Annotated in this window: 36 protein-coding genes and 7 pseudogenes; 27 read left to right on the forward strand and 16 right to left on the reverse strand. The window is 64.1% G+C overall.

Going from position 1 to position 53,548, the window contains the following annotated elements:
• From Q8814_RS03805 to Q8814_RS03815, 3 genes and pseudogenes are all read left to right on the forward strand, one after another.
• Positions 1-128, forward strand: a pseudogene (locus Q8814_RS03805) (phosphotransferase family protein); the annotation flags it as partial.
• Between the two features lie 50 nt (positions 129-178).
• Positions 179-1,162: an NADPH:quinone oxidoreductase family protein gene (locus Q8814_RS03810; protein ID WP_330150681.1), complete on the forward strand. Its 984-nt coding sequence runs from the start codon at positions 179-181 to the stop codon at positions 1,160-1,162.
• Positions 1,163-1,221: 59 nt separating this feature from the next.
• Positions 1,222-2,193, forward strand: a complete 972-nt coding sequence (locus Q8814_RS03815; RefSeq protein ID WP_330150682.1) for a phosphotriesterase family protein — start codon at positions 1,222-1,224, stop codon at positions 2,191-2,193.
• Positions 2,194-2,956: 763 nt separating this feature from the next.
• Here Q8814_RS03815 and Q8814_RS03820 read toward each other — a convergent pair.
• From Q8814_RS03820 to Q8814_RS03845, 6 genes are all read right to left on the reverse strand, one after another.
• Positions 2,957-3,721 carry an SDR family oxidoreductase gene (locus Q8814_RS03820; protein WP_330150683.1) on the reverse strand — a complete coding sequence of 255 codons (765 nt, stop codon included), beginning with the start codon at positions 3,719-3,721 and terminating at the stop codon, positions 2,957-2,959.
• The gene (locus tag Q8814_RS03825) at positions 3,718-4,977 is read right to left on the reverse strand and encodes an acyl-CoA dehydrogenase family protein (RefSeq protein ID WP_330150684.1); all 1,260 of its coding nucleotides are present in this window, start codon (positions 4,975-4,977) and stop codon (positions 3,718-3,720) included. Before Q8814_RS03825 ends, Q8814_RS03820 begins: the two co-directional genes overlap by 4 nt.
• A 109-nt stretch (positions 4,978-5,086) precedes the next feature.
• Complete coding sequence (locus tag Q8814_RS03830) at positions 5,087-5,998, reverse strand: alpha/beta hydrolase (RefSeq protein WP_330150685.1); 912 nt, start codon at positions 5,996-5,998, stop codon at positions 5,087-5,089.
• Positions 5,999-6,039: 41 nt separating this feature from the next.
• On the reverse strand, positions 6,040-7,698 hold the full coding sequence (locus Q8814_RS03835; RefSeq protein WP_330150686.1) for a flavin-containing monooxygenase: 1,659 nt from the start codon (positions 7,696-7,698) through the stop codon (positions 6,040-6,042).
• A gap of 311 nt (positions 7,699-8,009) precedes the next feature.
• Positions 8,010-9,227, reverse strand: coding sequence for an acetyl-CoA C-acetyltransferase (locus tag Q8814_RS03840; RefSeq protein ID WP_330150688.1), 1,218 nt, complete (start codon positions 9,225-9,227; stop codon positions 8,010-8,012).
• A gap of 103 nt (positions 9,228-9,330) precedes the next feature.
• Positions 9,331-10,362, reverse strand: coding sequence for a phosphotransferase family protein (locus tag Q8814_RS03845; RefSeq protein WP_330150690.1), 1,032 nt, complete (start codon positions 10,360-10,362; stop codon positions 9,331-9,333).
• A gap of 522 nt (positions 10,363-10,884) precedes the next feature.
• On the opposite strand from Q8814_RS03845, the gene Q8814_RS03850 reads away from it, so the two are divergent.
• The 12 genes from Q8814_RS03850 to Q8814_RS03905 all read left to right on the forward strand — a co-directional run bounded on the left by Q8814_RS03850 (position 10,885) and on the right by Q8814_RS03905 (position 25,744).
• Positions 10,885-12,483 (forward strand): acyl-CoA carboxylase subunit beta, encoded by a 1,599-nt coding sequence (locus Q8814_RS03850; protein WP_330150691.1) that lies wholly within the window; start codon positions 10,885-10,887, stop codon positions 12,481-12,483.
• A gap of 10 nt (positions 12,484-12,493) precedes the next feature.
• A complete protein-coding gene (locus Q8814_RS03855) occupies positions 12,494-14,503 on the forward strand; it encodes an ATP-binding protein (protein WP_330150692.1) in 2,010 nt (669 codons plus the stop codon).
• Positions 14,500-16,272, forward strand: a complete 1,773-nt coding sequence (locus Q8814_RS03860) for an acyclic terpene utilization AtuA family protein (protein WP_330150693.1) — start codon at positions 14,500-14,502, stop codon at positions 16,270-16,272. The genes Q8814_RS03855 and Q8814_RS03860 overlap by 4 nt, the downstream gene beginning before the upstream one ends.
• Complete coding sequence (locus Q8814_RS03865) at positions 16,269-17,435, forward strand: acyl-CoA dehydrogenase family protein (protein ID WP_330150694.1); 1,167 nt, start codon at positions 16,269-16,271, stop codon at positions 17,433-17,435. The genes Q8814_RS03860 and Q8814_RS03865 overlap by 4 nt, the downstream gene beginning before the upstream one ends.
• Entirely contained in the window at positions 17,432-18,217 is a 786-nt protein-coding gene (locus Q8814_RS03870; protein WP_330150695.1) for an enoyl-CoA hydratase-related protein, read from the forward strand. The genes Q8814_RS03865 and Q8814_RS03870 overlap by 4 nt, the downstream gene beginning before the upstream one ends.
• 51 nt (positions 18,218-18,268) lie before the next feature.
• Positions 18,269-19,834, forward strand: coding sequence for an acyl-CoA synthetase (locus tag Q8814_RS03875; RefSeq protein ID WP_330150696.1), 1,566 nt, complete (start codon positions 18,269-18,271; stop codon positions 19,832-19,834).
• 164 nt (positions 19,835-19,998) lie between these two features.
• Entirely contained in the window at positions 19,999-20,694 is a 696-nt protein-coding gene (locus tag Q8814_RS03880) for a TetR/AcrR family transcriptional regulator (RefSeq protein WP_330150697.1), read from the forward strand.
• A gap of 70 nt (positions 20,695-20,764) precedes the next feature.
• Positions 20,765-21,688 carry a LysR family transcriptional regulator gene (locus Q8814_RS03885; protein WP_330150698.1) on the forward strand — a complete coding sequence of 308 codons (924 nt, stop codon included), beginning with the start codon at positions 20,765-20,767 and terminating at the stop codon, positions 21,686-21,688.
• 151 nt (positions 21,689-21,839) lie between these two features.
• Complete coding sequence (locus tag Q8814_RS03890; RefSeq protein WP_330150699.1) at positions 21,840-22,685, forward strand: SDR family oxidoreductase; 846 nt, start codon at positions 21,840-21,842, stop codon at positions 22,683-22,685.
• Positions 22,682-23,503 (forward strand): TIGR03084 family metal-binding protein, encoded by an 822-nt coding sequence (locus Q8814_RS03895; protein ID WP_330150701.1) that lies wholly within the window; start codon positions 22,682-22,684, stop codon positions 23,501-23,503. The genes Q8814_RS03890 and Q8814_RS03895 overlap by 4 nt, the downstream gene beginning before the upstream one ends.
• Before the next feature lie 360 nt (positions 23,504-23,863).
• Positions 23,864-24,655, forward strand: a complete 792-nt coding sequence (locus Q8814_RS03900) for an SDR family NAD(P)-dependent oxidoreductase (protein ID WP_330150702.1) — start codon at positions 23,864-23,866, stop codon at positions 24,653-24,655.
• Positions 24,656-24,775: 120 nt separating this feature from the next.
• The gene (locus tag Q8814_RS03905) at positions 24,776-25,744 is read left to right on the forward strand and encodes a zinc-binding dehydrogenase (RefSeq protein ID WP_330150703.1); all 969 of its coding nucleotides are present in this window, start codon (positions 24,776-24,778) and stop codon (positions 25,742-25,744) included.
• A gap of 346 nt (positions 25,745-26,090) precedes the next feature.
• On the opposite strand, the gene Q8814_RS03910 is transcribed toward Q8814_RS03905, so the two are convergent.
• The gene (locus tag Q8814_RS03910) at positions 26,091-26,414 is read right to left on the reverse strand and encodes a hypothetical protein (RefSeq protein WP_330150704.1); all 324 of its coding nucleotides are present in this window, start codon (positions 26,412-26,414) and stop codon (positions 26,091-26,093) included.
• A gap of 628 nt (positions 26,415-27,042) precedes the next feature.
• Between Q8814_RS03910 and Q8814_RS03915 the strand changes: the two genes are divergently transcribed.
• Positions 27,043-28,437 carry an IS1380 family transposase gene (locus tag Q8814_RS03915; protein ID WP_330150705.1) on the forward strand — a complete coding sequence of 465 codons (1,395 nt, stop codon included), beginning with the start codon at positions 27,043-27,045 and terminating at the stop codon, positions 28,435-28,437.
• A gap of 239 nt (positions 28,438-28,676) precedes the next feature.
• Here the strand turns inward: Q8814_RS03915 and Q8814_RS03920 are convergent, their stop codons facing one another.
• Both Q8814_RS03920 and Q8814_RS03925 read right to left on the reverse strand, forming a co-directional pair.
• Complete coding sequence (locus Q8814_RS03920; protein WP_330150707.1) at positions 28,677-29,924, reverse strand: IS256 family transposase; 1,248 nt, start codon at positions 29,922-29,924, stop codon at positions 28,677-28,679.
• Positions 29,925-30,118: 194 nt separating this feature from the next.
• Positions 30,119-32,077 (reverse strand): NAD(P)-binding domain-containing protein, encoded by a 1,959-nt coding sequence (locus Q8814_RS03925; protein ID WP_330150708.1) that lies wholly within the window; start codon positions 32,075-32,077, stop codon positions 30,119-30,121.
• Positions 32,078-32,683: 606 nt separating this feature from the next.
• On the opposite strand from Q8814_RS03925, the gene Q8814_RS03930 reads away from it, so the two are divergent.
• Entirely contained in the window at positions 32,684-33,619 is a 936-nt protein-coding gene (locus Q8814_RS03930; protein ID WP_330150709.1) for a LysR family transcriptional regulator, read from the forward strand.
• Positions 33,620-34,001: 382 nt separating this feature from the next.
• Here the strand turns inward: Q8814_RS03930 and Q8814_RS03935 are convergent, their stop codons facing one another.
• From Q8814_RS03935 to Q8814_RS03945, 3 genes are all read right to left on the reverse strand, one after another.
• Complete coding sequence (locus tag Q8814_RS03935) at positions 34,002-35,570, reverse strand: IS1634 family transposase (protein ID WP_330150710.1); 1,569 nt, start codon at positions 35,568-35,570, stop codon at positions 34,002-34,004.
• A 209-nt stretch (positions 35,571-35,779) separates the two neighbouring features.
• Complete coding sequence (locus tag Q8814_RS03940) at positions 35,780-36,025, reverse strand: hypothetical protein (protein ID WP_330150711.1); 246 nt, start codon at positions 36,023-36,025, stop codon at positions 35,780-35,782.
• A 426-nt stretch (positions 36,026-36,451) separates the two neighbouring features.
• Entirely contained in the window at positions 36,452-37,327 is an 876-nt protein-coding gene (locus Q8814_RS03945) for a mycofactocin-coupled SDR family oxidoreductase (protein ID WP_330150712.1), read from the reverse strand.
• A 735-nt stretch (positions 37,328-38,062) separates the two neighbouring features.
• Here Q8814_RS03945 and Q8814_RS03950 point away from each other — a divergent pair.
• Positions 38,063-38,194 (forward strand): annotated as a pseudogene (locus tag Q8814_RS03950) (ATP-binding protein); the annotation flags it as partial.
• A 93-nt stretch (positions 38,195-38,287) separates the two neighbouring features.
• On the opposite strand, the pseudogene Q8814_RS03955 reads toward Q8814_RS03950, so the two are convergent.
• Both Q8814_RS03955 and Q8814_RS03960 read right to left on the reverse strand, forming a co-directional pair.
• Positions 38,288-39,348: pseudogene (locus tag Q8814_RS03955) on the reverse strand (IS110 family RNA-guided transposase).
• An 815-nt stretch (positions 39,349-40,163) separates the two neighbouring features.
• The gene (locus Q8814_RS03960) at positions 40,164-41,753 is read right to left on the reverse strand and encodes a class I adenylate-forming enzyme family protein (protein ID WP_330150714.1); all 1,590 of its coding nucleotides are present in this window, start codon (positions 41,751-41,753) and stop codon (positions 40,164-40,166) included.
• Between the two features lie 326 nt (positions 41,754-42,079).
• On the opposite strand from Q8814_RS03960, the gene Q8814_RS03965 reads away from it, so the two are divergent.
• The 5 genes and pseudogenes from Q8814_RS03965 (at position 42,080) to Q8814_RS03985 (ending at position 47,985) form a co-directional block, all read left to right on the forward strand.
• Positions 42,080-43,723 carry a flavin-containing monooxygenase gene (locus tag Q8814_RS03965; protein ID WP_330150715.1) on the forward strand — a complete coding sequence of 548 codons (1,644 nt, stop codon included), beginning with the start codon at positions 42,080-42,082 and terminating at the stop codon, positions 43,721-43,723.
• Complete coding sequence (locus Q8814_RS03970) at positions 43,720-44,655, forward strand: alpha/beta hydrolase (RefSeq protein ID WP_330150716.1); 936 nt, start codon at positions 43,720-43,722, stop codon at positions 44,653-44,655. Before Q8814_RS03965 ends, Q8814_RS03970 begins: the two co-directional genes overlap by 4 nt.
• A gap of 144 nt (positions 44,656-44,799) precedes the next feature.
• Positions 44,800-45,945 (forward strand): acyl-CoA dehydrogenase family protein, encoded by a 1,146-nt coding sequence (locus tag Q8814_RS03975; protein ID WP_330150721.1) that lies wholly within the window; start codon positions 44,800-44,802, stop codon positions 45,943-45,945.
• A gap of 278 nt (positions 45,946-46,223) precedes the next feature.
• Positions 46,224-46,673: pseudogene (locus Q8814_RS03980) on the forward strand (protein kinase domain-containing protein); the annotation flags it as partial.
• Positions 46,674-46,923: 250 nt separating this feature from the next.
• Positions 46,924-47,985, forward strand: a complete 1,062-nt coding sequence (locus tag Q8814_RS03985) for an IS110 family RNA-guided transposase (RefSeq protein WP_330150718.1) — start codon at positions 46,924-46,926, stop codon at positions 47,983-47,985.
• 38 nt (positions 47,986-48,023) lie between these two features.
• Here the strand turns inward: Q8814_RS03985 and Q8814_RS03990 are convergent.
• Positions 48,024-48,920: pseudogene (locus Q8814_RS03990) on the reverse strand (IS3 family transposase); the annotation flags it as partial.
• 62 nt (positions 48,921-48,982) lie between these two features.
• Here Q8814_RS03990 and Q8814_RS03995 point away from each other — a divergent pair.
• A complete protein-coding gene (locus Q8814_RS03995) occupies positions 48,983-50,674 on the forward strand; it encodes an ISAzo13 family transposase (RefSeq protein WP_408015826.1) in 1,692 nt (563 codons plus the stop codon).
• Positions 50,675-50,706: 32 nt separating this feature from the next.
• On the opposite strand, the pseudogene Q8814_RS04000 reads toward Q8814_RS03995, so the two are convergent.
• Positions 50,707-51,012 (reverse strand): annotated as a pseudogene (locus Q8814_RS04000) (transposase); the annotation flags it as partial.
• 149 nt (positions 51,013-51,161) lie between these two features.
• Between Q8814_RS04000 and Q8814_RS04005 the strand changes: the two are divergent.
• The 3 genes and pseudogenes from Q8814_RS04005 to Q8814_RS04015 all read left to right on the forward strand — a co-directional run.
• Positions 51,162-51,785 (forward strand): annotated as a pseudogene (locus Q8814_RS04005) (transposase); the annotation flags it as partial.
• Positions 51,786-52,031: 246 nt separating this feature from the next.
• Entirely contained in the window at positions 52,032-52,397 is a 366-nt protein-coding gene (locus tag Q8814_RS04010) for an ArsR/SmtB family transcription factor (RefSeq protein WP_330150719.1), read from the forward strand.
• 352 nt (positions 52,398-52,749) lie between these two features.
• The coding region (locus Q8814_RS04015) for a SulP family inorganic anion transporter (protein WP_330150720.1) at positions 52,750-53,548 on the forward strand (799 nt) is incomplete at its 3' end.

Genomic DNA, 53,548 nt, shown 5'->3' on the forward strand with positions numbered 1-53,548 from the left:
CATCGGGCGTGATGCGGCGAGCGCAGGACGACCCCCGCAACAGGGCTGCAGCGGGCACGCCCACCATCGAACGTATCGACGCTCTCGTCTCGGCCGCACGAGCCGTCGCGGACAGCGCCGGAATCTGAACGGCGGCACCGGTATCGCGGCGCTGCCTACACAAACATAGGAGGGCACTGTGAAGGCTTGGCGTGTAGTGGAACTCGGGGAACCGCGCGAGGCGCTGCGATTCGAGGAGATCGACGATCCCGTCGCGGAAGCGGGCCAACTGCTGGTGCGCGTACTGGCCGCACCGGCGAACTTTCCCGACGTGCTGCTGTGCCGCGGCGAGTACCAGATCAAGCCGCCGCTGCCGTTCACTCCGGGTGTCGAGCTGTGCGGTGAAGTGGTCGCGATCGGTGACGGCGTGACCCGCTTTGCCGTCGGCGACCGTGTCGTCGGCAATCCGAACCTGCCGCTCGGCGCGTTCGCCGAATACACGGTCATGGATGAGGCCAATGCGTTCCCGGCGCCCGTGTCGCTGGACGATGCAGCAGCATCGGCACTGGTCATCGGTTACCAGACGGCATGGTTCGCCCTGCACCGCCGGACCCGGCTGCTGGAGGGCGAGACGCTCCTCGTGCATGCGGCCGCAGGCGGTGTGGGCAGTGCGGCGGTGCAACTCGGCAAAGCAGCCGGCGCCCGCGTGATCGGTGTGGTCGGCGGCCCCGAGAAGGCCGAATACTGCCGCCGTCTCGGCGCGGATCTCGTCATCGACCGGCGTACGGACGACTTCGTGCCGTTGGTCAAGGACTTCACCGAGGGGCGCGGCGCCGATGTCGTCTTCGACCCGGTCGGAGGAGACGCCTACACGCGGTCGACCAAGTGCATCGCCTTCGAAGGCCGCATCGTGATCGTCGGTTTCGCCGGTGGCACCATCCCCACACCCGGTCTCAATCACGCGCTCGTCAAGAACTATTCGATCATCGGCTTGCACTGGGGTCTGTACAAGCAGTACAACCGGCAGCTGATCGACGAATGCCACACCGCGATCACTGCCCTCGCCGATTCGGGTGCGATCGCCCCTCTCGTCAGTGAGCAGTTGCCGCTGTCCGAGGTGGCGGACGGGCTCGCCAGACTCGGTGAAGGCAAGACGGTGGGGCGGATAGTCTTCCGGCCCTGAGTCGCTGCTGTTCGCCGAACCGTGTCCATCCGCATCGGCGGTGACATACCCTCTCGGCCATGGCTTCCGTCGACTCTGCCCGCGGCCCACTCGACACCGGTGATCTGGGCCGTGTCCTCATGCACGAGCATGTCTTCGTGCTCGGTGAGGAACTGCGCGAGAACTACCCGGGATTCCCGAGCGAGTGGGACGAGGAACTGCGGGTCGACGACGCGGTTGCGAAACTCCACGCGCTGTCCGAGCGTGGGATCGACACGATCGTCGATCCCACCGTCATCGGTCTCGGCCGGTACATCCCCCGAATCCAGCGCATCGCCGATCGCACCGACATCAACATCCTGGTCGCGACCGGCCTGTACACCTACAACGAGTTGCCGTTCCAGTTCCACTATGTCGGTCCGGGATTGCTGTTCGACGCTCCCGAACCGCTCACCGAACTGTTCGTGCGGGACATCCGCGAGGGCATCGCCGATTCGGGCGTGAAAGCGGCGATGCTCAAGTGCGCGATCGAGGCGCAAGGCCTCACGCCCGGGGTCGAGCGGGTGATGCGTGCGGTCGGCCAAGCGCACGTCGAGACCGGAGTCCCGATCACGGTGCACACCAATCCGCACACCGAATCCGGTCTCGTGGCGCAGCGCGTTCTCTCGGAAGAGGGTGTCGACCTCACCAAGGTCGTGATCGGGCACTGCGGAGACACCACCGACCTCGACTACCTGTGCAAGATTGCCGACGCCGGGTCGCTACTCGGCATGGACCGCTTCGGACTCGACCTGCTGCTGCCGTTCGAGCAACGTGTCGACACCGTTGCCGCCCTGGCGCAGCAGGGATACGCGGAGAGCATGGTGCTGGCCCACGACGCCTCGTGCTTCATCGACTGGTTTCCGCACGACGTCAAGGAAGCCGCGGTACCGAACTGGAACTACAACCACATCAGCGACGACGTGCTGCCCGCACTCCGCGAACGTGGTGTCACCGACGAGCAGATCACCACGATGCTCGCCGACAATCCGAGGCGGTTCTTCGAGCGTTGATGGTGGGGGCCGGTTCGGCGACATCTCGCTATTTCCTGCTACCGATGTGCTCAGGTGGGGGAATCGGCTCGGCCGAGGGATGCGGGGTCGTGGAAGGCCTGACGTCGTGCGCCGCGAAGACATCGTGATCGAGTGGGACGGGGGCCGCGCCACCGCAGCGGCCGGACAGTGCGTGGCCTGATTCCCATCCCGGGACGGCCGGTTCTCGAACAACTCTCCTGGCTGCGCCCGTGCGCTGGGGCTATGCGGCGGTGGCTTCCACAGCCGACCTGCGGGCGACGGACCCACGGCGGAAGCCGATCCGCTGTGGCAGCACACCGAGACATGTGGTTGCTCGACATCGCGATGCGCGTGGCGCTCGGAGTCGCGCTCGCCGCCTTCACGCTCACCCGCGTGCGGGTGCGAGTGACTGGATCCCACTGAGCAGGTCCAGTGGTTGTGCGATAGTTGGCGAGCGGCGCCGTCTTTGCTGCCTGTGACCCGTTTCCGGAGAGTACGACGATGCAATCCGGCTCGGCAACTGAGATAGTTCGGCGCGTCATCGCGTCGACTCACACCTGCACATCCGCCGCAGCGAGAACGCGATGCAGATCCGACCGGCTGATGTTCAAATACCTCGCGCTCCGCTTCTGTCTGCGCGAGCAGATCTTCTTGCATCTCAGAGGGGGCGGCACTGCTGTCTCCTTGCGATCGTTGGCGATTTTCCTGTTGGAGTCGTTCATGGTCGATGCTCGTCAGCGGGCTACCGCGGGCACTGCGCGGATCACCGGACAAATGCCCGCACGTCGCCGAGCAGTTGACCCCCGTCGACGACCAACGTCTCGCCGGTGATCCAGCGCGCACCGTCGGAGGCGAGGAACAGGATTGCCGACGCGACGTCGTCCGGTTCACCGATCCGTCCGAGCGGGGTCGCCGCGGCCACCGACTGCTCTTGCTCGGCCCAGAGCGCTTCGGCAAGTTTGGTGCGCACCACCCCTGGTGCCACGGCGTTGACTCGGATCGTCGGCGCGAGCTCCATCGCGAGTTGCTTGGTGAGGTGAATCAGTGCCGCCTTCGAGGCGTTGTACACGCCGATCCCGTTCTCGGCGACCATGCCTCCGATCGAGGCGGTGTTCACGATCGCGCCACCGTGCTCTGCCATCCACGCTTTCGCGGCGAGCCCGCTCCACAACAGCGGCGCCCAGAGGTTGACATCGAACGTCTTCGCAAATCGGCTGTGATCCTGGTCTGCCATCCTGCCGTAGGCGGGGTTGGTGCCGGCGTTGTTCACCAGGATGTCGAGGCCACCGAACCGTTCGAGGACGTCGTCGATGCACCGCCGAGCGCCGTCTTCGTCGACGGCATGGACGCCTACTCCGACCGCAGTTCCCCCGATTTCGGCGGCGGCCGCATCAGCGGACTCCTGGGAGCGTGAGGTCAGCACGACGTCGGCGCCCACGGCCGCGAACGCCTGGGCTGTGGCCAAGCCGATGCCGCGGGAGGCGCCGACCACGAGCGCGGTACGTCCCTTCAGATCGGTGGAGATCATCGGGCCACCGCGGCCTTCGGCGTTGCCGAGCCTTGCGGTTGCCGGATCTGGACCTTGTGTTTTTTCAGTTCGCCCTTTGCGATGGCCCGCAGGTGGACCTCGTCGGGCCCATCGGCGATTCGGAGGGTGCGCAGGTGGGCGTATGCCATGGCGAGCGGAAAGTCGTCGGTGACGCCGGCGCCGCCGTGCACCTGGATTGCGCGGTCGACAATTTTCAGGGCGATCCGGGGGGCTGCCACTTTGATCGCGGCGATCTCGGTTCGGGCTTGCTTGTTGCCGACGGTGTCCATCAGGTGGGCAGCCTTCAAGGTCAGTAGGCGCACCATTTCGATGTCGATGCGGGCCTCTGCGATCCAGTCCTGGATGTTGCTGCGTTCGCTGAGTGGTTCGCCGAAGGTGGTGCGGGTGAGCGCGCGGGTGCACATCAGCTCGAGTGCTCGTTCGGCCATGCCGATCGTACGCATGCAGTGGTGGATACGTCCGGGACCGAGTCGTGCTTGGCTTATTGCAAAGCCTTCTCCTTCTCCGGAAAGGACGTCTTCCTTCGGGACGCGCACGTTGTCGAACAGCACTTCGGCGTGACCTTCGCGGTCGATATAGCCGAAGATCGGTAGGTTGCGCACCACCGTGAGACCCTCGGCGTCGATCGGTACCACCATCATCGACTGTTGCCGATGTGCAGGCGCTGACGTATCGGTCTTCCCCATTACGATGAGCACGCGGCAGTGTTTGTGCATTGCGTTGGAGGCGAACCACTTACGTCCGTTCAATACGTACGTGTCGCCGTCCCGATCCATCCGGAGTTCGACGTTGGTCGCGTCCGAACTGGCTACGGCCGGTTCGGTCATGGCGAAGGTGGAGCGGATTTCGCCGGCCAGCAACGGTTCGAGGTACTTGCGCTTGTGCTCGTCGGTGCCGAAGAGCGTGAGCACCTCCATGTTGCCCGTGTCGGGTGCGCTGCAGTTGCAGGCCTCGGACGCGAGGTGGCTGCGGCCCATGATCTCCGCGAGGTGGGCGTACTCGAGGTTGGTCAATCCCGGTCCCCATTCCGGATGTGGATGGAACAGATTCCACAGTCCGCGCCGCCGCGCTTCGGTCTTGAGATCCTCCAGAATCGGCGGCTGGAAATGAGGATCTCCGGATTCGCGCATCTGCCGGTCGTAGACGGACTCGGCAGGATATACGTGCACCTCCATGAACTCGAGGAGTTCGGATCGGTACTTCTGGACGCGTTCGGAGAGTTCGAAGACGCTCATGGGGCTCCTGTCTGGGTGCGGTAGCGATGAGGTGGGACCTACGAACGAGGGCCCGGGTGTCCGGGCCCTCGTTAGCGCTGCCGAGATCTTTATGTGGGAAGTGCTGCGGTCACAGACCGAGGTGTCGGCGCAGGAAGTTGCCGGCGGCGGTGATTGCCGCGTCGGCTTCGGGCGAGTGCCCAGCCATGAACGGAAACACGTGCTGCATTCCCGGCGTGATTTCCAGAGTCACGTCGACGCCTGCGTTACGTGCCAGGTCGGCGAAACGTTCGGCGTTGTCTTGGAGAGTCTCGTAGCCACCTGCCGTGAGGTACATAGGCGGCAGGCCGGTGGGGTCGGCGTAGAGCGGGTTGGTCAACGGATCGGTGGGGGATCCGTTCTCGCCGAGGAACATCTGAGCCATCATCTCGACGACCGGTCGTTGGACGAGGGCGTCGGTGGCGGCGTTGGACTCGAGGGTCCGGCCCTTGTGCTCCATGTCGTACCAGGGCGAGAAGCCGACGATCGCCGCAGGAGTTTGTTCACCGGCGTCGCGCAGTGCGAGGACGAGGGTGGTGGCGAGATTGCCGCCTGCGGAGTCTCCTGCGGTGGCGATGCGTTGGGGGTCGATGCCCTGTTCGAGTAGCCACCGGTAGGCGGCCTGTGCATCATCGAGCTGCGCGGGGTAGGGATGCTCGGGGGCAAGACGGTAGTCGAGATTCAATACCTTGACGCCGGCGGCTTTGGCCAGGTGACCGGCCAGCTTGCGGTGGCTGTGCATCGACATGATGGAGCACCCGCCGCCGTGCGTGTAGATAATGGCGGCATCGTCGGGTGCACCCTCGGGGATGACCCACATGGCGCTGACGCCGTTGGCGTCGACGTTGCGATACGTGATGCCTTCGGGTTCGGTTGCCAGAAGGTGCGATTCCTCGTACATATCTCGCATGGTGGCCAGGTCCATGGTGGGATTGGCGGCGGCCCGCTTGGCCCAGCTCTCGTAGAGATCACGCAGTGTGTCGGTGCGCGCGTCGTTGGTCATCGTAGGTTCTCCTGAGCGCTCTAGGGGTGGCGTGGTGGGGATCAGTTGGCGTAGGCGGGTTCGGTGGTGGTGATTTCGAATCCGGAGTAGTTGTCTGCGGCGACCTGTTCGCAGATGTCCATGTATTTGTCGGCGCCGCCGAAGAAGACGTTGATGACGGCGGCCTTGCCTTCGACGTTGGTACCGGTGAACCAGGAATGTACGTCCTTGCCGGCGGTGAGCAGGGTTTGCTCGGCGATGGCGGTGATCTGTTCGGTCCAGGCCTGTTCGGCTGCCTCGGTGGCTTCCATCCGGCTCGCGCCTTCGCGGCGGAGATGTGTGATGGCCTCGGCGATCCAGTCGGCGGTGTTCTGCGCGCACGGCGGGATGTTGGTGAACGGACTCTGCGGACCGGTGATCATGAACATGTTCGGGAAACCGTGGGTGCTGATGCCCAGATGGGTGTTCGGTCCCTCGGCCCACTTGTCGGCAAGGACCACCCCGTCACGACCGACGATGTTCATCCGGGTCATCGCTCCGGTGGAGGCGTCGAAGCCGGTGGCGAAGACGAGCACGTCCACCTCGTGCTCGGTGCCATCGGTCAACCGGACCCCTCGGGGGGTGATCTCGGTGATCGCGTTGGCCGCCACATCGAGGAGCGAGACGTTGTCGCGGTTGAACGCCTCGTAGTAGCCCGTGCCCGACGGCGGACGCTTGGCGCCGAACGGGTAGCGCGGGCTCAGCAAGTCGGCCACGGCCGGGTCTTCGACCGTTTCGCGGATCTTGCCGCGCACGAATTCGGCTGCGGATTCGTTTGCAACGGGATCGAACAGCAGATCGTCGAAGGAGAACAGGAACGGGAATCCGCCGTTGGCCCAGGCCTTCTCGTAGATTCGGGTGCGCTCGTTCTCCTCCATCGAGCCGGCGAGCATGTTGGCCATGTCGAACGGGAACGAAAACCAGTGTCGGCGCACCTTGGCCCATACCTCGTCGTAGCGCGTCTTGATCTCGTCCATCTCCTCTTGGGAGACAGGCCGATTGCGCGCGGGAATCACGTAATTGGGGGTCCGCTGGAACACGGTCAGGTGCTCGGCCTGCTCGGCGATCATCGGGATGGCCTGCACTCCGGTCGAGCCGGTGCCGATGATCCCGACACGTTTGCCGGCCAGCTCAACACCCTCCTCGGGCCAGTACGCGGTGTGGTACGCCGGTCCGGTGAAGGATTCGATGCCGGGAAAGTTCGGCAGGTTCGGTGCCGAGAGGATTCCGACGGCGGTGATCAGATAGATCGCCGAGGTCTGCTCGCCGGTCTCGGTGCGGACCTGCCAGCGGTCGGTGTTCTCGTCGAACACCGCGGACTCGACTCGAGTCCCGAATCGGTAGCTGCGCCGCAGGTCGAACTTGTCGGCCACGTACCCGAAGTAGGATTGCATCTCCGGTTGCGTGGGGTAGCGCTCCGTCCAGTTCCACTGCTGCAACATCTCGGGATCGAACGAGTAGCAGTAGTAGTACCCTTCGCAGTCGGTCCGCGCCCCGGGGTATCGATTCCAGTACCAGGTTCCACCCACGTCGGGGGCCGACTCGTACCCCTGCACCGTCAATCCCATCTCTCGCAGCTGGTGCGCCATGTACAACCCGCCGAATCCGGCTCCGATCACCACCGCATCGACTTCGCGGTTCTGCGGCTGGGCGGTGGTCAGGCCAACGGCTGATGTGGACATTGTTCCTCCAGGAAAACGTAAGGATGTGATGGACATCACCGTCCCAGCTTTATGACATACATGTCAACAAATGAGCCCGCCTCCCGCGAGACTTATTTGATATCGCCGCAGAAGAGAGACGTGAAACCAAACATGACACGTCAGGCCGGTCCCGTTGTGCATGTACATGTGCATGTCCTCACGGGGGTGTGTCTCGCTCGGGCCGTAACGGGCGTAGACGAGCTGCGGGGGAGGTAGAGCTGTTTCTCCCGTGGCGATATCGGCCGGTGCCGGGCCGTGTGGTGGAGCAGTGAGCGCTGGAGACGGCCCTGTCAGCTCAGCCGCTCGAGCACCATCGCCATGCCCTGCCCACCACCGACGCACATCGTCTCCACACCGAACTGCTTGTCGTGCGCACGCAGGTTGTTGAGCAGCGTGGTCGTGATCCGCGCACCCGTCATGCCGAAGGGATGACCCAACGCGATCGCCCCACCGGAAATGTTGAGCCTGTCCTCGTCGATCCTGAGCTCGCGGGCCGAACCGAGCACCTGCACCGCGAACGCCTCATTGATCTCGAACAGGTCGATATCGGAGATCCCCATGTTCGCGTTCGCCAGTGCCTTGCGGGTGGCCTCGATCGGGCCCAGACCCATGATCTCCGGCGAGAGTCCCGACACCCCGGTCGAGACGACCCGCGCGAGCGGGGTCAGGCCCAGGGCCTCGGCCTTGGTGTCGGACATCATCACCAGTGCCGCCGCGCCGTCGTTGAGGGGGCAGGCGTTACCTGCGGTGACCGTCCCGCCGGGCCGGAACACCGGCTTTAGTTGACTGATCGCTTCGTAGGTGGTGCCGGCCCGTGGGCCGTCGTCGGTGGAGACGACGGTGCCGTCGGGCAGCGTGAGCGGGGTGATCTCCTTCTCGAAGAAGCCGGACTTGATGGCGTCCTCGGCCCGGTTCTGCGACCGCACGGCCCACCGATCCTGATCCTCCCGGGAGATGCCAGTGAAGGAGGCGACGTTCTCGGCGGTCTGGCCCATTGCGATGTAGATGTCGGGCAACGACCCCTCCGACCGCGGGTCGGTCCAGGCGATGCCACTTTCGGCGAGCTTCTCGGTCCGCGCCTGGGCGTCGTCGAACAGCGGGTTCTTGGTGTCGGGCAATCCGTCGGCGTTGCCGGTGACATAGCTCGACACCGATTCGACCCCGGCGGAGATGAAGACGTCGCCTTCGCCGGCGCGGATGGCGTGCAGGGCCATGCGGGTGGTCTGCAGCGACGACGAGCAGTACCGGTTGACGGTCACGCCCGGCAGGGAGTCGTAGCCGAGCTGGACCGCGACCACTCGGGCGATGTTGAATCCAGCCTGGCCTGCGGGTTGGCCGCAGCCAAGAACCAGGTCGTCGATGTCGGTGGGGTCGAGTTCGGGAATCTTGGCAAGTGCGGCCGCGACCATCTGCGCGGTCATGTCGTCGGGTCGGAGGGTCTTGAGCGAGCCCTTCATTGCCCGACCGATCGGGGAACGAACAGCGGACACGATCACAGCTTCGGGCATTGCCTGCTCCTTGGGGGAAGGACAGGTCTTCGCAGACCTGGTCCGTTGGGGGCCGCACCGTGGACCCAGTGGTGAAATTGTCGGTGGCGGGCCGGTGAGTTGGTTACGACCTGGGGTTGGTCAGAGAGTGGAGACCGGCGGCGAGGAATTCTGGTACCGAGTCACCGGCGCGGTCGAATCCGGCTCCGACGGTCGCGCCCAATCGGTAGCGGTGATTGATGCCTTCGGCGATGACGGCGACCTTGAAGTAGGCCAGGGCCATGTAGAAGCTCCAGTTGCCGAGGTCTCGACCTGACGCCGAGGCGTACCGCTCGGCCAGATCATCGACCGACGGAAGTCGGGGGCTGGTCCATGCGCCGGGTTCCCCAAGGACAAGATCGAAGGCGGGGTGGCGGTATACGCACATCAAGGCGACATCTGTGAGCGGATCTCCGAGTGTGGACAGTTCCCAGTCGACTACGGCGGCCACCGTGCCGACGTCCTCGGATGCCACGATGGTGTTGTCGACGCGGTAGTCGCCGTGGACGATGGAGGCATCCGTGTGCGCCGGTACGAGTTCGAGCAGTGCGTCATACAGCTTGGTGACATCGGCCGAGTCTCGCGTCTTGACCCGGTCCCACTGTTTTGCCCACAGGTCGATCTGCCGTGCGACATACCCTTCCGGACGTCCGAGCGAGCCCAGTCCCACCGCCTGGTATTCGACGTTGTGGAGTGCACCGATCACGCGGATCAGTTCGGTCATGCAGGCATCGATTTGGGTGTCGGACAATGCTTCGATGTCCGGCCCGGTTCGTAGCACCCGGCCTGAAACATGTTCGACGACAGTGAAGGGAGCACCGAGTACCGTCTCGTCCTCGCATAGGAGGACGGGTGTGGCCACCGGGACGTCCGTGTTCTGTAAGGCAGAGGTGATACGGAATTCGCGTGCCACATCATGAGCAGACGGTGTGCGTCCCGTGGTCGGCGGCCTCCGCAGGATCCATCGCGAGGAATCGTCGAAGATGCTGTAGGTCAGGTTGGATTTGCCTCCCGAGATCAGCTCCGCCTGCAGGTCCCCTTGTAGGGGGATACCCGCGTGGAGCAGAAATCGTTGTAGCGCCGGGAGTTCGAGCCCTCGATGCTGGTGGGTCCTCAAGATTTCTCCTTGTGTCCTGCTTTGTGGAGCACTGGTTGCGGCGCCGGTAGCGATGCGCCGATGCCCAGGTAGTCCCGGGGGTGGGTGCGCGTTCATCCGGTACCGGCACGTTTCCTGCCGCTGGCGTGTCTTCTGGGTGCGAGAGGCGGTGAAGTGTGGATGCCTCGCGCCTGCGAACGCGCGTGGACTTTCGACCCGGCCGTGCTTGGGGTGGTAGTGGGGAGCGTTGGCATCGCGGGGTCGACGAAGTGCTTCCCGTGCAGAGGCCGATGCCTATCTTCAGGCTCTGGGCGCGACAGTAGATATGAGTAGATCGGTGTGTCAACTGTAGGTAGTAGGAATTGGCTGTTCGTTCTTGCGTGTGTGCCTCAGCTGTAGAAAGGTCATTCCCAATACTTGACAGATATGTCAATATACGGCTGTAATTGAAGAGCCCGCACTCAGTCGGATGTACCGACGGACTCTTCGCGAAACCAGCGGTGCGGGCCGCTGCCGAACTCTCGAGCGCAATGAGGTGTGTTGATGACCGTGATCGAATCGAAGCTCGATCCGAAGTCCGAGGTTTTCGAGTGCGACCGGCAGGCGATGAGCACTGTGTTGCAACCGCTCGAGGAGCTGGCGCAGAAGGTGCTCGCGGCGGGAGGCGCGAAAGCGGTCGACCGCCACCGTTCCCGGGGAAAACTCTTGGCACGTGAACGTGTCGATCTGCTCTTGGACGAGGACGCTCCCTTTCTGGAACTGTCGTGTTACGCGGGGGCCCACGATCCCGAGTCCCAGCCGGGTGCTCGACTGATCACTGGCATCGGCACAGTCAACGGCGTCGAATGCATGATTCTTGCCAACCAGTCGACGGTGAAGGGAGGATCGCTCAATCCTGACGCGGTGGCCAAGCAGTTGCGCGCCCTCGAGATCGCCGAACGCAACAGGTTGCCACTGATCGCGTTGGTCGAGTCAGGCGGTGCCGACTTGCCTACCCAGGCAGATATTTTCGTACCCGGCGGCCGGACGTTCCGAGAACTGACCCGGCTCACCGCGGCGGGCATTCCTACCATTTCGTTGGTGTTCGGCAGCTCGACCGCCGGCGGCGCGTACATGCCCGGCATGAGCGAATACACGGTGCTGGTGAAGCAAGCGGCGTCGGTCTATCTCGGCGGGCCGCCGCTGGTGAAGATGGCGATCAACGAAGACATCGACGACGAGTCCCTCGGCGGCGCCGAGATGCACGCCCGGGTCTCCGGGCTGGCGGACTATCTGGCCGAGGATGAGCACGATGCCATCCGCATCGGACGCCGGATCGTGGCCAATCTGCATTGGCAAAAGGCCGGACCCGGGCCGTCGCTCCCCGCCGATCCGCCGCTCTACGATGAGGCGGAGCTGCTCGCATGCGCCCCGGCCGACCCGCGCCGTGCGGTGGAGGTGCGTGAGATTCTGGCGCGAATACTCGACGGTTCGCGGTTCGACGAGTTCAAGCCGCTCTACGGCACCCAACTGGTGACCGGCTGGGGCTCGATCGCCGGCTACCCGGTGGGCATCCTGGCCAACAACGGCATTCTCTTCTCCGAAGAGGCCAACAAAGGCGCCCACTTCATCCAGCTCGCCAACGCTCACGACATCCCGCTGTTGTTCGTGCAGAACATCACCGGCTTCATGGTCGGCTCCGCGGCCGAACGCGGAGGAATCATCAAGGACGGGGCGAAGCTGATCAATGCCGTGTCCAACTCGACCGTTCCCCACCTCACCCTCATGGTCGGTGCCTCGTACGGTGCCGGAAACTACGCCATGTCCGGACGTGCCTACGACCCGCGGTTCGTGTTCACCTGGCCCAATCACCGCATTGCCGTCATGGGTGGCCCCCAGCTCGGTGGAGTGATGTCGATCATCCGCCGCACCGCCGCAGCGCGGTCGGGCGCCGACTACGACGATGCAGAGGACGCACGGGTGCGCCGTGAGATCGAAGAGATGATCGAGACCCAGTCGAGCGCGGTGTACGCCACCGGGCGCCTGTGGGACGACGGGATCATCGACCCGCGGCACACCCGCACCGTGCTGGGGTTGGCCCTGTCGGCCACCCATTCGGCCCCCGTCGTCGGCGCGACCCGATTCGCTCCCTTCCGGATGTGAGGAAACAACCGTGAGCAGTACCCGAATCACCACCCTTCTCGTCGCCAACCGCGGGGAGATCGCACGACGGATCATCCGCAGCGCCCGCGCCTTGGGTATCCGCACCGTCGCGGTCTACTCGGATCCGGACGCTCGATCCCCGCACGTTCTCGATGCCGACCTCGCCGTCGCCCTCGGCGGAACCACGAGCACGGATTCCTATCTGCGCGCGGACAAGATCATCGACGCTGCCCGCCGGGCGGGTGCCGACGCGATCCACCCGGGATACGGATTCCTCTCCGAAAACGCGGAATTCGCCGAGTCCTGCCGGCAGTCCGACATCCTGTTCGTCGGGCCCTCACCGGAGTCGATGCGCAGCATGGGGCTCAAGGACCAGGCGAAGGCGATCGCCCGTCGTGCCGGAGTTCCGGTCCTGCCGGACGCCGAAATCACCGGTGACGATCCCACCGCGTGGGCTGCTGCTGCCCGCGACGTCGGATTCCCCCTGTTGGTGAAGGCCACCGCCGGCGGTGGCGGCAAGGGAATGCGGCGGGTCGACGATCTCGACGCACTCGTCGACGCGGTCGCCGGCGCCCGCCGGGAAGCGGCCAGCTCGTTCGGCAACGCGACGGTATTCCTCGAGCGGTACCTGGACAAGGCCCGGCACATCGAGATCCAGGTGTTCGGCGATGTGCACGGTTCGGCGGTGCATCTCGGTGAACGCGAATGCTCCGTGCAGCGCCGGCACCAAAAGGTGCTCGAAGAGGCACCCTCGCCGGTGGTCGGGCCCGAACTGCGAGACAAAATGGGTGCGACCGCGGTCTCTCTGGTCCGCGAACTGGGCTACCTCGGTGCCGGCACGGTCGAGTACCTGCTCGACGATCGCACAGGTGAGTTCTTCTTCCTCGAGATGAACACCCGTCTGCAGGTCGAACATCCGGTGACCGAGGAAGTCACGGGCCTGGATCTGGTGGCGCTGCAGCTGCGGGTCGCGCAGGGCCAAGCGTTGGGTATCGAGCAGGCAGATGTCATGCGGCGCGGCCACGCGATCGAGGTCCGGCTCTACGCCGAAGATCCCGCCCGCGACTTCCTACCCACCCCGGGGCCTCTGCATCTGTGGGAGTACCCGGAGCGTCCGGGCTTGCGCTACGAAGTCGGTGTGGCTGCGCCCGGTGAGGTATCGGCGTACTACGACCCGATGATGGCGAAGATCATCGCCCATGCCGAGAGCCGCGAGGAGGCCGCCGCCGCGCTTGCCTCGGCGCTCGATGCCACGCGGATTCACGGTCTGGTGACCAACCGGGCTTTTCTCGCTGCCTTGCTTCGCGACCCCGACTTCCTTTCCGGCGCAACGTGTACGGACTTTCTCGATCACCATCCAGAGCTCATGGATCCGGCTCCGGCCACCCCGGCGGTGGTGCACCTGGCGGCCGGGTTGGCGGCGGCGGTTGCGCGGCGCCGCTCCGCAGTCCCGGCGACCGGGTTCGCCGCTCCCGGGTTCCGGACCCTTGCCACGGAAATGTTGACCTCGGCGGTGTGGCAGCCTGTCGGGCAGGATCCCGTCCCGGTCGCGTATCGCGTGGCCGCACCGTCCGGGGACACCGAACTCGTTCTCGAGGTGGATGGCACACGCCGCCGCTTCGACCTGATCGATCTTGACGTCGACGGTGTCCGGGTGCGATACGACGGCGTCGACTATCCGTGTGCCGTTGCCACCCATCGGGACGGCTCGGTGTGGATCAACGATGCGACCAGCCAGTCCGGCTGGATACCGGAACCACGCCTGCCCGACCGCACCGCGCTGGCCATATCCGCCGCGGGCCCAGTCAGTGAAATGCCCGGCACCGTCGTCGACATCCTCGTCAGCGAGGGCGAGACCGTGGCAGCCGGCCAGAAACTGGTCGTCCTCGAAGCGATGAAGATGGAGCACCCCGCCCTGGCCGGCGCCGACGGAGTGGTTCAGAAGATCAACGTGTCGGTGGGTCAGTACGTCGACGCGCAGACCGAACTGGTGACGATCGGCGCCGAGGGGGAATCATGAGTGAGACAACACCGTTGCGCATCGCCAACTGCTCCGGCTTCTTCGGCGACCGCGTGTCCGCAGCCCGCGAGATGATCGACGGCGGCCCGATCGACGTGCTCACCGGCGACTGGCTCGCCGAACTGACCATGGGGCTGCTGGCCAAGCAACAACTGCGCAAACCCGGTTCCGGCTTCGCGCGCACCTTCGTCACCCAACTCGACGACGTGCTCGGCGATTGCCTCGACCGCGGCATCAAGATCGTGTCCAACGCCGGCGGGCTCGATCCGCACGGTTGCGCCGCCCAGGTCGCCGCAATCGCCGAGCGACTCGGCCGCACCGTGCGAGTCGCCGTCGTCGACGGTGACGACGCCACCGAAGTGTTCGCTCGTGAACGTGCCGGCGGCTGGGACGCTCCACACCTGGATTCCGGCCAGGCGCTGGCCGCCGACGTCGACCCGATCGTCGTCAACGCCTACCTCGGGGCCTGGGGAATCGTCGAAGCCTTGCGGGCAGGGGCCGACGTGGTGATCACCGGCCGCGTCACGGACGCCGCCGTCATCGTCGGCCCGGCAGCCTGGCGTTTCGGCTGGGACCGAACGGAGTGGGATGCGCTGGCCGGGGCGGTCGCCGCGGGCCACGTCATCGAGTGCGGCGCACAGGCCTGCGGAGGCAACTACTCGTTCTTCACCGAAATTTCGGACATGAGCGAGGTGGGATTCCCGATCGCCGAGATCTACCCGGACGGCTCTTCCGTCATCACCAAACACCCCGGCACCGGTGGTGCCGTCACCACCGAGACGGTCACGGCGCAGCTGCTGTACGAGATCGACGGTCCCCGCTACGCGAACCCCGACGTGATCACCCGACTCGATACCGTGCACCTCGAAGCGGTCGGTGTCGACCGCGTACGCCTGTCCGGTGTCCGCGGGGAGCCGGCCCCGGCGACCGTCAAGGTCGGCGCGGTGTTGTCCGGCGGATGGCGCAACGAGACCACCTTCGTTCTCACCGGAACCGAAATCGAGAAGAAGGCCCGCGTCGTCCAGGATGCGCTGTGGCGGCGTATTCCGGACGGAGAGAAGGCCTTCGACAGTGTCACTGTGCGTCTGCTGCGCGCCGATCGGTCCGATCCCGCCACGATGGAACAGGCCGTCGCACTGCTGACGATCACCGTCACGGGTGCGGACCGTCAGCGGGTGAGCCGGTTCTCCCGCGCGGCGGTGGAGATCGGACTGGCGACCTATCCGGGCGCGTACTTCACCGCCCCACCGGGAAACGGCACCGAATTCACCGTATTCTGGCCTACCCTCATGCGGTCCGACTTCTTCGACCAGCGCGTCACCCTCGGCGAGAACACCTGGACCGTGCCCGCCGCCCCGTCGTCGGCGGAACTGCCCGCCATCGACCGGCCGATCCCGCCGACCGCGAAGACATTCGACGGACCGACGCAACGGCTGCCGCTCGGCACGCTCCTGGGGGCACGCTCGGGCGATAAGGCCGGCAACGCCACCCTCGGCGTGTGGGCCCGCAACGACGAAGACCACACATGGCTGCGTTCGTGGTGGAGCGAGGACACCGTGCGGGAGCTGGTACCCGAAGCGGCGGGCTGCGAGCTGCGACTGTGGGAGCTCCCGCTCCTGCGCGCCTGCGGTGTGACCCTCGTCGGGTTGCTCGGTCGCGGCGTGGCAGCCAATCCGCAGCTCGATTCCCAGGCCAAGGGCCTGGGCGAATATCTGCGCGCCAAGCACCTCGACATCCCGACTGCCCTACTGCCCTTGGAGACCCGATGACCTCCGCGAACGATCTTTGGAACACCGACGAGCGTCGCGCTCTGCGTGAGGCGGTGCGGGGCTTCACCCGTCGCGAAATCGTGCCGAATCTCCCGGCATGGGAGGACGCCGGTGAATTACCCCGGTCCCTGCACGAGAAGGCCGCCGAACTCGGGCTGCTGGGTTTCGATTTCCCCGAGAAGGCCGGCGGGGAGGGGGACTTCATCGACCTGATGATCGCCAACGAGGAAATCATCCTTGCCGGCGGAAGCACGGGGGTCACCTCGGCGTTGTTCTCCCACACCATCGGCGCGTCCCATATCGCAGCCGCCGGGGATCCGTGGCAGCTCGACGAGTTCGTCCGTCCCGTCGTGGCCGGCACCAAGATCGCCTCTCTGGGCATCACCGAGCCCGGCACCGGCTCGGACGTCGGCTCCATCACCACCCGTGCGGTGCGGGAGGGTGACGAGTACGTGCTCACGGGCGGAAAAACGTTCATCACCTCGGGGACCCGCGCCGACTTCGTCACGGTCGCCGCCCGTACCGGCGGTCCGGGCCATCGCGGAGTCTCGTTGCTGATCGTCGAATCCGATCGGCCGGGCTTTACCGTCGCGTCCAAGCTGAAGAAGATGGGCTGGCTGTGCTCGGACACCGCGGAGCTCGTTTTCGACCAGGTGCGGGTGCCTGTCCGCAATCTCGTCGGGCAGGAGAACACCGGTTTCCTGCAGATCATGCAGCGCTTCGAATCCGAGCGGCTCACCCTGGCGGTGCAGGCGGTGGCGACCGCGGAACGCTGCGTCGGTTTGGCCAAGGAGTACGCGACGGTCCGCACGACGTTCGGTGTACCGATCGCCGACCGGCAGGTTATCCGTCACAAGCTTGCAGAGATGCAGCGGCGGACGATGGTGGCACGCACCTATGTGCGGGATGTGACCGCCCGGTGGGCGGCCGGTGAGGATGTCGGCGCGGAGGTGGCGATGGCGAAGAACACTGCCGTCGAGGCGTGCGACTTCGTGGTCGACGAGGCGGTGCAGATCCATGGCGGCATGGGATACATGCGTGAGACCGAAGTCGAGCGGCATTATCGCGATTCGCGCATCCTGGGGATCGGTGGCGGAACGAACGAGATCATGAACGAGATCATTGCCAAGCGGCTGCTGGGCGCACCCAAGACAAGCCGGTGACCGCGGCGGATACGGTCGGCCGGCGGTCGCTGGTGCGCAGCACGGTCACCGAGGGCGTGGCCACCGTGACTCTCGATTCTCCCGGCAACCGCAACGCGCTGTCCGCGGGTCTGTGTGCCCAGCTTCTTGCTGCGCTGACCACGGTGGTACAAGACGACGAGGTCCGGGTCGTGGTGTTGACCCACACCGGTCCGGTGTTCTGTGCCGGTGCGGATCTGAAGGAGGACCCGGAACGCAAGGCCGCCGCTGCGCGGGATTTCTCCGCCGTTCTCGAGTTGCTGTGGACCTGCCCGAAACCGGTGGTCGCTCGCCTCGCCGGTCCGGTGCGCGCCGGTGGCACCGGACTGGTCGCGGCCTGTGATTTCGCCGTCGCGGTGGACACCGTCAGTTTTGCCTTCACCGAGGTACGGATCGGGGTCGTCCCCGCGGTCATCTCGGTCCCGCTGCGGCATCGAGTCGTGCCCCATGCGCTGTACCGGCTGTTCCTGACCGGTGAGACATTCGATGCCCCTCACGCGGCGAGCATCGGTTTGCTCAGCGCGGTGGCCCCGGTCGACGGCCTCGATGCCGAAATCGATCGTCTTGTCGAGATGCTGCTGTTGAGCGGACCGCAGGCGTGGACCGGAACCAAACAACTTCTGCGGTCCGGTTCCGAGTCGATTACAGCGGAACTGTCTACTATGCAAGAACTTTCGGCGCAATACTTCCGTTCCGACGAGGCCCGAGAAGGCATTCGATCATTCGCCGAACGGCGCCGTCCGGCTTGGGCGCTACGCAGCTGAGTTGTCACCTCGACGCGGTGGGTCCGTGAAACCAAGACTCTAGGAGAAGACATGCAAGGCGGAATCGGGGACTGGATCACACGGCGCGCCCATCGCCGACCCCACGCACCGGCACTGATCGACGGCGACAGTGGCCGCACGGTGTCGTATGTGGACCTCGAGCGTGACGTGGCCGCCATGGCGGCTTCCCTCCACGAACTCGGAGTGCGCCGCGGGGACCGTATTGCGATCTTGATGGAGAATTCCATCGACTTCGTTTACGTCCTGTTCGGCGCGGCGAACCTCGGTGCCATCGTCGTCCCGATCAACTTCCGGCTCAGTGGGCGGGAGGTCCGGCACATTCTTGCTGATTCCGGCGCCCTCGTGCTCGCGGTGTCCGACAGATTCCGTGACCTGGCAACGGACGCGCTGGCCCAGGGTGAACACGGCGTGCGACGGATCCTCGTCGAAACCGACGGCGCCGCGATCGGTGACCATCCCGTCTCCACGCTCGGCGAACTGCTCACGGCGGAGGCGCGGCGCGGCCCCGATCCGCTCATTCGTGCCGAGGACACGTGCGTGATCATGTACACCTCCGGCACGACCGGCACGCCCAAGGGCGCCATGCTCACGCACGGGAACATGCAGTGGAATGCGTTCAACATGGCCACGGTGGGCAGCGGGCTGTCGAGTTCTACCGCGACCATCGCGGTGGCGCCGATGTTTCACATCGGTGCGCTCGGGTTGTCGGTGCTGCCCATCCTCTACGCCGGGGGCACCGTGATCACGGTGCGCGCGTTCGATCCACATCGGACCCTGGAGTTGATGCAGCGGTACCGCACCACGACTCAGTTCATGGTGCCGGCGATGTGGGCGGCGCTGTCGAAGGTGCCGGATTTCGACTCCTACGACGTCTCGACGATGCAGTACGTGCTGTGCGGCGGCGCTCCCTGTCCGCTTCCGGTGATCGAGTTCTACCAGCAACGCGGCTGGATGTTCCTGGAAGGGTTCGGGATGACCGAGGCTTCGCCGAACACGCTGTTACTCGATGAGGAGTCGGTGGTCTCGCACGCCGGTTCGGTCGGTCGGCCGTTCATGCACGTCGACGTGCGGATCGTCGACAACGAGGATCACGACGTTGCGGTCGGTGAGGTCGGCGAACTGGTGCTGCGCGGCCCGAACATTTTCGCGGGGTATTGGGGCCGGCCGGTGGAGACGGCCGAAGCCACCCGTGGGGGCTGGTTCCACACCGGCGATCTCGGACGTGCCGATGCCGAAGGCTTCATCACCTTGGTGGACCGGAAGAAAGACATGATCATCTCCGGGGGAGAGAACGTCTACCCGATCGAGGTGGAGCAGGTCCTCTACCGTCACCCCGCAGTCTCGGAGGTCGCCGTCATCGGCGTCCCGGACGAGAAGTGGGGGGAGACGGTCGTCGCGGTGGTGGTGCTCGGGGACGGCAACAACGACATCGACGAAGCGGGCCTGATCGACTACACACGCAGCCGTATCGCCCACTTCAAATGCCCGCGTCGCGTGGTGTTCGTCGACGAACTGCCTTACACGGCAACGGGAAAGCTCCTCAAACGTACTCTGAGGGAACGCTTCACCGGTGTGGGGGCAACCGTGCACCGCTGAGTGGCGCGCGATATCCGCCCCTTGCGTCGGAGTCGACGTGCCGCGTGAGGGCGTTCCCGTCCTGCATCCGCAGCGTCGTCGATGAGCTGACTTGTATGTCATATCATCGACAAACGGGTGGGCCGCAGCGAGCGGCGGAGCGATCCCCGGAAAGGAGACAAGCAATGGCACAGCCCGTACGAGCGACACCGTCGAGCACCGGGGTTGCGGCCGCATCCGGCAGCAAGGGCAACGGTGACGGTACTACGCCGGTACCCGTCCAGTCGCTCTCTGCTCGCGGCAAGAGAACCCGAGCCGCGCTCATTCAAGCGGCCCGGGACGCCTTCGAAGAGGTCGGCCTGAATGAGGCCCGGGTCGCCGACATCACACGGCGCGCGGAAGTTTCCTACGGCAGCTTCTACACCTACTTCGAGTCCAAGGAAGAGATCTTCCGGGAAGTGGTCAAACAGGTCACGGGGGAGATGTTCGAAGCCTCCGCGGTCGGTGACGCTGCCGGCTCCAGCCCTCGGGACCGCTTGGCGGCGGCCAATCGGCGTTATCTGCAGGCGTACGAGCGCAATGCGCGGATCATGGGTTTGATCGAGGAGGTGGCTCCGTACGACTCCTACTCCCAGGAGTTGCTCAAGGGCATTCGCGGTTTGTTCCTCGGGCGGATCGAAAATGGCGTCCGCCACCAACAGAAGGACGGTCGCCTCGATCCGGATCTCGATCCTCGGGTCGTCGCCCGAATTCTCGGTGGGATGATCGAGCAGGTGGCACGGTTGTCGTTCATCCAGGGCGAGCCCTACGACGAGGACGTCGTCGTCCACACCCTGACCACCTTGTGGTCGAACGCGGTGGGGTCCGTGCCCGACGAGTGAGCGTGGTTCGCGAGCGGAACCTCCCGGGTCGTGATCGATACCATGTAAGCCACTGGTGGACGGAGGTGCAATGGACCTGCGACAACTGCAGTACCTCGTTGCCGTCGCCGAGGAAGGTAGCGTGCGCCGGGCAGCCCGGCGTCTTTACATGGCGCAGCCACCTCTGTCGCAAGCGTTGCTGCGGCTCGAACGCGACTTGGGTGTCGAACTCTTTACCCGGACCAGCAAGGGCGTGATTCTCACCGATGCCGGCCGAGAACTGGTCGGCCGGGCCCGTGAGATCCTGCACCAGGTCGAGGACGCCAGATTCGCGGTGCAGTCGACGGCTTCGGATGAGAGCACAACCTTGCGAATCGGGGCGGTGGCCGGGCCGCTGTCCGCAGGTGAGCTCACCAGGCCCATCCTCGATGCGTTCCGTGCTCTCCATCCTGAGGTCACCGTCAAACTGCGGGACACCAGTTTCGCCGATCAGGTCGACCTGATTGCCAGCGGAGTTATCGATGTGGCGCTCGTGCGGTGCCCCATCGTGCACGATGAAGTCGAGGTTATCCCGATCGCGGCGGAGCCACGAGCACTCTTCGTGCGCAGTACACACGAATTGGCTTCCGAGAAAGTACTTTCCGTCGACGACGTGACCGGCTATCCGATGCTCGCCCTCGATGCGCCGGAGTGGTTTTCGGGCTTCTGGCAGCTGGATCCCGAACGTGGACACTCGCTGGTCGACGCGCGACTCGCGCCGGTATCGACCGTGCAGGGCATCCAACTGGCGTTGGCGGCCTCGCAGACCGTCGTGACCGGTTGTGCCACGATGGCGCGTTTCGCTCCCTCCCCGTTGATTCGTGCCATCGAGTTGCCTGATGCGAGTCCGTCGGTGATCGGGGTCGCGTACCGGCGTGGCGAGACCAGGTCGATCGTTCGATCGTTCCTCGACGCGGCAGCGATGGCGGCCGCCGAGAACATCGCTGTACTTCCGAACGCCACGAGCAGCGTCTGATCCTGCCCGCCCGGTTCGGCAAGATTGTCCTTGCCCGACTTCTGCGGGCGCGACCCCTTGACCATTTACTTGACATACGTGTCAAATAGATAGGTAGACGCTTGCCCGTCACATTCTTTTGCGCTTCTTCGTCAACCGAGAGGTCACACAAATGCACCCCAACAGCGACCCGGCCTGGCTTCAGGGATCGGGAGTCGTCGTCACCGGCGCAGGCAACGGCATCGGCCGAGNACTCGCACAACGACTGGCCCGCGCCGGAGCGCGGGTGGTCGTCAACGACCTCGACGCCCAGGCATGCATCGCCGTCGCCGACGAAATCGGCGGATACGCCGTACCCGGCGACGCGGCGACCGAAGGTGGCGTACACGAGCTGCTCGTGCAGGCACGACAGGCGATCGGTTCGATCGATGTCTTTTTCGCCAATGCGGGCATCGAGACCGGCACGAACGACACAGAAGCCGCCTGGGAACGATCGTGGGACGTCAATGTCATGGCCCATGTGCGTGCCGTGCGAGAGCTCTTGCCCCAGTGGTTGGAGCAGGGCAGGGGCCGACTCGTGGTCACCGCTTCGGCCGCGGGCCTGCTCACTATGCTCGGGTCCGGGCCATACTCGGTTACCAAACATGCGGCGGTTGCACACGCGGAATGGGTCTCCGCTACCTACGGGGACCGTGGCATCACAGTTCAGTGCCTGTGCCCGCAGGGTGTCCGAACCCAGATGCTGCCCACCGACGAGGTCGGCGACGTGGTGGTCGGTAAGGGGGTCCTCGAAGCCGAACAGGTCGCCGACGATGTGATCAGCGCTCTCGGTGACGACCGGTTCTACATTCTCCCGCACCCGGAAGTGGCGCAGTACTACGCCACACGAGCCACCGAACCGGACCGATGGCTCCAGGGAATGCGACGCTTGCAACGGAAAGTCGATGACGCCATCTTCGTTCGCGCTGCACAACCCGACGTGTCGCTGATCGAAGAAACGACAGGAACAGAACTGTGAACCAGCTTGCGCACCTCATCGACGACCTCGAAGCCGAGCAGATGGCTCTCGACGAAATCGTGGCAACCTTCGGTAACGATGAATGGAACCGACTCACCCCCGCGGAAGGGTGGACGAGCCGGCACCAGATTGCTCACCTCGCCTTCTTCGACACGGCCGCGGAGATGTCGCTCACCGATCCCGACGCGTTCGCCGAGCAGCGACGTCGAGCAGATCAGGATCCGGATGCATACAGCGTCGCGGTGCTCGAACCTCTGCTCGAACTGTCCTCCGAGCAGCTCCTCGACACGTGGCGGCAGGGTCGCCGATCACTCCTGCACGCGTTTCGGTCGGCCCCGACCGGTACGCGCCACCCGTGGTACGGGCCTTCGATGAGTCTGGCATCGATGGTCACCGCCCGACTGATGGAGACGTGGGCGCACGGGCAGGACGTAGCCGACACTGCCGGCACTGCGCGTGCGGTGACGTCGCGGTTGGGGCACATTGCCCGGATTGCTTGCCTTGCATTCCCCTTCAGCTTCACCAACCGCGGAATGTCGGTGCCGGATACCGGCGTGCGCGTGTGTCTGTCGGTTCCCTCGGGTGGGGCATGGGAGTTCGGTGAGGAGGGCCTCGAGGATTCGGTCAGTGGGCCGATCGAGGACTTCTGCCTGGTGTTGACCCGTCGGCGCCACGTGGCTGATACCGATCTGATCGTCACCGGACCGATTGCCAGGGAATGGATGACGCTCGGTCAGGCCTATGCGGGACCTCCCGGGCATGGGCGGACCCCTGGTCAATTTGCGCAGTCGAAGTCTTTGCGCAGTCGAAGTCGCTGAGTGGTGGCGGGAGGCACAAGAACGCATAGGCGTGACGGAACGCATAGGCGTGAGGTCGTCCCCTGGATGGGAGCACACCCACCGCGACAAGGCGGGTGCTGGACGTCAGGCTCAGGTCCTGGCTCGATAGTTGATGTGCTTGTCATTCCCTGATCTGCCATCTTCCTGGAGTGATACCGAATCAGTCTCGCTCAATTCGGGCCAGCTACTGACATCTTGGTCACATATGGGGGATGGTAATGACGTGGACGTGAAGTTCTGTGGTAGAGGGCGCTGAGTCCGGCGAGTTTCGGGCATCCCCTTCCGGCACGTCGGCAGCAAGAGACCTCGATCGGCTGCAAGCAAACATCAGGAGTAGGCATGCCATCATTTGGAGTTCAGACACCCGAGTTTCCCTCGACAGGATGCGCGCTGGTATTCGGCGCCACCGGCGGAATCGGCGCCGCCACAGCAGGATTGCTGGCCGAACGCGGTTGTGACGTGGTGATGACCTACCGATCCCGAGAAGCGGACGCGGAGAAACTCGCCGGCTCGATCCGGGAGCTGGGACGCACGGCGACAGCTTTGTCCTGCGACGTGACCGACCGCGAGTCCGTGGCCGCCGTCGTAGACGCCGCGGTAGCCGAGCATGGGCGGATCCACACCGTGGTTTCAGCTGCCGGCCTGGTTTTTCGCACCCGGCCGCTGATCGAGTTCACCGACGACGAATTCGCGGGCGTAATCCAAACCGATGTGATCGGCTTCTTCAATATCGCCAAGGCGGCTGTACCGGTGCTGCGAGCCGGGGGCGGTGGCTCGATCACTGCGCTGATCACCACGGCAGTGGACCGCACGGTTCCCACCGACGCATTGTCCGCCACGCCTAAGGCTGCGGTGGCCATGATGATGCGGATGCTGGCCACAGAGGAGGCCGCCAACGGCATTCGGGCCAACGCGGTCGGGCCCGGCGTGGTCGAGGGTGGAATGGTCCCCCCGATGCGTGACGCCGACAATGCCACACGCGATCTGCTGGAACTCGCGGTGGGACAAACGCCCTTGGCGCGCCTCGCGCTCCCGGAAGAAGTCGCAGAGGCGATCGCCTTCCTGGCCTCGAGCAAGGCCTCCTACATCACCGGACAGCGCCTGATGGTCGACGGCGGACTCGCCACCTGAGCAAGTCGCCGTCACCTCGCTGTAGGTGTTCGTGTTGCCCCGAGCTCTCGACGGCCGAGCAACTCGGGTGCCTCTCGGTCACGTCGTTCACCGATTGCCAAGTACGAAAGAAGGACTGTCATGAAAGCATGGATGTTCAACGGTTTGGGCAACACCCTCGAACTCGTCGAGCAGCCGGACCCGATCCCGGGTCCGGGTGAGGTCGTCGTCGATCTCAAGGCCGCCGGCCTGTGTCACAGCGATGTCGGCATCACCGACGGCACGCTGACAGAAGTCCTGGGCTTTACACCCATCATCCTGGGACACGAGGCTGCCGGCATCGTCTCCGCCGTCGGAGAAGGGGTGACCGATGCTGCGGTCGGCGACCGTGTCGCGATCAGTGCGATGGGAGACGGAAAGAGCGGTGTCATCGGCCAGAAGACGATCGGCATCGGCCGCCATGGCGCGTACGCCGAAAAGACGCTCACTCCGGCCAGCGAACTCATTCCCATTCCCGATCAGGTTCCGTTCGTCCAGGCTGCCGCAGCAACCGATGCCGGAATGACTTCTTACCATGCAGTTTTCGCCCGCGGCGGATTGCGCCCGGGCATGAAGGTCGGCATCATCGGCCTCGGCGGACTAGGTATGACGGGCGCCCGCATGGCAGTTCTCGGCGGCGCCGAAGTTTACGCTGCCGAGATCAACCCCGAGGTGCACGCCGCAGGCATCGAGCGGGGCGTCAAGAAGGTCGTCAACGACGTCACCGAACTCGCGCCCTTCGAGCTCGACCTGATCGTGGACTTTGCAGGATTCGGAACCACTACGGCCGGCGCGATCACGGCAATCCGGCACGGGGGCCGGATAGTCCAGGTCGGTGTAGGACAGCAGGAAGCAACGATCAACACATATATGTTGGCGATGAAGGACCTGGACCTGGTCGGATCTGTGGGCGGTACCCCAGAAGATACCGTCGAGGTCATCAAATTCATCGCTTCCGGGGGCCTGACGATCGCCACCAGAACAATTGGATTCGACGCTATTCCGGCCGGCTTGGAAGAACTGGCCCGGGGTGTGAAAGGCCAACGGCTGGTAGCCACCATCAACGAGTGACCCTGTAGATCGAGAGTTCCCTGATCTGGAATGGGCCCGGAAGCTGCGAGTGCTTCTCGGATCGAGGACCACCCGGCAAGAAAGAAATCTCGCGGACAACGAACTGCTCGCGATTGCGCAATTCGGCACCGGTCGGCGTGCGCTTCCGACCCGGAGAGTTGCTGCACCGATCGACGCCTGGATCCGCATGCGCTGTGTGGGCACCTGACCGTAGCCGCCGTGGACGACCGGCATAGGGCCCGCACCGCTCTCGGGAGCGTCACTGTCCTGTACCCGGAAAAGCCATGACATGCGGGCCGCAAGAAATGCCCGAGTGGCCGACTTGGGCATCTCCATGCATCGTTACTCACGCGCCCGCCCGGCTCCGGGATCCATGTGCGGGATCCATCAAACATGCTTGCGGTAGCCGATACTCGCTAACTCCATGACAGATGCTATGGGCCTCCGATGTTCTCCCATCGATAGCGGGGATGCGCACCCGCAGCTGGAGGGGATGGCCTGCCACCGGCAGATCGGTCACCGACCGCACGATGGTGTCCCGGTACCGGCCGAGGTTTCCGCACCGTGGGCACCGGTCGGGTCCGTCGACGAGCAGATCGTGGAATACGACGGTGATCTCGTTGTCGAGGGCAACATCGGTGATGGTCACGCCGAGTTCGATGGTGCGCATGATCGAACTCGGCGACGATCGTGGCGGGCAGGCAAGTAGGCTCGGACACTGGGCTCCCCGTGTGGTCGCGATGTGTGGCGGAGGAACCTTCATCTTCGACTGCCCGGGGGCCCGTCTTACGGCAACGGGCACCAGCCTCAACCTCGGATCTTCACGCCTCCTGCTGCACTCCATTTCCGGAAGAGCCGGTTTTGAGGAACCGCAGGAACTCCTGGTGCCGACGCTGGTGCTGGCCGATGACCTTGACCGGTGGCAAGGTCCGGTGTTGCAAACAGAGCGAGGAACTTATGTTGTGGCGTGGGCCCCACGCCCGTGGTCATCTTCCGCGAAGTCTCGCAGTTCTTCTTGGAGCATCGGCGAGGAAGAACCGACTGACAGGGGTCCGGGACTGTGCGAACTCATTCGTCCGCAGTGCACTCGGCGGAATCATCGAACTCTTGACTACAGCCAGTGCGCTGGGATGTCACGGGCTCCGCCCGGCGACGGTCAGGAATTGCTCGTTCTAGCCTCGGGCTTTCGCGGAGATAGCGAACCGACCGAGTGTCGCATGCAAAGAATGGTGCTCTGAACTGCGAAGATGTGACTTGTCTAGGGTCATATCCGCCGCAGTTCGAGGAGCACCATTCCGGTGAGCAAGTCTACGTGCCCCTACCCACGCGTGTCCGCATCGGCCACCGGAACCGGCGTCGTGTCCCATGCCGGCGCGGCTCTGCTGCTGCGCACCGCGGAGAAGACCGGCCTCGCTGGGGCGTTGACGACCGAGCTCGCACCGTATCGAAAACCGCTGGCCCGACACGATCCCGGCAAGATCGTGCTCGATCTCGCGACGGCATTGGCGATCGGCGGGGACTGCCTCGCCGACATCGCACAACTGCGGGCGCACCCGGAGATCTTCGGTGCGGTGGCCTCGGATCCCACCGTCTCCCGCCTGATCAGCGTGTTGGCCGCTGACGCCGACACCGCGCTCGCCGCGATCGGCCGGGCCCGCGCCACCGCCCGAGCCCACGCCTGGGCCGCTGCCGGCACATCGGCTCCCGACCACGCCATCGACGAAGCCCATCCGCTGGTCCTCGACATCGATGCCACCCTGGTCACCGCGCATTCCGAGAAGGAACAGGCCGCTCCGACGTTCAAGCGTGGCTTCGGTTTCCATCCGTTGTGCGCGTTCGTCGACCACGGCACCGGCGGTACCGGTGAACCCGTCGCGATGCTGCTGCGGCCGGGCAACTCCGGGTCGAATACTGCCGCCGATCACATCACCGTGGTGCAGGACGCACTCGCGCAGTTGCCGTTCGACCCGACATATCGGGCCGGGAAGAAGGTGCTGGTGCGCGTCGACGGCGCCGGCGGCACCCACGGATTGATCGAGTATCTGACCAAGCGCAGGCTCTCGTACTCGGTCGGATTCGGGTTGACCGACGCCCACGCCGAAGCGATCGACCTGGTTCCTGACCAGGCGTGGACCCCGGCCTACGATTCCGACGGCCAGGTCCGCGACGGGGCCTGGGTCGCCGAGATCACCGACCTGCTCGATCTGTCGACGTGGCCGGAAGGCATGCGGGTGATCGTCCGGAAGGAGAGGCCGCATCCGGGTGCACAGTTGCGGTTCACCGACCGCGACGGGCTACGCCTGACCGCGTTCGTCACCAACACCCGCCGAGGCCAACTGCCCGATCTGGAGCTGCGGCACCGGCGTAGGGCTCGGTGCGAGGACCGGATCCGAGCAGCGAAAGTCACCGGGTTGCAGAATCTTCCGTTGCACGGTTTCGATCAGAACCGGATCTGGTTGGCGCTCGTGCAACTCGCATGCGAGCTGCTCGCGTGGATGCAGATGCTCGCGTTGACCGAGGTTCCGGCACGGCGGTGGGAACCGAAACGGCTGCGGCTGCGGTTGCTGTCGATCGCCGGCCGGGTCGCCCGGCATGCCCGCCGTGTTCGTCTGCGACTGGCTGCGACAGCGCCGAGTGTCGATCTTCTCGTGGCCGGCCTGAACAGACTTGCAGCGCTACCTGCGCCCACGTGACCTGCACGTACCTGCTTCATCGAGACGAAAGGAAACGACTTCCGGGGCCGTGGACCTCGGCGTCACCCGACCGTGTCGGGCACTCGACCGTGGACACCCACCGGATCCGCGGTTTCCACACCCAGTCCGAAACTGTTCAGGCCGGCACGCCGGACTCAAGAAAGGATAGTGCCCCGTGGAGTGGTGGACTTCGGATCGGCTCTGCAGTACACGTAGCGATCAACGAGTCATGCTGAATACTATGCTGTTTCGCTCGAGCCGGTCAACGACAACGCCGGTTCGGTAGCGTGTTCCTTCGCGGCGATCACCGCACGGAACTCGTCCATGCTCACATCCGAAACATACCGGCGGGTGACCTGCCACTCGTCGTGCTGCTCGATCACCACCGCGGTCGCCAACCGCAGGAACGCCGCCGGGTTCGGAAAAATCTCCACGACATCGGCTCGACGCTTGATTTCCTTATTCAACCGCTCAATTGGATTGTTGGACCAGATTTTTTGCCAATACGCCTTCGGAAACGCGGTGAACGCCAGCACATCGTGTTTGGCCGCTTCCATCAACGCCGCCACCTTCGGAAACGACCCGGAGAAGGTATCGGTGACCTGATCCCACTGCGCGGCCACCTCGACCGGGTCGGTGTGCGCGAAAATCGTCTTGACCGCCGCCATCACCGGTGGCACGTGCTTCGCCGCCACCGCAGCTCGGATATTCCGCATGAAATGCACCCGACACCGCTGCCACGATGAACCCGCGAACTGCTGCATCACAGCAGCTTTGAGCCCACTGTGCGCATCAGAGATCACCAGATGCACCCCCGACAGACCACGGGCCTTGAGGCTGGTGAGGAACTCGCGCCAGAACTCGTAGGATTCACTGTCCCCGACCGCGGTGCCCAACACCTCGCGGGTGCCGGCGATCGACACCCCGGTCGCGACCACCAACGCCTGCGACACCACGTGCGCACCCACCCGAACCTTGCAGAACGTAGCGTCGAGAAACACGTACGGAAAGCTCGTGTGCGTCAGCGTGCGCTCCCGGAACCGGGCGATCTCGGTATCGAGGCCGGCGCAGATCCGCGACACCTCCGACTTCGAAATCCCGGATTCGACCCCGAGAGCACCGACCAGGTCGTCGACGCTGCGGGTCGATACGCCGTGCACATACTCTTCCATCACCACCGCGTACAGCGCCTTGTCGATGCGACGGCGCCGCTCCAGCAAGGATGGGAAGAACGACCCGGACCGCAGCTTGGGAATCTTGACGTCCACATCACCGCTGGTGGTCGACACCGTCTTCGTGCGATACCCGTTGCGGTGCGTGGTGCGGGTGGCGGTGCGCTCATACCGGCCGGCACCGAGTTTGTCGGTGGCCTCGGCTTCGATCAGCGCCTGCAGGCCGGTGCGGATCAGTTCGGCGAACACGCTGGCGCTGTCGGCGCCCTTGAGTGCGTCGAGCTGAGCGAGCAGTGCAGAATGATCGTGGGTCATCGCGTAGCTGCTTTCTGTGAGTCACTTTGGTCGGTAACTCGTTGATCACTACGCGATGGCCCACCCGCAGAGCGGGAACGACACGCCGCGGACCTGGCCGGATGCCCTCAGCCGATTCCCACCACTCCCCGGGACTTACCCCAAGAAAGATCGAGGCTAGTGTATTAATCCCGACCGACTCGCCAGTTTGGGGTTCAATCTACGACGAATCCGTCGTAGTTGTTCTCGGCGGATGCCAGACACTCCTTTCTGTATTCGCCCGCGCCACCGAAGTAGAAGAGGGATGCATGTGCCTTGCCTGGCACGTTGTCGCCGAAGAACCACGAACGCTTGCCCTTGGACAGCACTGTCGCATTGACGATCTGCGCTATATGGTCATTCCACGCTTCCGTCGCCTCGGGAGTCGCTTCAATCCGGTCGAGACCGTTGTCTCGGAGGGACTTGATTGCCTGTCCGATCCACTCAACGGCACCTTCGATGACTACCGGAATGTTGGCGAATGGCGTTTGTGGACCGGAAATCATGAACATATTCGGGAAGGCATCGACACCGATTCCGAGGTGTGTCCTCGGTCCGTGCTCCCACTTCTCCTTCAGAGTCACGCCACCCCGCCCTTGCACGTTCATATGGGTCAGGGCGCCGGTTCCTGCGTCGAACCCGGTGGCGAAGATGATCACGTCAGCTTCGTACTCATCGTTCCCAACACGGACCCCGTTCTCTGAGATCGCGGTGATCGGGTTGTTGTTGACGTCGACGAGCGAAACGTTGTCGCGGTTGAAGGTTTCATAGTAGAAGTGCCCGAGCGGAGGGCGCTTTCCGGCCAGTGGATAATCCTTGGGGCAGAGCATCTCTGCGGTTGCCGGGTCGTTGACGATCGCGCGAATTTTGTTCCGTACGAATTCGGAGGCGATTGCGTTCGATTCGTCGTTGACCAAGAGATCATCGAACGTCTCGAAGATGAACCGGAACCCACCGGCTTCCCAGCCTCCTTCGAGGATCTTCTGCTGTTCCTCCGGTGGGTAATCGGACATTACGCGTCCTGCGGGAGCCATGGCGAATCCGAAGAAATGTTGGCGGGCCATTGCCCAGATGGTGTCCAAGTTCGCGCGGATGGACTGGCGCTCGTCCTCCGTCAAGACGTAATTCCGACCCGGCATTACGTAGTTGGGTGTACGCTGAAAAACCGTCAGCTGCTCTGCCGTGAGGGCCACAATTGGAATAACCTGCACAGCAGTTGCGCCGGTTCCGATAACCGCGACCCGCTTTCCGGTGAGATCGACCTTTTCCTCGGGCCAATTTCCGGTTACATACCATTCTCCCTGGAAATTGTCGAGACCTTTAAAGTCCGGCTTGTATGGCAGCGACAACAGTCCTGAGGCCGGGATGAAGTACTTGCAGGTGTATGTTCCGCCTTGTTCGGTAGTAATCGTCCATTCATTGGACTGTTCATCATAGATCGCGGAGTCGACGCGTGTGTTGAAAAGGATATCCTTTCGCATGTCGAATCTACCGGCAACATACTTCAGATAGGCAAGAGCCTCAGGCTGAGTTGCGAACCGCTCAGACCAATCCCACTCATCCTGCAGTTCCTTCGAGAACGAGTACGCGTATACCCAGCTCTCGCTATCAGTGCGCGCCCCTGGGTAGCGGTTCCAGAACCAGGTCCCGCCAACTTCCGGTGCCGCTTCGATAACCTTGACCGAGAGACCTAGTTGCCGCAGCTCGTGGAGCATTCGCATTCCTCCGATGCCCGCCCCGACGACGACTGCATCGAACTCTTCGTTTCGGCTGTCCTTCTTTCCCTGGACAGCCTGGGTATGAACCGACACTTTCGTCTCCTTGTGATTGTTTGCGTATACGACTTCCCGCGGAAAGTGTTCCCCGCATCGATATTTCAGTTGAGCCCCAACCATGAACGGAGCCACGTCCCGGAATCGGCAATGGCCGAGTCCACTCCTGCGGGTCCGCCCGCGATGAATGTGAACGTGCTGTTGCTCCGAATATGTGCTGAATTCGAGTTCGACTCCTGCCGCATCGGCTCGGTCAACGACCCGCTCGGAATCGTTGAGCAGCGTCTCGGAGCCACCGGCGATCACCAGTGGCGGCGGCAATTCCGCGAGGTCGGCGGGTAGTTGAATTACGAAGCCCACCATCGCGGCCGGGAAGAGCTATCCGATTTCACGAGGCTTCAGCACTGTATTGGTTGCAAGACCGCCGCCGACGAGGTCACCAGCGGTAGCGATTCGATCGGCCTCGATCCCTTCTTTCCGCAGCTACTTACTTGCGCGGACGACGCCGTCGGACGCGCGCCACAAAGCCGGCATTCCGTCAACGTCGAGTGCAACGTACGACACACCCCAGGGCGCCTTCGTTCGAGTGGCGGGTTCTTCGAGCATGGGGCGCAGAGCAACAAGATCCATTCCCAGATCCGCGACCATTCGGTCAGTCATCGAATGATAAGTGGGTTCTCGGCACGGCAAATGGGTGCTTGCCATGAGTTTGTTCTTCCTCCAGCCTTACGCTGAGTCGTCTTCGGGATGTCGATACGAACCGGTGTGGCCCTGCACAGAACGCTATGCCGTATGTCACACTCCTGGTAGGCGGGCGATTGGTCTCACGTGCTGCGATTTTCGTATCGGCCCATCACCGGCACGGCACATCTCGCGCTTGACACGGGTGAGGGCTCTGTAGGATAGATCACAGTGATGGGATGGTTGTCGCTGGCGCCACGTCGTCCAGACGGTCAGGAGTGCACGAAGATGGACATGGATGTACGGCACATGAAGATGTTCGTTGCCGTAGCTGAAGAAGGCAGCATTCGTCGTGCGGCTCAGAAGTGCTTCACCGCCCAACCCCAGGTTTCGCAGGTTATTCGTAGGTTGGAGCGAGAGATCGGCGTGGACCTTCTCGAACGCTCTCACCGCGGTGTTGAGCTGACCCCCGCTGGTGTCGTCTTTCTCGATCAGGCGCGGCATCTCATCAGCAGATTCGATCACGCCGTCCAGATGGTCCGGGACACTGCGGTAGTGCGCCCCCTGGTCGTCGGTCTTATGGCTGGACAGATTGCGGCCGCAGAATTGACCGTGCCCATCATGAGGGCGTTCAAGACTGCATATCCTGGCGTACCTATCAAAATCCATGAGTGTACTTTCGAGGAGCAGTTCAGCGGACTGAGGGATGGCGACGTTGACATCGCACTTGTACGCCCGCCGTGCTCCGAAGATCGCCTTACCATTCTGCCGCTCTTCCACGAACCCCGGATGGTCTGCATGAGTAAGAGCCACCCACTCGCAGATGCAAGCAACCTATCTGTCGACGATATCCTCTACGAACCCATGATCGATATGGTCAATGTTCCTCGTAAATGGGTCGATTTCTGGCTCCTGAACGATATTCGTCAGGAACCCGGACAGACCCGCAGCACGCCAGCGGTGACAATAGCCGAACTGAAATTCACCCTGATGTTCGAGGATGTTCTCATGCCGATTGCGGGGAGCGCCTGGCGTATGGGCCTTGAAGACCCATCGCTCAAAGCTATTCCTCTGATCGATGCCACCCCATCCGAAATCGCTGTTGCATTTAACCCGGAGGAGACGAGGCCCGAAATTCGCGCCTTCGCAGACTGCGCCCGGGAAGTCAGCCGACTCATGATCGATCGCATTCCTGGGGGCGATCTCTGCGAGCTTTCCCGGTAGATATGCTATTGGCCTCAATCTTTCTTGAGTCCCGCGTGCCGGCCCGTTCGTTCGCGGAGTGCGCGGTGACCAGGTGGCGCCGAGGTCGACGATCGCGGATGTCCGGCGTCGATCTCATGGTCGAGAGCGTGTTCACCGACGGAGTCAACGGACAGCGTCGGGGACCACGAAGTTGACTCGCCCGCCAGAAAAGTGCTCCTCGAAACAGCGAATATCGGCCTTCGGTAAGCCATAGTATCCCAGTTCAGAGTGCTTTTCTTCATGATCAACGCGCGGCCGGGGTATGGCCAGTGTGAAAGCCCGAGGTTAGCTGGAACCAGCGCCCACTGTTGACTGTCGAGAACCCAACGACGCTGCGGCGTCCAACCTGAGTTGCACCAGTTTAGTGTGCCAACCCTGACCGGGGATTCGGGATTTCGAGGGAATCGAGGATGCTCGCGGCGTCGTCGGTGAGTGGATCGAGGGCGGTGTGCTCGTGGCCGGCGATCGTGACAGTGATTTCCTGCAGCGGACGCAGGCTACGCACGATCTTCCGGATCGACATCCCGGTCTCGGCCTGCAGGTAACGCGAGATCGCCAACGCGGCGAACACGATGGTCAAGTGCGCCTCGATCGAATCTCGCTTGTGACTGAAGATCGGTCTCGCCCGCAGGTCGGTCTTCGACATCCGAAATGACTGTTCGACCTGCCACAGATCGTGATACTTCTCCATCACTTCCCGCGGATTCATCAGTGATACAGGAACATTCGATACGTAACCTTTGAGTCCGACGAGGGAACGAGCCCTGGCGATACCGTCGGTATCGAGAGTCTTCCCCTTCGTGGTGGTCTTGACGAATCGCGGCGATCGGGCAGCTCGGGTCCCGTCGATGACGGACTTCGCTCGTTCCTCCTGAGCGTTGAGTGTCTGATTGTCCCGTACGGCGCGCTTGGTCGAGTACGCCCAGATCGCCCGCCACGCCGACGTGTCGACAGGGTCCCATACCGGTTCAGCGCGGCGTGCGATGTCGTTGACCACGCTCTTCGCGTGCCGTGGGGTGACGGTATCGATGACCTGCCCGTCGGTGAACACGTCGCCGTTCCAGTGGAAATGACTGGCCAGATCCGACGGTGCTTTCATCACTCGTGACCCGACGATGAACTTCAGTCCGGCAGCGTCGAGGTCTTTCAGGTTCGCCGCCGACAACATGCCGGCATCGGCGGCGATGACCATCTCCACGCCTTCGATGCCGTGACGCTTCTGGAACTGGCGCACGATCGGCACAATCGTCCGGGTCTCAGCGTGATTTCCTTCGAAAGAGCCTATTTCCAAAGGGAATCCGTTGCGGTCGACGAGGAGTCCGACCACGATTTGCGGATCGACTCGACGTTCTTTCGAGAACCCGACCTTGCGCAGGTCGTCTTCTTTCTCGGCTTCGAAATACAAGGTGGTGACGTCGTAGAGCAAAAGGTTCAGATCTCCTGCGGCGGCGTGTTCGAAGCAGCGTTGCGCGACGTGGTCGCGGTAGCCGTGGGCGGTGCAGCGCCGCAGGGTCCGCACGAATGTGTTGCGGTGTGCGGGGGCGATGCCGATCTCACCGAGCACTCTGCCCGTGTCGGCGACGGAGGTCGCCTCGACGATGCGGGCTGCCACCAGCTGGAAGAATGCCTCGTTGTCGATCACGTCGAACCCGAGGCGCCGCCACGCGGTGTCGATGACCTCCATCAGCCAACGGGACCGTTTGCCGGTGATCATCGATGCTCCGCCGGTGTTCGTGCCGAGGTCCAGGTCGAGTTGTTGCTGGCCGGCGAGCAGTTTCTCGCGGGCTGTTTCGAGGAGGGCGGCGAGTTCCCTGTCGGTGTGGGCAGAGCCGAGGTGCTCGAGCACTTTGTCTCGGCGGCCTTGTTTGGCTGCGATCTGCACCGCGGTTGCTCCCGAGGCGGTCCGGACTTTGCGGATGTAAGCGGCCACGGGCCGGAGTCTACCGACCGTTTAGTGTGCCATTTCCTGGACCCGCACCGCTGTCACCAGCACAAATGTAGGATCAGTTTCGAAAATCGGCCAACCTGGTGCAACTCAGGTGACCGATCGGATGTCGATCGCCGATGAGAAGCCCGCGATCACGTTCCAGAGCGATCTCACGGCCCCCGGCAAAGGCGCGAGCATGCTCCACAAGTAGTTCACCGCGTTAGTAGTTCACCGCAGCCCACTGTCCTTGCGGCCGCAAGATCGGCGGCCCGACCGGTGTTCCTGTCGAGTCGACTCGTTGACCCCCGCCAGCCGAGGCGCAGCACGTCGCGTTCCTTTGCGACGAGGTAGCCTGTCAGGCCGGACGCCATGCCGGACTTGCAGAGATTTTCTGCTACCCGGGCGTGCATCTCCGCACCACCGACCGAATCGCCGTCGATGTCCTCGTTGATCGCCATTTTTGGCAGTGGCGGGCCACCGGAATACACCGCGGCGGCCGCCGTTGCCAGCAGGGTGCACTGACTCATACGCAATACGTATGCGACACAGCGGTGGGAACTACCGAAAACGAGGTGATCGTGGAGATTCCGCGGTCGTGAGGCGGGCGAGTGCGCGTGAGGTCCACCCGCCGGACACGAAGATGGTGAAGTGGCGGAAGACGTTCTGCTCCATCGGATCCGGCCAGCGTGTCACCGGATGCCCGTCGAGCCGAATCGGACGGCGCCACCCGGTATCGAGAGCGGGGATAGAACGATTAGCCGCCCACCTCGATAAATTCGTGGAATCCGTGGTCCCACTATCGTGGACCTGCCACAGCCACCGTAACCGGTGCGGGCTCGTCAGTAGTGACGAGCCCGCACCGACACAGCCGTTCCTGTCAGGCGTCAGCTCTGCTCGGCGGCCGCTGCGGCGATGTTGGCCATATTCAGCCCTGGCAGAAGCATGTGGCCACCGTCGATCACCAGCTCCTGGCCTGAGACATAACGCGACTCGTCAGAGGCTAGCCAAAGCACACCCTCGCTGGTCGCCTCTGGGGGGAGCATTCCGACGTCCTTCAGCAGGGCATACGCCTTGCCGCCTGACTCCATACTGTCCCGGGTGCCCAGTCCGGGACCGCCAGCCATCAGGTCCCAGCCCCCCTGCCAATCCAGAATTGCCGTTCTGACGACACCGGGAAGCACCGCGTTGCAGCGGATGCCGTGCGGCCCAAGTTCAAGCGCCACAGCCTTCATCAGGCCGAGGGCGCCGTGCTTGGCACTGACGTAGTGTGCGTAGTTCGTCCCTGCCTCCCGGCCGTTCACCGACGCGATGACGATCATGGAACCGGCACCGCGCTCGATCATGTGCGGGGTCACCGCCTTCAAGGTGCGCATCACACCGAGCAGATCGATGTCGACGACGTCCCTCCACTGCTCCTCTGGAATTTCCCAGAACGGGCCGATGCTCCATGCCCCGGCGTTGGCCACCACAACATCGATCCGACCGAACTCGGCTAAGCCGGATTCGACTGCTGAGTCGAGATCGGCCTGATTTCGAACGTCTCCCACGACACCCAGGATGCGCCGGTCGAGCTTTTCCACCAATCTCACGGTCTCGTTCAGGTCGTCTTCGGTCGCCAGGGGGTGGGGGATTGCGCCCTGGCTCGGGCAGTCGAGGGCGATGATGTGGGCCCCCTCCTCGGCGAGTCTCAGCGCGTGTGCTCGACCCTGGCCGCGGCCGGCACCAGTAATAAATGCGACTTTTCCATCCATTCGACTCATCAGTGACCTCATCGTCGTCGTATCGATTGATACAACGATGCTATGTTGCCTGCCGAGTCATGCCAGTACTCGAATTCATATCGGGCTATTGGGATTTCGTCTCATTCAATCGGGTTATCAATGAGCACTTCAAGCCTATTCCTCAGGTGCGGTCCGCTCCGTATGCTCTGGTTCACCGCGGTAACCGTGTCGACTTGACTTGTCCGCGGTCACAGCGGATCTTTGCTGCCACCGCCGAAGAAGGCATCTCTGTCGCGCAGCGCCGAAGCTCTACATCGTGCAGCCTCAGATGTCGCAGATCATCCCGGTTGAACGTGACGTCGGTGCGATTCTGCCGAACCGCTCGCCGCGTGAGTTCGAAAGCACCCGGTGGAACACATGCTTATTGAGAAGCCCTGAACATCATTCGCGATTTGGCGCAGGCGGTCCAGCTGGTTCATGTGGCCGGTGAGGCCGGCCGCGCAATCACGGTTGGGCTCCTCCGGGGGTGAAATGCCACCGGAAGCTGTTCGAGCCGCCGCTAAGCCCCTTCCGCGACACACATGTGGCATCGTCGATCAAGTTTCGGGAACTGAGGTTCGCCCTGCAGTTCAGCGTGCCCGACGACGGTGAGGTGGACGGGGCACTCGTTCGCCCACCTGCATCCGATGACCGCTGGACATCAAGCCTCTGATCGATGATCGATGAGTGTTATGTGCCGGTCGCAACCATCGCCTGGCGGAGGCAACATCTCCGTTGTTCCCGAATCCGGTCGTGGCCGAGTCCCTGCTTGATCGGTTGATCAACACCAGCCACCAAATCCTGATGGACGGCCCGTCCTACCGGCCAAGCAAGCGCCCCGGGAACCGCACCGCGACCGCGAACTGAACCAACCCAGGCACCGGCCCGGCTACCCTCGACTCAGCACACCCGGACATGGGGAATTCCGTGACGGAAACCCCTGGGGTGCCTCTCTGTTTGTCAAGCCGCCCTGGCGGATTGATTTTCATCTGGTCGAAGTCGGTGTCTTTCGTCGGAGAGCATGATGCGCCAGACATGATCGGATAGGTGACGTTTGAGGCGCGCCTCGCTGCGGCGGGCTTCTTATCCTCGGCGATCTTCTTGTCGTAATAGGCACGTCCGGCACTGGCGGGCATTCGGATCTGCACCACAGCGACGGTGTAGAGCGCACTGTTGAGCTGCCGGTCGCCGTAGCGTGAGAGTCGGTGGCGGTCGGTGTCGGCGCTGGCGATCTGCACCGGCGCCGACCCGTTGTAGGTCGTGTAGGCCGCGGCGGTCGGAAATCGGCTGGCGCGTCTCGTGCGGCCGATCAGGCAGGCGGCGGTCACCGAACCGATCCCGTCGATTTCGCGTAGGTGGGTGCCGTGCTCGTCGAGGGTCGCGGACATCTGCTTCTCGTTCGCGGCGAGCTGGATATCGAGGCGTCGAATGTCGGCGATCAAGTCCCGGCACAGCCCGACCCGCATCCGGTCGACCGCACTCTTGGCCCGGAAGTTTCGCAGCAGGGCGATGGCCGCCGCGGCAGAGAGCGAGGTCGGGGCACCCCCGGCGAGCAGCTGTCGCAGCAGCGCGTGTAGTTGATTGACAATGCGAGTTCTGCTGCCCGACAGATTTGTTCGTCGTTCATCGAGCAGGGCGAGAATCTCGACGGGACCCTCCGGATCGACCGGGCGGGCATCACCCTGCGCGGCAGCGACGCATGCCGCCGCGGCCGCATCGATACGGTCGTTCTTGCGTCGTCCACCGCGGGAGAGTTCCCGAACCCGGGCGGTGGCGGTGGTCGGGACGTCGAGGACGATCTCCCCGCGGGTCAGCAGCCACTGGGCCAGGTGATAGCCGAGACCGTAGGCGTTCTCGACCGCCCAGGTGCGCTGCGGCCAGGTCGTGGCCCAGGCGATCAGGGTCGTGTAGCCGGCGCGGGTGGCGTCGATGCGGATCGAGCCGAGGTCGGTGTTGGTGGCCGGGTCGACCGCGGTGGCGGTGTGGCTGGACTTGTGAGGATCGATGCCGATGACGATCATGGGAGACGGTTCCCTTCTCTCTCGGATGGGGATCCGCGGAGGACAATCCGACTTCAAGTACCTCTCACAGCCCTTGGGGTCACGCCTCTCTTCAGTCACTCCGCGAACGCAGACCGGAAGGGGCGACACACCCCAGGAGGGTCAACCCGATGGGCGGGTGACAGGAATTACTCGAGTCAAACCTTCCGGTCTGCTACGGAACGCTACGGGTAGCCGACCCGATCACGAACCGCTGACACTCATACAAGTCGGAATTACGCGACGGTCGACAGGGTGCGTCCCCCGCCGGTGGAAACCGTGGACAGATAGGAGTTCACGGCGAGGTTCGAGGACGTGGTGATGCCGCCGCGCGGAGCGCTTGGTGGATGGTTCTCGGAACCCTGCAAGGATCGTGCCATTGATCGGCGTGGGCGCCGTCAACGATCACCGTCGCCTGTCAGTCTGGCCAGACACGACATGATGAGATCGCATTTGCCGAGAACGCCGAGGTGATCTGTCGGCGCATCGGTGACGGAATGCGTTCGATCTTGACGGCAGTTGCGGTTCAAGGGTCGTGTTACGCATTCGTCCAGTCGCCGCGTCCCCGAAGGCTCCTCCATAGCCGGGCAGCTCTTCTGTGATTCGCGCGAGAGCCGATGCCTGAAAGGAATAGGGGTGGTCATCGACCGCGATGAAGTCTGGTTCAGCAGAAGACAGCGGAATCGTTTTAGCGGCGAACCGATTCGATCGTTCGTCCGATGAGCCGCGTCCGAGTGAGACGTGCCGCACCTTCTGGTGATCTCCGGTTATCTCTATGGAGTCAGCAGACTCTGTCTTTACGACTGAGACCGCGACTCGAGCTGCGCGCGCACTCGGTGCTTCTGGATCTTGCCGGTGCTGGTCTTGGGCAGTCCGTCCACTACGACAACGCGTTTCGGTACCTTGTATCCGGCCAGGTGCTCTTTCGCGAAGCTGCGGATTGCGTCGTCGGCGATTGTTCGGCCGGGGACCGGGACCACTACTGCTGTCACGCTCTCGCCCCACCGGTCATCCGGCATCCCGACGACCGCACAATCGGCCACGTCCGGATGGCCCAGCAGGGCTCGCTCGACCTCCACGGAGGAGACGTTCTCCCCTCCGGACTTGACGATGTCTTTGATCCGGTCGGTAAACCACAAGACGCCTTCGTCGTCGAGGTAGCCGACGTCGCCGCTGTGAAACCACCCGTGCGTGAAGGCAGCCGTATTGGCCGCCTCATTGTTGCCGTAGCCTTGCATCGCCTGCGGGCCGCGGTAGACAATCTCGCCTTCCTGCCCGCGCGGCAGCAGCTCGCCGTTCGGCCCCATGATGCGCACGTCGGTGGTGATGACGGCGGTGCCCCATGAGGCGTTTTTGTCCCACTGATGCGACGGCCACTGCAGCACCGACGGCGGGGTGAACTCGGTCTGGCCGGATCCGAGCACGACATCGGCGTTCGGGAACACCTCGCGTATCTCGTCCAGGCGCTGCTGACTCATCGGAGCCATGGCATAGATCGCCATTCGTACGTTCTCGCTGCCGGGCGCTCCCTTGCCCGCCGCGTCCACCAGCTGACCCCACATGACCGGCAGCAGCATCAAATGAGTGACTTGTCTGGCGGCGAGATCATGCAGAAGTGCATTCGGGTCGAAGCTACGGTGAAGCACCACGGTCCCACCCGTAAGCAGCACCGGCAACGTCAGACAGTTCAGGGCAGTGACGTGAAATAGAGGCAGCACGATGGGAAAAACCGAGCAACTATCTCCCCGTTCGTGCCGAAATTGCACGCAAGTACTCAGCGCGGCCATCATCACTGCAACATGGCTGGTCAGGACGGCCTTGGGACGTGAGGTAGTACCGGAGGTGTACAGGCACTGGGCGATATCTCGGTCCTCAACTATGACCTCGACCGGGGGAACCGTCGCGTCTATCAGCGCCGCGAACGGCATCACCGGGATGCCGGCGAGCTCGGAGCGCGGACTGTCCGCACGTGCCGTCACGACGCGTTGTACCGACGATGTCGTCGGGAACGCGGCAAGGGCCGTTTCGAGCAGTGCCACGAGCGATTCCTCGACGACAACCACGGCCGGACGGGCGTCGTCGAACTGAAATGCCACGCCCTCGGCCGTGAGACCGGTATTGACCGGCATACACACCGCGCCGATCTTCGCGCAGCCGAAGAACGTCACCAGGAACTCCCAGCAGTTAGGCATCATTATCGCCACCACGTCGCCCCTGTGTAGACCGAGGTCGAGCAGTCCAGCGGCGGCGGCGTTCGACCGGGCCTCCAGTTCGCTGTAGGTCAGCACGGCGTTACCGTCGACGACCGCTGGCCGGTGCGGGAACTGCTGCGTCGCGCGTGTCGGCAGATCACCGAGGCAGACGCGCTGCACGAGATTGATGGTCAAGGGCGCGACACCACCGAGTTCCGGACGCAGGGACATCGTTCTCACTCCTATTCGTCAGGGAGGCTCGACTGACCGGGCCCTCATCCGAAGTCTCGTGCCCGAGAATTACCGAGGCTAGACATCATTTGAGTAGCACCCGATCTGGGTTTCCTATCACCCAACGACCTCTGCGTTATTGACGCGAACAGTGCTCAACGGGCAGCGTCAACAGCACACATCCAGCCGCGAGCTGACACCCCAGAAAATTGCTGGGGTCGATTTGATCCCCGGAACACAGTCATTCTCAGGCGCCTGCGCCGCGAGCACGGACGGAAACGGAGCCAGACATGTCGATACAGACCGACCCGCACCGAGATGCCACCCAGCCGAGGTCTACCGACTTCGATGCGGTGGTCGTCGGCGCAGGTTTCAGCGGGTTGCGGATGTTGCAGGAGCTGCGTGGCCTGGACCTGTCGGCACGAGTGATCGAAGCCGGCTCCGACGTCGGTGGAACCTGGTACTGGAACCGCTACCCCGGAGCCCGCACTGACAGCCAAAGCTGGGTGTACGCCTACTCTTTTTCCGAGGAGCTGCAGCAGGACTGGCGGTGGCGTGAGCGGTATCCGACCCAGCCCGAAACCTTGTCGTATTTCGAACACGTGGCCGACCGGTTCGATCTGCGGCGCGACATCGAATTCGACACGAGGGTCGAATCGGCCGTCTTCGACGACGCCAGTACCACCTGGACCGTCACTACTGATCGGGGGCAGAGTTACACCTGCCGGTACTTCATCACGGCCACGGGACCGCTGTCGCAGCCCTACCTACCCGATTTCGACGGGCTCGCCGATTTCGAGGGCCAGTGGTTCCTGACCGGACGGTGGCCGAAGGAGGGCGTCGACTTCGCCGGCAAGCGGGTCGCCGTCGTCGGTACCGGGGCCACGGCGGTGCAGATCATTCCACTGGTCGCGCGTGAGGCCGCCCAGCTCACCGTCTTCCAGCGCACCCCGAGCTGGGCCCTACCCGCACGCAACGACATCCTCACCGACTTCGAGGACCGCGCGATCAAGGCAAACTACGACGCCATCTGGGAGCAGGCACGCCAGCACTTCTACGGCTTCCCCATGGACCCCGCCGGTCGCACCGGGTCCGACGTCACTCCCGAAGAGCAACAACGGATCCTGGAACGCGCTTGGGAGATCGGGGGGTTCGGATTCCTCTTCGAAACCTTCGACGACATCCTCGTCAACGACGAAACGAACAAGATCGTCTCGGATTTCGTCCGGAACAAGATCCGCACGGTCGTTGAGGATCCCGCCACCGCCGAACTGCTCTGCCCGAAAGACCATCCGATCGGCAGCAAGCGGCCTCCGCTCGGGCACTACTACTACGAGACCTACAATCGCGACAATGTCCGACTCGTGGACGTGAGCACAACCCCGATCAGTCGGATCACGCCCAACGGGATCCGGGTCGGTGACGACGAGTACGAGGCTGACATCATCATCTTCGCCACCGGGTTCGATGCGGTGACCGGGACCTTGAACCAGATCGACATCCGAGGCCGCGACGGCGTGGAGCTGCGCTCCAAGTGGGAGCACGGACCCCGCACGCAGCTCGGGATCGGTGTGGACGGATTTCCCAATATGTTCATGGTGGGCGGACCTCAGACGCCCTTCGCCAACATCCCTGTCGTCGCCGAGGGGATCATCGAGTGGATCGGGACCGCCCTGCAGCACATGCACGACAATGGGATCGAACAGATGGAGGCCGATCCCGACGCGGTCGAGCAATGGCGCAAGCACCTCGACGACATCGTCAACGCAACAGTTCTGGTCAAGGCCGAGCGCATCTGGTGGCTCGGAGACAACATTCCCGGAAAGCCGCACGCGGTGTTGTTCTACTTCGCCGGCGCCGGAGCCTACCGGCAGGAATGCCAAGCCTGCATCGACGAGGGCTTCGAAGGCTTCACTCTTACCAAAAAATCGTGACCGAGCGACAGGAGAACAACATGGGTACTGCTCTTCCTAATGCGTTGAAGGACAGCTACACCGCGATGTCCGCGCGTATGGCAGCCAATCCGGAGATGGACATCGCCACGCTCCGCAATATGCTCGACAGCCTGGAGTCCCTCGCGGCCGAGCCAACCGATGTCACGTACGAAAGCATCGACGCCGGAGGAGTTTCCGCAATTCTCGCCACACCAGCTGGAGCCAGCAATGACCACGTCCTGGTGTATGCCCATGGGGGAGGCTGCGTGACCGGATCCGCAGCCAGCCACCGCAAGCTTGCTGCGCACGTTGCCAAGGCCGCGGGAGTCCAAGCGATCATTCCGGACTTTCGACTGGCACCGGAGTTCCCTTTTCCCGCCCAGATCGACGACCTCATCACCGTGCACAAGTGGTTGCGCGCCAGCGGTTACCGGCCGGAGAACACCGCTACGGCGGGGGACTCGGCGGGAGGAAACCTTGCCATCACTACCGTCCTGAAGTTGCGCGAGCTCGGCGAGCCGCTCCCGGCCGCCATAATCGGCTTCTCCCCATGGCTGGATATGGAAAACCTCGGCAAGACGATGGAGAGTAACGCCGACAGTGAGGCCCTGGTTTCCCGTGACGTCAGTGAGCTGATGGTCTCGCTCTACCTTGGTGAAACCCCGCGGACCGAACCGCTCGCTAACCCGTTGTATGCCGATCCGACCGGGCTGCCGCCCGTCTTCGTCAGCGCGGGTGACGCGGAAACGCTGCAGGACAACGCCGAACGGTTCCATGACAAGGCACGCGACGCGGGCGTCGACGTGACATTGGAGATTCAACCTGGACAACAGCACGTCTACCTCTTCATGGCCGGCAAATCCGCAGAGGCCGACACCACGATCGCCAACGCGGGCCGGTGGCTCCGCGACCGCCTCGGCCTGACGAGTTAGACGAACCGCAGCAGGGGCCGGACGAACAGCCGGCCGGCTCAACCGGTCCCTGCTCGGCTGCCGCCCACCGCCACGCCAGGCACCTGCGGCAATCCCTCAGGGGTCGACGAAGACAGAGAAGACAGAGAGGAATCACCGATCATGGTGATGTTCACCGAGGAACACATCGCGTTCCGCAAGATGGTCCGCCAGTTCGTGGACAAGGAGATTCAACCGTACGTCGACGAATGGGAAGCCGCAGGGAGCTTCCCGGCCCACGATCTGTTCCCCAAACTCGGCGCCCTCGGCCTGCTCGGTCTCGAATACGACAGCGCGTACGGCGGACAGGACGCCGATCACCTGTACACCGTGATCCTGCGCGAAGAACTCGGTCGGATCGACGCCGGCGGTGTCCCCATGGCCATCGGCGTCCAGACCGATATGGCCACCCCGGCGCTGCACCGCTTCGGCAGTGACGACCTCAAACGCACCTACCTCGCACCGGCGATCGCCGGCACGGCGGTGTGTTCGATCGCCGTCACCGAAGCCGACGCCGGATCCGATGTCGCGCGGCTGCGCACCCGCGCGGTGCGCGACGGCGACGACTGGGTGATCAACGGATCGAAGCTCTACATCACCAACGGCACCCAGGCCGACTGGATCTGCCTGCTCGCCCGCACCTCCGACGAACCCGGCGCGAAGGGCTTGTCGCAGATCATCGTGCCGACCGACCTGCCCGGCTTCACCGTCTCCCGCAAGCTCGACAAGCTGGGGATGCGGTCCTCGGACACCGCCGAACTGACGTTCACCGACGTGCGGGTACCGGTCACCAATACCATCGGTGAGATCGGCCGCGGCTTCCAACAGCAGATGACCCAGTTCCAGAACGAGCGTATGAGCGCCGCCTACGATCGGGTGGGCGGTTTGCAGCAGGCCCTCGACCGTACCCGCGACTACCTCAAGCAGCGGACCGCGTTCGGTAAGGCCCTCATCGACAATCAGCATGTCGCGTTCCGGCTCGCCGAGCTCTACGCCCGCCTCGACATGCTCCGGCAGTACAACTACGCCTGCGCCGAGGCCTACATGCGCGGCGAGGACACCACCCGCTACGCGACGGTGGCCAAGCTCGAGATCGGCCGGCTCTCCCGCGAGGTGGCCGCGACCTGTCTGCAGTACCACGGTGGTCTCGGCTACATGGAGGAAACCTGGACCGCGCGTTTCCTTCGGGACATGACCCTGACATCCATCGGCGGTGGTGCCGACGAGGTGATGCTGCAAGTTCTCACCAAACTCGACGGCCTCCATACCTGAGGTGCCCGAAAGGATTGCCGGAGTATCAATTTTCGGTGGATCCGATTCTGGCGCATAGTTTTAGCGCGTGATGGGACTGTAGAGGTACTGCCGGATCCGGCTTGTGGGCCGCGAGGGCCGAGTCGCGCGAGGGTTGATCTGGATTCCAGGTGCCCATGCAATCTGATGGAGACGTCGGGCGGGCGCCCACTGTCGGCGATACTGTAGGGGTATCTCATCGAAAGGTAAGCAGCCGTGCCTTCCTCGGTAGTGCCCGGTTCGGATGAATTGACATAGCGATGGCCGATGTCGATCCGTCCGCGACGCAGCGCGAGGTGCCAGGTTCGGTCGTGGCGGAGCTTGCGGCGGCCGGGTTCGAGGATGCCCACGAGATCGGCCGGGGTGGTTTCGGCGTCGTTTACCGCTGCACGCAGACGTCGCTGGACCGGACGGTGGCGGTGAAGGTCCTCACCGCCGACCTCGACGAGCAGAATCGGGCGCGGTTCCTGCGGGAACAGCGCGCAGCCGGCAGACTGACCGGCCACCCACACATCGTCAATGTCCTGCACGTCGATATCACCGATCACGGTCGGCCCTTCCTGGTGATGCCGTATCACGCTCAGGGATCCCTGGATGCACGAATCCGCCACGACGGGCCGTTGCCGCTCGAGCAGGTGCTTCGGATGGGGGTGAAGATGGCCGGTGCCATCGCCACCGCGCACCGTCTCGGAATCGGGGCTTCCGACTTATGTTCGTGTCACCGGTCCGTGATCGGGTTAGCTGCCCGTAACGTGCCGTAGCAGACCGGAAGGGCTGACTCCGGGGCTTCCTGTCACCCGCCATCCTGCGGGTTGACTTTCAGGGGGTGTGTCGCCCCTTCCGGTCTGCGTTCGCGGAGTGACTGGAGAGAGGCGTGACCCCAAGCTGCTGTGAGAGGTACTTGAAGTCGGATTGTCCTCCGCGGATCCCCAACCCCGGCAGAGAAGGGAACCGTCTTCCATGATCGTCATCGGCATCGATCCGCACAAGTCCACCCACACCGCCACCGCCGTCGACCCCGTCACCAACACCGACCTCGGCTCGATCCGCATCGACGCCACCCTCGCCGACTACAAGAAGCTGATCGCCTGGGCCAAGACCTGGCCGCAACGCCAGTGGGCAATCGAGAACGCCGAGGGGCTCGGGCACCACCTCGCACAGTGGCTACTGACCCTCGGGGAGATCGTGCTCGACGTTCCGACCACCTCCACCGCCCGGGTCCGGCAACTCTCCCGCGGCGGGCGGCGCAAGAACGACCGCATCGACGCGGCCGCCGCCGCGTGTGTGGCCGCCCTGCAGGGTGACGCCCGACCGGTCGACCCCGAAGGCCCGACCGATGTCCTGGCCCTGCTCGACGAGCGTCGAACAAACCTGTCGGGCAGTCGCACTCGCATCGTCAACCAACTGCATGCATTGTTTCGGCAGCTGCTGGCCGGCGGCGCGCCGACCTCGCTGACCGCGGCCACGGCCACCGCACTGTTGCGGGGCTTCCGTGCCCGCAGTGAGGTCGATCGCATCCGTGTCGGGCTGTGCCGGGATCTGATCGCCGACATCCGACGTCTTGATGGTCAGCTCGCCGCGAACGAGAAGCAGATGACCCACGCTCTCGACGCGCACGGCACCCGCCTACGGGAAATCGACGGCATCGGTCCCGTGACCGCCGCCTGCCTGATCGGCCGAACGGGACGAGCGAGCCGGTTCCCGACCGCCGCTGCGTACGCGAACTACAACGGCTCGGCACCGGTGCAGATCGCCAGCGCCGACACCGATCGGCACCGTCTGTCCCGGTACGGGGACCGGCAACTCAACAGCGCGCTCTACACCATCGCGATGGTCCAGATCCGGATGCCCGCCAGCGCCGGCCGTGGCTACTACGACAAGAAGATTGCCGAGGGCAAGAGTCCCCGCGCAGCGACCCGCAGTCTCAAGCGGCACCTGTCCGATCACGTCTGGCGCATCATGCTTGCCGACGAAAAGCGCTTCCCCCGGCAACGCGAAAAAGAATCCGACAGGGCGGCTTGACAATAGAGAGGCACCCCCCGAGACGTGGACACCAATTCCTATGCGGCAGCGGCCAGCATAGCGGATCGCTGCTCGAAATCGATCGGACAGATCTGACCGAGAGCGGAATGCCTCCTTCTGCTGTTGTAACGCGTGATCCAACGGAAGACCGCGGCACGCGCCTCACCCGCACCGTTCCAGTGTCTCCGGCCTTGCAACGTTTCCCGTTTCAATGTCGCGTTCCACGATTCGGCGGCAGCATTGTCCGCCGAGGTACCAACCGCACCCCGTGACCGGGTCACCCCCAGTTCACGGCACAGATCGGCGAAGTCCTTCGAAACGTACTGGGCGCCGTTGTCGGAGTGAAAGATCGCACCGTCGAGCCCGGTGGCACCACGGGCGGCGGCCGCAGCCCGCAGCGCGTCGGTGACCAACTCGGTGCGCATGTGGTTCGCGATCGACCAGCCTGCCAGCCGTTTCGAATTCAGATCCAATACCGTTGCTAGATATAGGAATTGCCCGTCTCCTACCGGCAGGTAGGTGATGTCGCCGACGTACTTGATGTTCGGTGCGCTCGCGGTGAAGTCCCGCCGGAGCAGATCCGGCACGGGGGTCGCGGAGGGTTCGGGGATCGTGGTGCGCACCGTCTTGCGCAGATGCACTCCGACGATCCCGTTCTCGCGCATCACCCGCTCGACTCGTTTGTGGTTCACCTCGACGCCGGCGTCTCGCAACTCGGCGGTCACCCGTGGGGACCCGTAGGTGTCGTCGGAGTCGGCGTGGATGACTCGGATCTGCTCGGCCAACTCCTGATCGGCGCGGGTGCGTTCGGCCCGCGCCGGCACCGAGGCCCGCCACCGGTAGAAGCCGGAGCGGGAGACCTCGAGGATCTGGCACAGCCACTTCACCGGGAAGGTGTTGCGGTGGTCGTCGACGAATTGGAAGCGGCTCAGGAGCCGTCAGTAAATTACTGACGGTTTTGGGCAGCTGCGGTGCGTGCCGTGATACGTGGTCTGTTGTGAGGATTTCTGAGAAGGACCGGGCTGTCCTGGACGTGAAGTTCGCGGCGTTGCTACCACATCTGGATGAGCGGCAGCGTCGTCTGTATCTGGCTTCGGAGGCCACAGCGCTGGGACACGGCGGGATCGTGGCGGTGGCCCGGCTGGCGGGGGTATCGGAGTCCACCGTCGCGCGGGGATGCGCCGAACTTGCCAGCGGGGCAGAGCCATTGGGCCGGACGCGTCGGTCAGGCGGCGGCCGCAGGTCGGCTGCTGTGCGAGACCCTGGTCTCCGGCCGGCGCTCGAGACGTTGATCGAGCCGCGGGAGGTGGGTGATCCGGTGTCTGCATTACGCTGGACCACGGCGTCATTGCGGGACTTGGCCCGAGAGCTGAGCGATGCGGGACATCCGGTCAGTGCTCCGGTGGTCGGCGGGCTGCTGCGAGAGATGGGATTCAGCTTGCAAGCCATGGCCAAGACCCGGGCCGGCTCGCAGTCCCCGGACCGTGACGCCCAGTTCCGCCATATCAACGCGGCCGCCGAGCTCTTCCTGGCCCGCGGCCTGCCCGTGGTGAGCGTAGACGCCAAGCAGAAGGAACCGATCGGCGAGTTCGCCCGTCCCGGCCGCGCCTACCGCCCCAAGGGCAATCCGATCACCGCTCCGGACCATGATTTCACCGGGCCGGACACCCCGATCGCCATCCCCTACGGCGTCTACGACCTGGGACGGGACACCGGCTGGGTGAACGTGGGCACCAACCGCAACACCGCCGCCTTCGCAGTGGAGTCCCTGCGCCGCTGGTGGAATGACCAGGGCAAGGCGGACTACCCCGGCGCTGGCAGGCTGCTGGTCACAGCGGACTCCGGCGGAGCGAACTCCGCCGACTCCCACCTGTTCAAGATGGACCTCGCTGCCTTCGCCCACGAGTCCGGCCTGTTCGTCACGGTCGCCCACTTCCCGCCCGGGACATCGAAGTGGAACAAGGTCGAACATCGCCTGTTCTCCCGCATCACCCACAGCCTGCGCGGCCGGCCCCTGACCAGCTACGAAGTACTGATCCAGACGATCTCGGCGACCCGGACCCGCACCGGACTGACCATCAAGGCCGTGCTGGACGAAAACACCTACCCCACCGGCCGCAAACTTACCCGAGCCGACCGTAAAGCGATCATGGAGCGCGTCACTCGCGACGAGTTCCATGGCGAGTGGAACTACACGATCGCCCCACACGACCCCGTACAAACTGCCCGGCCCGCACCCGAGCCTGCACCGCCACCGATCCCGGACGAGGCGACGTTCCTCCTCACCCATCCCGTCCTGACCGGCCTGACACGCGAAGAGTTCGACCAGCTCGTGCTTCGGCTCGAACCGTGTCAACAAGTCCTGACCGAGGCCGAACGGCACAGTGCAAGCAGGGACGGCCGCGGCCGCAACCCTGGCTTCGGCACCCTCGATCACCGTCACCGTGTCCTGGCCGCGGTGCTCCGAAGCCGTAACACCGTCACCTTGACCCTCGCGGCCGAATTAATGGGCCGCAAGCGCAACGTGCTGAGCTACCACGCCGGCAGGTCCAAGCCGATGCTGGCCTTCGCCGGGCCCGAGCTCGCAAGAGTCCTCGTCTTCCGCCGGACCCACCCTCCCCGCACGCTCGAAGCCTTGAAGCGCCTGATCCGGGACCACGACAACGAGATCAATTCCGGCAGTAGTTAAGTTACGGCTCCTCACCAGTTCGTCTCGCCCGCGAAATATTTCGCGGCCCTGCGCAGGATCTCCCGTTCGGTCTCGAGCTTCCGGATCTCAGCTCTGAGCTGCTTGTTCTCTTCCTCCAACACAGACTCGGACGATACCGCGCCCACCGATCCCGGCCGGGGCCGGTCCGCGACCGCGGACACACCGATGCGTTTACGTTCGGTGCGGACCCAGTTGCGCAGGGTCTCCCGGCTGACCCCCAGGTCGTTGCCGATGCCATCGAACGTGTGGCTCGGGTCGGACAAGTACAGCGCGACGGCATCGGCCTTAAATTCCGCCGAGTACGCCTTCTTCGCCATCTGTGACATCACTTTCTCTGGATCTTCACGATCCAGTGTTCACGATGTCCACATTCAAGGGGGAACCCCCGACCGCCGACAGGGAGATCAGCTGTCCGCGCACAGGGACACCACCTGTCCGCCTACAGGGACGCCCTCATGTCCCTTGACAATGGGCCGAGCGCGGGATCGGCGTCGAGGTCCTGCGCGCTGCGCTGACCGCGTACGACCGGATGCTCGGCCTCGACCTCGATCACCTGTCGGTCGACGGATCGATCACGAAATCCCCCTGCGGTGGGGAAGTTTCGGGTCGTTCCCCGGTCGATCGCGGTAAGCAGGGCACCAAACGTTCGGTGGTGTGCGACGGCGGTGGGATCCCGCTGGCGATGGTGTCGGCGGGCGCGAACCGGCACGACTCACCGCTGCTCGAACCGACGATCCGCCAGGTTCCGGACATGGTCGGACCGCTACCGGAGCACTCGTGTGTGCACCTCGATCGTGGCTACGACTCGGCCAAGACGCGGGACCTGCTCGACGAGTTGGGCTACGACTACGACATCGCCCGCAAGGGTGTCCCGGCCCCGGTCCAGGCCGGGAAACGCTGGGTGGTCGAGCGCACGCATTCGTGGATGAACGGCTTCGGCAAGCTGCGGCGCTGCACCGATGAGCGTGCCGTGATCGTCGACTTCTATCTCGCGTTGGCGGCCACTCTGACGGTGCTTCGCCGGTTGATCAATCGGGCGCGCACCTACTACCGGTGGTCGGCCCGGCCTACCACTCGCCGACTCAAGTGATCATCATTTGCCGGTCGCTCTAAGCCGATACAACAATCATTTTCGGAATACTTCCGAAAGCAGACCGGAACACGATCGGCATTCGAAGGGTGTGCGAGTCGTGCTCTCGGTTACGAGGCCGAACCAGCCCGCAACACGGGGGTAAGCAAATTGCTAAAATTCGCAAGTAGTCCCGATCGTGTGGGATGATCCCGGAGCGTGAGGGTGCACGACCGTGTTCCTGCGACGAAGACGACAGGAGGCGCCATGCCCACGAACTCGAGCCAACCGCTCTATCGGATGAAGGCGGACTTCTTCAAGACGCTGGGGCACCCGGCACGTATCCGGGTCCTCGAGTTGCTGAGTGAGCGAGATCACGCCGTCTCGGAGATGCTGCCCGAGGTCGGGATCGAACCGGCGAACCTGTCCCAGCAGCTGTCGATCCTGCGTCGCGCCGGGCTGGTCACGGCAAGGCGGGAAGGCCTGTCGGTCTCCTATGCGCTGACCTCGCCGAGGATCGCGGATCTGTTGACGATCGCCAGGGGGATCCTCACAGGCGTCGTCGCGGGCCAGGCCGAGTTGCTCGCGGAGCAACCGGAGTCCGCAGCGTTGGTCGGCGACTCCGCCGGCTGACCGGCCGAGCATCGGCCGGTGTATTCCTACGCGCCGCTTCACGGGATCACCGCGGCTGTTCGAACTCCGGAGCCGAGAGCGGCAAGGGTACGCACATGCCCTCGCTGGCAGGGTCTGCACCCGCCGCAGTCGGCTACGCGAGGTCGCAGCCGATTCCGAGGTAGCGCTTCAGGACCACTTTCCTCCCGCGCTCGAGGCATGCCGTCGGGGACTCAAATCCACCCGCCGGGTCGGCCCTGAGAGCCAAGGCCCTGTCTGAGCTGTCACACATATCAACATTCCATCGTTGTTAGTTGCTAACATTAGCAATTAACAAGCTGAAGAGGTTCCCGGCACACTGAGGAAGCTGCACATGTCTGAACTGGGAGACCCGAACGGGCCCGCGAGCACGACCGGCCTTGTCGGTAGCCGAGTCGCCGGCGCCGTTCGGTCGGTCGCCGATCTCATGCCCCGGTGGAGCGAGTGGAAACCCGCGCTCCGCGCACCCGGCGCCGATCTGCTCTCCGGCCTGATCGTCGCGCTGGTCGCCCTGCCGCTGGCGTTGGGTTTCGGTGTCAGCTCCGGCCTCGGTGCCGCCGCGGGCCTGGCGACAGCGGTCATCGCCGGAGCGGTCGCGGCCGTGTTCGGAGGATCCCGCTTCCAGGTGTCCGGCCCCACCGGGGCGATGACAGTGGTCCTCGTGCCGATCGTGGCCCAGCACGGTCCGGCGGGTGTGCTCGCGGTCGGGCTGATCGCGGGCGTGGTTCTGGTCGGGCTGGCGTTCGCGGGCGTCGGCCGAGCCGTGCGATACATGCCCGCCCCCGTCATCGAGGGGTTCACCGCGGGCATCGCCGTCGTCATCGCGCTCCAGCAGGTCCCGGCCGCTCTGGGCATCTCCGGCGCCGAGGGCGAGAAGGTGTGGCAGTCCGCGTTCGATGCCGCTCGCAAGTTCGCAGCGGACCCGTCGATCCTGACACCCACGATCGCACTGGTGGTCGCCGTGGCGATCCTCATCGGCGGACGCTTCTTCCCGAGGGTTCCGTTCTCCCTCGTCGCGGTCGCCGCCGCGACCGTCCTCGCGAAACTGTTGGGCCTGGACATCGCGCGCATCGGTGCCATTCCCTCCGGCCTTTCCGCGCCGATCCTCGCAACCGCGCTGCTCCCCCACTACG

This window comes from Rhodococcus chondri, assembly GCF_036327435.1.
GTDB classification, from domain to species: domain Bacteria; phylum Actinomycetota; class Actinomycetes; order Mycobacteriales; family Mycobacteriaceae; genus Rhodococcus; species Rhodococcus chondri.

Bases quoted from the DNA above. Each gene is read 5' to 3' on its own strand.
- Q8814_RS03840 (WP_330150688.1), bottom strand. From the start codon at position 9,227: ATGCCCGAAGCTGTGATCGTGTCCGCTGTTCGTTCCCCGATCGGTCGG.
- Q8814_RS03885 (WP_330150698.1), top strand. From the start codon at position 20,765: ATGGACCTGCGACAACTGCAGTACCTCGTTGCCGTCGCCGAGGAAGGT.
- Q8814_RS03835 (WP_330150686.1), bottom strand. From the start codon at position 7,698: ATGTCCACATCAGCCGTTGGCCTGACCACCGCCCAGCCGCAGAACCGC.
- Q8814_RS03850 (WP_330150691.1), top strand. From the start codon at position 10,885: ATGACCGTGATCGAATCGAAGCTCGATCCGAAGTCCGAGGTTTTCGAG.
- Q8814_RS03905 (WP_330150703.1), top strand. From the start codon at position 24,776: ATGAAAGCATGGATGTTCAACGGTTTGGGCAACACCCTCGAACTCGTC.
- Q8814_RS03815 (WP_330150682.1), top strand. From the start codon at position 1,222: ATGGCTTCCGTCGACTCTGCCCGCGGCCCACTCGACACCGGTGATCTG.
- Q8814_RS03880 (WP_330150697.1), top strand. From the start codon at position 19,999: ATGGCACAGCCCGTACGAGCGACACCGTCGAGCACCGGGGTTGCGGCC.
- Q8814_RS03920 (WP_330150707.1), bottom strand. From the start codon at position 29,924: ATGACCCACGATCATTCTGCACTGCTCGCTCAGCTCGACGCACTCAAG.
- Q8814_RS03830 (WP_330150685.1), bottom strand. From the start codon at position 5,998: ATGACCAACGACGCGCGCACCGACACACTGCGTGATCTCTACGAGAGC.
- Q8814_RS03925 (WP_330150708.1), bottom strand. From the start codon at position 32,077: ATGGTGGGCTTCGTAATTCAACTACCCGCCGACCTCGCGGAATTGCCG.
- Q8814_RS03930 (WP_330150709.1), top strand. From the start codon at position 32,684: ATGGACATGGATGTACGGCACATGAAGATGTTCGTTGCCGTAGCTGAA.
- Q8814_RS03860 (WP_330150693.1), top strand. From the start codon at position 14,500: ATGAGTGAGACAACACCGTTGCGCATCGCCAACTGCTCCGGCTTCTTC.
- Q8814_RS03965 (WP_330150715.1), top strand. From the start codon at position 42,080: ATGTCGATACAGACCGACCCGCACCGAGATGCCACCCAGCCGAGGTCT.
- Q8814_RS03985 (WP_330150718.1), top strand. From the start codon at position 46,924: ATGATCGTCATCGGCATCGATCCGCACAAGTCCACCCACACCGCCACC.
- Q8814_RS03820 (WP_330150683.1), bottom strand. From the start codon at position 3,721: ATGATCTCCACCGATCTGAAGGGACGTACCGCGCTCGTGGTCGGCGCC.
- Q8814_RS03825 (WP_330150684.1), bottom strand. From the start codon at position 4,977: ATGAGCGTCTTCGAACTCTCCGAACGCGTCCAGAAGTACCGATCCGAA.
- Q8814_RS03900 (WP_330150702.1), top strand. From the start codon at position 23,864: ATGCCATCATTTGGAGTTCAGACACCCGAGTTTCCCTCGACAGGATGC.
- Q8814_RS03910 (WP_330150704.1), bottom strand. From the start codon at position 26,414: ATGCGCACCATCGAACTCGGCGTGACCATCACCGATGTTGCCCTCGAC.
- Q8814_RS03865 (WP_330150694.1), top strand. From the start codon at position 16,269: ATGACCTCCGCGAACGATCTTTGGAACACCGACGAGCGTCGCGCTCTG.
- Q8814_RS04010 (WP_330150719.1), top strand. From the start codon at position 52,032: ATGCCCACGAACTCGAGCCAACCGCTCTATCGGATGAAGGCGGACTTC.
- Q8814_RS03945 (WP_330150712.1), bottom strand. From the start codon at position 37,327: ATGAGTCGAATGGATGGAAAAGTCGCATTTATTACTGGTGCCGGCCGC.
- Q8814_RS03940 (WP_330150711.1), bottom strand. From the start codon at position 36,025: ATGGCGATCAACGAGGACATCGACGGCGATTCGGTCGGTGGTGCGGAG.
- Q8814_RS03875 (WP_330150696.1), top strand. From the start codon at position 18,269: ATGCAAGGCGGAATCGGGGACTGGATCACACGGCGCGCCCATCGCCGA.